52 protein-coding genes, 1 tRNA gene, 6 pseudogenes and 1 riboswitch (1 of these 60 running past the window's edge) are annotated in these 56,525 nt (G+C 54.7%); of the genes and pseudogenes, 23 read left to right on the forward strand and 36 right to left on the reverse strand.

The genetic code is table 11. The features are described from left to right. Positions 1-32: 32 nt before the first annotated feature. Positions 33-105: transfer RNA gene (locus SD70_RS05470), tRNA-Ala, on the reverse strand. A gap of 194 nt (positions 106-299) precedes the next feature. Here SD70_RS05470 and SD70_RS05475 point away from each other — a divergent pair. Continuing rightward, positions 300-746, forward strand: a complete 447-nt coding sequence (locus SD70_RS05475) for a hypothetical protein (RefSeq protein WP_052487081.1) — start codon at positions 300-302, stop codon at positions 744-746. Here SD70_RS05475 and nrdR read toward each other — a convergent pair. Further along, positions 737-1,222 (reverse strand): transcriptional regulator NrdR, encoded by a 486-nt coding sequence (nrdR, locus tag SD70_RS05480; RefSeq protein ID WP_041046410.1) that lies wholly within the window; start codon positions 1,220-1,222, stop codon positions 737-739. The genes SD70_RS05475 and nrdR overlap by 10 nt on opposite strands. Positions 1,223-1,364: 142 nt before the next feature. On the opposite strand from nrdR, the gene SD70_RS05485 reads away from it, so the two are divergent. Further along, a complete protein-coding gene (locus tag SD70_RS05485; protein ID WP_041046412.1) occupies positions 1,365-1,589 on the forward strand; it encodes an alpha/beta-type small acid-soluble spore protein in 225 nt (74 codons plus the stop codon). A gap of 267 nt (positions 1,590-1,856) precedes the next feature. Here the strand turns inward: SD70_RS05485 and SD70_RS05490 are convergent, their stop codons facing one another. From SD70_RS05490 to polA, 5 genes and pseudogenes are all read right to left on the reverse strand, one after another. Continuing rightward, complete coding sequence (locus SD70_RS05490) at positions 1,857-2,438, reverse strand: lytic transglycosylase domain-containing protein (RefSeq protein WP_041046414.1); 582 nt, start codon at positions 2,436-2,438, stop codon at positions 1,857-1,859. Beyond that, a complete protein-coding gene (gene coaE, locus SD70_RS05495) occupies positions 2,435-3,031 on the reverse strand; it encodes a dephospho-CoA kinase (protein WP_041046594.1) in 597 nt (198 codons plus the stop codon). Before coaE ends, SD70_RS05490 begins: the two co-directional genes overlap by 4 nt. 288 nt (positions 3,032-3,319) lie before the next feature. Further along, positions 3,320-3,757, reverse strand: a pseudogene (locus SD70_RS39690) (manganese efflux pump); the annotation flags it as partial. An 87-nt stretch (positions 3,758-3,844) separates the two neighbouring features. Then, on the reverse strand, positions 3,845-4,711 hold the full coding sequence (gene mutM / locus SD70_RS05500) for a DNA-formamidopyrimidine glycosylase (RefSeq protein WP_041046416.1): 867 nt from the start codon (positions 4,709-4,711) through the stop codon (positions 3,845-3,847). A 40-nt stretch (positions 4,712-4,751) separates the two neighbouring features. Beyond that, positions 4,752-7,421: a DNA polymerase I gene (gene polA, locus SD70_RS05505; RefSeq protein WP_041046418.1), complete on the reverse strand. Its 2,670-nt coding sequence runs from the start codon at positions 7,419-7,421 to the stop codon at positions 4,752-4,754. A 125-nt stretch (positions 7,422-7,546) separates the two neighbouring features. Between polA and SD70_RS39695 the strand changes: the two genes are divergently transcribed. Continuing rightward, entirely contained in the window at positions 7,547-7,819 is a 273-nt protein-coding gene (locus SD70_RS39695; RefSeq protein WP_331436726.1) for a hypothetical protein, read from the forward strand. Beyond that, on the forward strand, positions 7,803-8,300 hold the full coding sequence (locus tag SD70_RS05510; protein ID WP_331436727.1) for an HAD family hydrolase: 498 nt from the start codon (positions 7,803-7,805) through the stop codon (positions 8,298-8,300). The genes SD70_RS39695 and SD70_RS05510 overlap by 17 nt, the downstream gene beginning before the upstream one ends. Before the next feature lie 34 nt (positions 8,301-8,334). Here the strand turns inward: SD70_RS05510 and SD70_RS05515 are convergent, their stop codons facing one another. From SD70_RS05515 to SD70_RS05540, 6 genes are all read right to left on the reverse strand, one after another. After that, positions 8,335-10,131 carry a bifunctional diguanylate cyclase/phosphodiesterase gene (locus tag SD70_RS05515; RefSeq protein ID WP_052487082.1) on the reverse strand — a complete coding sequence of 599 codons (1,797 nt, stop codon included), beginning with the start codon at positions 10,129-10,131 and terminating at the stop codon, positions 8,335-8,337. A gap of 149 nt (positions 10,132-10,280) precedes the next feature. Continuing rightward, on the reverse strand, positions 10,281-10,940 hold the full coding sequence (gene phoU, locus SD70_RS05520) for a phosphate signaling complex protein PhoU (RefSeq protein ID WP_041046420.1): 660 nt from the start codon (positions 10,938-10,940) through the stop codon (positions 10,281-10,283). 27 nt (positions 10,941-10,967) lie between these two features. Then, a complete protein-coding gene (gene pstB, locus SD70_RS05525) occupies positions 10,968-11,729 on the reverse strand; it encodes a phosphate ABC transporter ATP-binding protein PstB (protein WP_041046422.1) in 762 nt (253 codons plus the stop codon). 3 nt (positions 11,730-11,732) lie between these two features. Beyond that, positions 11,733-12,590: a phosphate ABC transporter permease PstA gene (gene pstA / locus SD70_RS05530; protein ID WP_041046424.1), complete on the reverse strand. Its 858-nt coding sequence runs from the start codon at positions 12,588-12,590 to the stop codon at positions 11,733-11,735. Continuing rightward, positions 12,587-13,525 (reverse strand): phosphate ABC transporter permease subunit PstC, encoded by a 939-nt coding sequence (gene pstC / locus SD70_RS05535; RefSeq protein WP_041046426.1) that lies wholly within the window; start codon positions 13,523-13,525, stop codon positions 12,587-12,589. The genes pstA and pstC overlap by 4 nt, the downstream gene beginning before the upstream one ends. Before the next feature lie 188 nt (positions 13,526-13,713). Then, positions 13,714-14,625 (reverse strand): phosphate ABC transporter substrate-binding protein, encoded by a 912-nt coding sequence (locus tag SD70_RS05540; RefSeq protein ID WP_052487105.1) that lies wholly within the window; start codon positions 14,623-14,625, stop codon positions 13,714-13,716. A 214-nt stretch (positions 14,626-14,839) separates the two neighbouring features. Here SD70_RS05540 and SD70_RS05545 point away from each other — a divergent pair, with 214 nt between their 5' ends. Then, a complete protein-coding gene (locus SD70_RS05545; RefSeq protein WP_052487083.1) occupies positions 14,840-16,771 on the forward strand; it encodes a methyl-accepting chemotaxis protein in 1,932 nt (643 codons plus the stop codon). A 123-nt stretch (positions 16,772-16,894) separates the two neighbouring features. On the opposite strand, the gene SD70_RS05550 is transcribed toward SD70_RS05545, so the two are convergent. Beyond that, positions 16,895-17,227: a YqkE family protein gene (locus SD70_RS05550; protein ID WP_331436728.1), complete on the reverse strand. Its 333-nt coding sequence runs from the start codon at positions 17,225-17,227 to the stop codon at positions 16,895-16,897. A gap of 102 nt (positions 17,228-17,329) precedes the next feature. On the opposite strand from SD70_RS05550, the gene SD70_RS32885 reads away from it, so the two are divergent. The 3 genes and pseudogenes from SD70_RS32885 (at position 17,330) to SD70_RS05565 (ending at position 22,166) form a co-directional block, all read left to right on the forward strand. Beyond that, positions 17,330-18,058: a C40 family peptidase gene (locus SD70_RS32885; RefSeq protein ID WP_052487084.1), complete on the forward strand. Its 729-nt coding sequence runs from the start codon at positions 17,330-17,332 to the stop codon at positions 18,056-18,058. A gap of 124 nt (positions 18,059-18,182) precedes the next feature. After that, positions 18,183-18,957, forward strand: a pseudogene (locus SD70_RS05560) (alpha/beta hydrolase). 1,653 nt (positions 18,958-20,610) lie between these two features. Continuing rightward, positions 20,611-22,166, forward strand: a pseudogene (locus tag SD70_RS05565) (ABC-F family ATP-binding cassette domain-containing protein). A 70-nt stretch (positions 22,167-22,236) separates the two neighbouring features. On the opposite strand, the gene SD70_RS05570 reads toward SD70_RS05565, so the two are convergent. The 3 genes from SD70_RS05570 to SD70_RS05575 all read right to left on the reverse strand — a co-directional run bounded on the left by SD70_RS05570 (position 22,237) and on the right by SD70_RS05575 (position 23,374). After that, positions 22,237-22,491, reverse strand: coding sequence for a hypothetical protein (locus SD70_RS05570; protein WP_052487086.1), 255 nt, complete (start codon positions 22,489-22,491; stop codon positions 22,237-22,239). A 15-nt stretch (positions 22,492-22,506) separates the two neighbouring features. After that, the gene (locus SD70_RS39150) at positions 22,507-22,638 is read right to left on the reverse strand and encodes a hypothetical protein (protein WP_269432424.1); all 132 of its coding nucleotides are present in this window, start codon (positions 22,636-22,638) and stop codon (positions 22,507-22,509) included. A 94-nt stretch (positions 22,639-22,732) separates the two neighbouring features. Next, complete coding sequence (locus SD70_RS05575) at positions 22,733-23,374, reverse strand: NADPH-dependent F420 reductase (protein WP_041046432.1); 642 nt, start codon at positions 23,372-23,374, stop codon at positions 22,733-22,735. Positions 23,375-23,558: 184 nt separating this feature from the next. Here SD70_RS05575 and SD70_RS05580 point away from each other — a divergent pair, with 184 nt between their 5' ends. Further along, positions 23,559-24,410: a LysR family transcriptional regulator gene (locus tag SD70_RS05580; RefSeq protein WP_041046434.1), complete on the forward strand. Its 852-nt coding sequence runs from the start codon at positions 23,559-23,561 to the stop codon at positions 24,408-24,410. Between the two features lie 42 nt (positions 24,411-24,452). On the opposite strand, the gene SD70_RS35800 is transcribed toward SD70_RS05580, so the two are convergent. The 3 genes and pseudogenes from SD70_RS35800 to SD70_RS05590 form a co-directional block, all read right to left on the reverse strand. Next, positions 24,453-24,617 carry a hypothetical protein gene (locus SD70_RS35800; RefSeq protein ID WP_156157897.1) on the reverse strand — a complete coding sequence of 55 codons (165 nt, stop codon included), beginning with the start codon at positions 24,615-24,617 and terminating at the stop codon, positions 24,453-24,455. Between the two features lie 212 nt (positions 24,618-24,829). Next, entirely contained in the window at positions 24,830-25,951 is a 1,122-nt protein-coding gene (locus tag SD70_RS05585; RefSeq protein WP_052487087.1) for a beta-propeller fold lactonase family protein, read from the reverse strand. Positions 25,952-26,074: 123 nt separating this feature from the next. After that, positions 26,075-26,802, reverse strand: a pseudogene (locus tag SD70_RS05590) (sugar phosphate nucleotidyltransferase). 389 nt (positions 26,803-27,191) lie between these two features. On the opposite strand from SD70_RS05590, the gene SD70_RS05595 reads away from it, so the two are divergent. The 8 genes from SD70_RS05595 (at position 27,192) to SD70_RS05630 (ending at position 36,003) form a co-directional block, all read left to right on the forward strand. Beyond that, positions 27,192-28,307, forward strand: a complete 1,116-nt coding sequence (locus SD70_RS05595; protein WP_041046435.1) for a DegT/DnrJ/EryC1/StrS family aminotransferase — start codon at positions 27,192-27,194, stop codon at positions 28,305-28,307. Continuing rightward, complete coding sequence (locus SD70_RS05600; protein WP_082053155.1) at positions 28,304-29,047, forward strand: acetyltransferase; 744 nt, start codon at positions 28,304-28,306, stop codon at positions 29,045-29,047. Before SD70_RS05595 ends, SD70_RS05600 begins: the two co-directional genes overlap by 4 nt. A gap of 7 nt (positions 29,048-29,054) precedes the next feature. After that, the gene (locus tag SD70_RS32890) at positions 29,055-30,326 is read left to right on the forward strand and encodes a glycosyltransferase (protein ID WP_052487088.1); all 1,272 of its coding nucleotides are present in this window, start codon (positions 29,055-29,057) and stop codon (positions 30,324-30,326) included. 40 nt (positions 30,327-30,366) lie between these two features. Next, a complete protein-coding gene (gene rfbB, locus SD70_RS05610) occupies positions 30,367-31,353 on the forward strand; it encodes a dTDP-glucose 4,6-dehydratase (protein ID WP_041046438.1) in 987 nt (328 codons plus the stop codon). 229 nt (positions 31,354-31,582) lie between these two features. Beyond that, a complete protein-coding gene (locus tag SD70_RS05615) occupies positions 31,583-32,392 on the forward strand; it encodes a TIM barrel protein (RefSeq protein ID WP_041046611.1) in 810 nt (269 codons plus the stop codon). A gap of 332 nt (positions 32,393-32,724) precedes the next feature. Then, positions 32,725-33,942 carry a glycosyltransferase family 4 protein gene (locus tag SD70_RS05620; protein ID WP_041046440.1) on the forward strand — a complete coding sequence of 406 codons (1,218 nt, stop codon included), beginning with the start codon at positions 32,725-32,727 and terminating at the stop codon, positions 33,940-33,942. Positions 33,943-33,953: 11 nt separating this feature from the next. Beyond that, positions 33,954-34,613 (forward strand): hypothetical protein, encoded by a 660-nt coding sequence (locus SD70_RS05625; protein WP_041046442.1) that lies wholly within the window; start codon positions 33,954-33,956, stop codon positions 34,611-34,613. 169 nt (positions 34,614-34,782) lie between these two features. Further along, positions 34,783-36,003 (forward strand): FG-GAP-like repeat-containing protein, encoded by a 1,221-nt coding sequence (locus SD70_RS05630; protein ID WP_041046613.1) that lies wholly within the window; start codon positions 34,783-34,785, stop codon positions 36,001-36,003. A 349-nt stretch (positions 36,004-36,352) separates the two neighbouring features. Here the strand turns inward: SD70_RS05630 and SD70_RS05635 are convergent, their stop codons facing one another. The 4 genes from SD70_RS05635 to SD70_RS37665 all read right to left on the reverse strand — a co-directional run bounded on the left by SD70_RS05635 (position 36,353) and on the right by SD70_RS37665 (position 38,121). Next, positions 36,353-36,613, reverse strand: a complete 261-nt coding sequence (locus SD70_RS05635) for a hypothetical protein (protein WP_156157898.1) — start codon at positions 36,611-36,613, stop codon at positions 36,353-36,355. A gap of 206 nt (positions 36,614-36,819) precedes the next feature. Then, positions 36,820-36,951, reverse strand: coding sequence for a hypothetical protein (locus tag SD70_RS39155; RefSeq protein ID WP_269432425.1), 132 nt, complete (start codon positions 36,949-36,951; stop codon positions 36,820-36,822). Then, the gene (locus SD70_RS37660; protein ID WP_231571056.1) at positions 36,944-37,516 is read right to left on the reverse strand and encodes a glycosyltransferase family 4 protein; all 573 of its coding nucleotides are present in this window, start codon (positions 37,514-37,516) and stop codon (positions 36,944-36,946) included. The genes SD70_RS39155 and SD70_RS37660 overlap by 8 nt, the downstream gene beginning before the upstream one ends. Positions 37,517-37,641: 125 nt before the next feature. Beyond that, a complete protein-coding gene (locus SD70_RS37665; protein WP_231571057.1) occupies positions 37,642-38,121 on the reverse strand; it encodes a glycosyltransferase family 4 protein in 480 nt (159 codons plus the stop codon). Between the two features lie 393 nt (positions 38,122-38,514). On the opposite strand from SD70_RS37665, the gene SD70_RS05645 reads away from it, so the two are divergent. The 4 genes from SD70_RS05645 (at position 38,515) to SD70_RS05655 (ending at position 41,791) form a co-directional block, all read left to right on the forward strand. Beyond that, positions 38,515-39,795 carry a nucleotide sugar dehydrogenase gene (locus SD70_RS05645; RefSeq protein ID WP_041046446.1) on the forward strand — a complete coding sequence of 427 codons (1,281 nt, stop codon included), beginning with the start codon at positions 38,515-38,517 and terminating at the stop codon, positions 39,793-39,795. 93 nt (positions 39,796-39,888) lie between these two features. Beyond that, positions 39,889-40,059: an NAD-dependent epimerase/dehydratase family protein gene (locus SD70_RS39700; protein ID WP_156157899.1), complete on the forward strand. Its 171-nt coding sequence runs from the start codon at positions 39,889-39,891 to the stop codon at positions 40,057-40,059. Further along, positions 40,041-40,871, forward strand: a complete 831-nt coding sequence (locus SD70_RS05650) for an NAD-dependent epimerase/dehydratase family protein (RefSeq protein ID WP_156157900.1) — start codon at positions 40,041-40,043, stop codon at positions 40,869-40,871. The genes SD70_RS39700 and SD70_RS05650 overlap by 19 nt, the downstream gene beginning before the upstream one ends. Beyond that, the gene (locus SD70_RS05655; protein ID WP_041046448.1) at positions 40,868-41,791 is read left to right on the forward strand and encodes an NAD-dependent epimerase/dehydratase family protein; all 924 of its coding nucleotides are present in this window, start codon (positions 40,868-40,870) and stop codon (positions 41,789-41,791) included. Before SD70_RS05650 ends, SD70_RS05655 begins: the two co-directional genes overlap by 4 nt. Positions 41,792-41,862: 71 nt before the next feature. Here the strand turns inward: SD70_RS05655 and SD70_RS05660 are convergent, their stop codons facing one another. From SD70_RS05660 to SD70_RS05665, 3 genes are all read right to left on the reverse strand, one after another. Further along, positions 41,863-42,210 (reverse strand): YkgJ family cysteine cluster protein, encoded by a 348-nt coding sequence (locus SD70_RS05660; protein WP_041046450.1) that lies wholly within the window; start codon positions 42,208-42,210, stop codon positions 41,863-41,865. Between the two features lie 380 nt (positions 42,211-42,590). Then, positions 42,591-42,689, reverse strand: coding sequence for a putative holin-like toxin (locus SD70_RS35810; RefSeq protein ID WP_156157901.1), 99 nt, complete (start codon positions 42,687-42,689; stop codon positions 42,591-42,593). A gap of 84 nt (positions 42,690-42,773) precedes the next feature. Further along, positions 42,774-42,854, reverse strand: a riboswitch (cyclic di-GMP riboswitch). A gap of 169 nt (positions 42,855-43,023) precedes the next feature. Next, positions 43,024-44,235 (reverse strand): MFS transporter, encoded by a 1,212-nt coding sequence (locus SD70_RS05665; protein WP_394297941.1) that lies wholly within the window; start codon positions 44,233-44,235, stop codon positions 43,024-43,026. Between the two features lie 130 nt (positions 44,236-44,365). Here SD70_RS05665 and SD70_RS05670 point away from each other — a divergent pair, with 130 nt between their 5' ends. Beyond that, entirely contained in the window at positions 44,366-45,229 is an 864-nt protein-coding gene (locus SD70_RS05670) for a LysR family transcriptional regulator (protein WP_041046452.1), read from the forward strand. Between the two features lie 1,361 nt (positions 45,230-46,590). Here SD70_RS05670 and SD70_RS05675 read toward each other — a convergent pair. The 9 genes and pseudogenes from SD70_RS05675 to SD70_RS05715 all read right to left on the reverse strand — a co-directional run bounded on the left by SD70_RS05675 (position 46,591) and on the right by SD70_RS05715 (position 55,487). Then, complete coding sequence (locus tag SD70_RS05675; protein ID WP_041046454.1) at positions 46,591-47,349, reverse strand: DeoR/GlpR family DNA-binding transcription regulator; 759 nt, start codon at positions 47,347-47,349, stop codon at positions 46,591-46,593. 18 nt (positions 47,350-47,367) lie between these two features. Further along, the gene (locus tag SD70_RS05680) at positions 47,368-48,840 is read right to left on the reverse strand and encodes a rhamnulokinase (protein ID WP_041046456.1); all 1,473 of its coding nucleotides are present in this window, start codon (positions 48,838-48,840) and stop codon (positions 47,368-47,370) included. Then, positions 48,837-50,057: an L-rhamnose isomerase gene (gene rhaI / locus SD70_RS05685; RefSeq protein ID WP_041046458.1), complete on the reverse strand. Its 1,221-nt coding sequence runs from the start codon at positions 50,055-50,057 to the stop codon at positions 48,837-48,839. Before rhaI ends, SD70_RS05680 begins: the two co-directional genes overlap by 4 nt. 30 nt (positions 50,058-50,087) lie before the next feature. After that, complete coding sequence (locus SD70_RS05690) at positions 50,088-50,459, reverse strand: sensory rhodopsin transducer (protein WP_041046460.1); 372 nt, start codon at positions 50,457-50,459, stop codon at positions 50,088-50,090. Positions 50,460-50,491: 32 nt separating this feature from the next. Then, positions 50,492-52,560, reverse strand: a pseudogene (locus SD70_RS05695) (bifunctional aldolase/short-chain dehydrogenase). Positions 52,561-52,847: 287 nt separating this feature from the next. Beyond that, positions 52,848-53,303, reverse strand: coding sequence for a CBS domain-containing protein (locus tag SD70_RS05700; RefSeq protein ID WP_041046462.1), 456 nt, complete (start codon positions 53,301-53,303; stop codon positions 52,848-52,850). Between the two features lie 16 nt (positions 53,304-53,319). Then, a pseudogene (locus tag SD70_RS05705) lies at positions 53,320-54,526 on the reverse strand (MFS transporter). 4 nt (positions 54,527-54,530) lie between these two features. Then, positions 54,531-54,965: a MerR family transcriptional regulator gene (locus SD70_RS05710; protein ID WP_041046464.1), complete on the reverse strand. Its 435-nt coding sequence runs from the start codon at positions 54,963-54,965 to the stop codon at positions 54,531-54,533. Positions 54,966-55,103: 138 nt separating this feature from the next. Beyond that, positions 55,104-55,487 (reverse strand): winged helix-turn-helix transcriptional regulator, encoded by a 384-nt coding sequence (locus SD70_RS05715; protein WP_041046466.1) that lies wholly within the window; start codon positions 55,485-55,487, stop codon positions 55,104-55,106. A 146-nt stretch (positions 55,488-55,633) separates the two neighbouring features. On the opposite strand from SD70_RS05715, the gene SD70_RS05720 reads away from it, so the two are divergent. Further along, a protein-coding gene (locus SD70_RS05720) for a Gfo/Idh/MocA family protein (protein WP_041046468.1) crosses the window boundary here: on the forward strand, positions 55,634-56,525 show its 5' portion. 224 nt of this gene lie beyond the right edge of the window; 892 of the gene's 1,116 nt are visible here — the first part of the coding sequence; its start codon is at positions 55,634-55,636; its stop codon lies off the right edge, out of view.

The raw sequence follows: 56,525 nt of genomic DNA on the forward strand, positions 1-56,525 counted from the left end.
ACGTCATGATCATGTCATGAGGTGCTTTTATATGGAGCCAAGGGGGATCGAACCCCTGACCTCTTGCATGCCATGCAAGCGCTCTCCCAGCTGAGCTATGGCCCCGTATTCGATGCGTCGGCAGCTCTTTAATAGCGCCGACTTTTTGAATTATACACGAAGCCAAGCGACTATGCAACACCGTTTTGGCGAATTCCGTGAATTACCAATCTGGGCCCGGTTCGGCCGGCGAGCCAAGCTCCTTTGCTCGCCGGCATTGCATACGATGTAATAAACGCGATGAAGGCGGGTGAACCGAGATGCCAAGCAAACCGCTGTTAACGACGCCGATTCGTTACCGTAATGTGCCGTATGCGTTTGAAATCACTTTCCCCCGTTGGTGGGAACCCTACACGGTCGTGGACCGGTTAAGAAGCCGGCATGAAGCCGAAACGACCGTCTCGTTCCGCTTTCGCTATCGGGGACGCATATACGATCCGATCATGACCGTCGTAATCGAGCCTATTTCCGAAAAGGAATGGCGTGCAGCGCATAAGGAATCGCCGCTCGTCTGGCTGGGCGAACGGGATGGGCGCTCTTATGCTTATGTGCTGGCGGAGGAGCTGCCGGAAGCATTTTTAAGGCCCGATAAGCTAGACTACGATTACCGCCGCTTCGGAAGGCAAATTCGCCTGCTCAAAGCGATGGTCGCGCAGGCTCCACTCGTCATGCAATCGTTCCGGTTCCTGGCGCCCGGTCATTCATAAGGTTTCCGAATTTGCTCCAATTCATGCTTGCCGAGCAGCTGATTCAGCTCTTTCAGAAACATGCTGATGTCTTTGAACTGGCGATACACCGAAGCGAAACGAATATACGCCACTTCGTCGACCGGATACAGCTGCTCCATCAGCAATTCGCCGATTTCCCGGCTGTCGACTTCCGTGTGGGCGGTGTTGCGAAGCTGCAGCTCCACTTCGGAGACGATCGACTCCAGGCGCTCCATCGATACTGGGCGCTTCTCGCAGGCGCGAATAAGGCCGCGCAGCACTTTTTCCCTGCTGAATTCCTCGCGGCTGCCGTCTTTTTTGATGACGATCAGAGGCGTTTCTTCGACGACCTCGAACGTCGTAAAACGTCGCCCGCAGCTTTCGCATTCGCGGCGGCGGCGTATCGATTTATTTTCATTGGCAGCCCTGGAATCCAGCACTTTGGTGCCGACATGTTCGCAAAACGGGCATTTCATGAGACAAGCCCCCTTTCCAACTGTGCTATGGGACAAGCTTTGACGAAGTCTCGAAGCGGTCCCTTTTCCCATATGTTGCTTGTCATGCCCTTTCGCATGTCGAGACATAATAGGATTACCAACGACAAGGAGGTGAACAGACATGGGTGCAGGACAATCTCGTAGCAGCAACCAACTGGTTGTGCCCCAAGCCAACGCAGCGTTGGACCAACTGAAATACGAGGTAGCGCAAGAGCTTGGTATCCAAGTGCCGCAAGACGGTTACTACGGTTACATGGCTACTCGCGATACTGGTGCCATCGGAGGTCATATCACTCGTCGCTTGGTGCAAATCGCCGAGCAATCCCTGGCAGGTCAATCCCGCTAACGGCGAGAGCATCGTCTTCATGAATTAAAGGGGAAGCATAGGGAGCCGCTCGCCATAGAGCGCTGCCTATGCTTCTTTTCCGTTCCTACATCAGTAAGTATAAGCTGCGCCTATACTTAAGCTGATTTCGCTACTAGCGTTAAGCTGGAGGAATAACGGCGAGCAACGTGCAAGGGCGTCTCGCTGCCAGCTTAACGCCGGTAAACGCGCGCGTCCAAATGGACGGCGTAAGCCGATTATCCTAGAGAAGAGCCGTTTTCGCAGCGACTATCCTTCGGATACACCCCATTCATCGCCGTACAGCTTGTGATACTTTTTCCAATAATACATAACGCGCTGGACATAGTGCCGGGTTTCGCCGAACGGAATCCGTTCGATCCGCTCCATCGTCCCATCCCACACTTGGTTTTGTTTCCACTTGTTTACATTTCCTTGCCCAGCGTTGTAAGCGGCTACGGCATACAGCTGATTGCCTTTATACTGCTTTAACAGCCAACCGATATACCACGAGCCGAGATTAATATTGACATCAACGAGGTGAAGCTCTTCCAGCGTATGCTTCGGATGGCCTTGGGCGTCGACGATCCATTCGGCCGTATCCGGCATAATTTGCATGACGCCGATAGCGCCTTTTTTCGATTGCAAGCCGACTTGGTAGTTGCTCTCGACGCGAATAATGGCGGCAATCAAAAACGGATCTACGTCGTAATTCGCCGCGCTGTCGCGAATTTCCTGCTCGAAGCGGATCGGATACAACTTTTTGGCAAGAAACGAGCTGTTCGCAAAGAGCAGCGCCACGAACACGATCAGCAGCAAAGCGAATACCCGCTTTTTGCGGAGCAGCGTCATGTAAGGGGCAAGCTTGACCAGAATGTATCCACCTGCCTTTGCGTATGCTCCAAGGTGCCCGAGTTGTCAATGACAATGTCAGCCATGCGGCGCTTATCTTCGATCGGGAGCTGGGCGGCCAGCCGCGCTTCCGCCTGTTCCGCAGTCAGCTTGTCCCGCTGCACGAGACGCTCCAGCTGCACTTTGCGGGGACAGTACACGACCATGACACGGCTGACCATCGGCTCCAGCTTGCTTTCGTACAGCAGCGGAATGTCCAGCACGACCAGCTTGTCCGGCGAAGCAAGCTCGAAATGCTCCTTGCGCTCCCGCATTAAAGCGCGAATCGGCGGATGCAGGATCGCCTCCAAATCGCGCCGGGCCGCCTCATCGCTGAACACGATGGCGCCCAGCCGCTTTCGGTCGAGCGTTCCGTCCGGAGCGAGCACCGCAGGGCCGAATCGCTCTGCGATGCGGCCCAACGCCGGCATCCCGGGAAGCACCACTTCCCGGGCAATTTGGTCGGCGTCGATCACGATCGCGCCGCGCTGCTCCAGCATGGTTGCGACGGTGCTTTTGCCGCAGGCGATGCCGCCTGTCAGTCCGATGTTCATAACGGGACAGCTCCCATACGTTGCATAGTATCGCCCACTTACGCAAACAGTTTCATAATGCCCATCAAGATGAGCACGCATCCAGGCAAGAACGACAGCTTCCGCATCCAATCCATCTCGGCGTAGCCGCAGCCCGATGGGCAGCCGGCGGCGATAAACGTGCCGCTGGCGACGGCGATGACGATCGAAGTCGCAACCGGCGGGAAGCCGATCAACGCGGCTCCGATGCGCGCCGAACGAATCGAGCGACAGCGCAAGCCCGAGCAGCATCGCTTCCGAGACGGATATGTTACCGGACTTGTCGACGTCGGCTGCAGTCGGAGTGCGCAAAATTTGGATGACGAGCCCGAACCGGCAAATTTCCCAAGTAAAAATGCTTCGTTCGCCCGGAGCGGCATCCTCGCCCGCCCGGTCAGCCTCGTTCGGCCGCGCCCACTCCGGCTCCTGCTCTTCGCTTCGCTGCCTGATCATTTGAACTAAAGCCCACATGCCGATGACGATCAAAATGAAAGCGCCGATCCGTTTCGCCGCCAGCGGCGACAAAAATACGGCCATCCACGTCCCGATGAGCATCGAAGCAAAAATGACGGCGCCTGACCAGAGCGAGATAATGGCTAGCGGGCCGAGCGGAATGCGGATGCGGCGCAAGCCGTACATGACGCCGACGCCAAAGCCGTCGAGCGAGACGGCGAACGCGAGTATGAACAGCGATGCTATCGGCAGCATGCCAACCCCTCCAATCGCACGATTCCTTCATAGGATATGGCGCTTGAAGAGGATAGGTGCCTACATGTTGCCGAAGCTAAGCTGCATTCACACGTCCGGCTTAGGCCGCCTGCGGCTTATCCGCTTGCGCAGCGGCTGGCAGCCCGGGCATGTATGCGTGCCTCGCCCGCCTACGACGGACTTCTCGATCGTTCGTCCGCATACGCGGCAAGGCTCGCCTTCCCGTCCGTAAATTTGCAGCTGATGCTGGAACAGCCCGATTTCGCCCTGACCGTTCACATACGACTTGATCGAAGAACCGCCGACGTCGACGGACGCCTGAAGCGTGCGCACGATCGCCTCGTGCAGCCGCCCCAGCTCTTGCCGCGTCAACGACGCGGCGGTCCTCTCCGGATGAATGCCCGCGAGAAACAGGGACTCATCCACATAAATATTGCCGATGCCGACAATATATGCCTGGTTGAGCAGGACAGGTTTAATTTTGCCGGTCTTGCCCTTCAGCGCGGCGCGAAACGCATCGAACGTGAACGATTCCTCGAGCGGCTCGAGACCGAGCCCCGCCAGCGGCGCGCGCCGCAAATCTTCGCCTAGCGGAAATACATGCATCGTGCCGAACTGACGCACATCTTTGTACCGCAGCTCGGTGCCGTCCGTGAAGCCGAACACGACGTGCGTATGCGGCTCAAGCGGTGCGCCCGCGTCATAAACCCCGTAGCGGCCTTCCATCCGCAAATGGGAAACGAGCACAACGTCATCCATCACAAAACGGAGAAATTTGCCGCGCCGCTGCATGTCCCGTATCGTCTGCCCTTGCAGCAAAAAAGCAAATTGCTGCGTATCCGCCGGGTGCTGCACGATTCGCGCCAGGCGAACGTCGACGTGCGCGATCGTTTTCCCGACGACGAGGCGATGCAGCGTGCGGCGAACCGTTTCTACCTCCGGCAATTCCGGCATTCGCCGCCACCTCATTTCCCCGGAAATGATTTTCGATTCCTTATTTCGCTTCGTACCAGTTCGTGCCGTAGTCGGCTTCCACCTTCAACGGCACGTCAAGCTGGATGGCTCCTTCCATCACTTCCGGGACGATCCGTTTCATCGTCTCCAGCTCGTCCGGCGGCACTTCAAACACGAGTTCGTCGTGCACTTGCAGCAGCATGCGGCTCTGCAGGCCTTCGGCCTTCAGCCTTTCCGCCATCTGCACCATCGCCAGCTTGATAATGTCGGCCGCCGTACCTTGGATCGGCGTGTTCATCGCCGTCCGTTCCGCGAACGAACGCAAGTTGAAATTGGATGCCGAAATTTCGGGAAGATAGCGGCGGCGCTGCAGCAAAGTCGTCACAAAGCCGTCTTTGCGCGCCGTCTGCACGATGTCGTCCATATATTTGCGCACACCTTGGAACACAGAGAAATACTGCTCTATAAAATTCGCAGCTTCTTTGCGGGTTATGTCCAGGTTTTGCGACAAGCCGTAATCGGATATGCCGTACACGATGCCGAAATTGACCGCTTTCGCCTGGCGGCGCATGTTCGCGTCCACCTGATTGGCGGAGACGCCGAACACGTCCATGGCCGTTTTCGTATGAATGTCCATATCGTTCAGGAACGCTTCCCTCAGCCGCTCGTCTCCCGATATGTGCGCCAGCACGCGCAGCTCGATCTGCGAATAGTCGGCGGTAAAAATGTACCAGCCGGGCTCCGACGGCTTGAACACTTGCCGGATTTTGCGGCCTTCCTCAAGCCGGATCGGAATGTTTTGCAAATTCGGGAACTGTGAGCTGAGCCGTCCCGTAGCGGCGATCGTCTGCCGGTAATACGTATGCACTTTGCCGGTTTTCGGGTTGATTTCTTTCAGCAACCCTTCCACGTAGGTCGACTGCAGCTTCGCCAGCTGCCGGTACAGCAAAATTTCCTTTACGATCTCATGGTACGGCGCCAGCTTCTCCAGCACCTCGGCGTCCGTCGAAGGCCCGGTTTTCGTTTTTTTCCAAACAGGCAAACCAAGCTTGTCGAACAGCACCTCGCCGAGCTGCTTCGGGGAATTGATGTTGAATTCCATTCCGGCATGCTCGTAAATGCTCTGCATGATGTCCGTCAGCCTCGCCGCGAGCTGCTCTCCGTACGTGCGGAGGTCGTCCCCGTCCGTCCGGATGCCGGTCAGCTCCATCGTGGAAAGTACGCTGGCGAGCGGATGCTCGAGATCGTAATAGAGGCGGTGCATGCCGCCTTCCTCGAGGTCGCGCTCCATGAGCGGCGTCAGCAGCGACACGGCCTGCGCTTTGCGGCACAAATGATCGGCCAGCCTCGCCAGCTCCGGAACGGCGAACTTGGCCCCTTTGCCGAATACGTCCTCGTCGGACGCGACCTGCGGCAAGCCGTACTTCCGGACGAGCCCGTCCAACGCGAGCGCCGATTCTGTCGGGTCCAGCAAATAAGCGGCGAGCAGCACGTCGAACCGGACGCCGCGCAAAGGCAAGCCGCGCCAGGCGAGCGCGACTTCGGCTTTGTGCAGGTCGTACATCCGTTTCGGCGTCTCGGCGTCGGCGAGCCAGTCGCGCAGCGGCGCGGCAGCCTCGCTGGCCAGCACATCGTAAGGGACGTAGTAGCCGCGTCCGGACTCCGGCACATACAGAGCAACGCCAAGCACATCGGCATGATGCGGATTTTCGCCGACTGCCTCAATATGCATAGCATCGACGGCGGGAAGCGCTTCGATCAGCTCGCCGAGCTTTGCATCATCAACGACTGCGACATCGAACGACTCCTGCGCCGGTGCGGCGCCCTCTTCGCCGTCGCCATCGGCTCCGCCGGAGAAGTCCATTTTCTCCAGCAGCGACTTGAATTCCAGCTTGCGCAGCGCCGCCTGCAGCGACGGGCCGTCGTAACCGCCGTAAGCAAGCCCGTCCCATTCCGGAACCTCCGGCACTTCGCGGAAAATGGTCGCCAGCTTTTTGCTCATGCGCGCGTCCTCGGCGTGCTCGCGGATTTTTTCGCCCATCTTGCCCTTGATGCCGTCCGCCTGAGAGAGCACTTCTTCCACGCTGCCGTATTCGTGCAGCAGCTTAAGCGCCGTCTTCTCTCCCACGCCGGGAATGCCCGGAATGTTGTCGGACGCATCGCCCATGAGCCCTTTCAAATCGATGATCTGGTGCGGCTTCAGCCCGTACACTTCGTGCAAATGCGCCGGGTCGTACCGCTCCACCTCGCTGATGCCTTTGCGCGTAAGCGCTACGGTCACATGCTCGGAGGCAAGCTGCAGCATGTCTTTATCTCCGGACACGACCGTAACGCGCATGCCTTTCTCGTCGGCGATGCGCGTCAGCGTGCCGATAATGTCGTCAGCCTCGTAGCCGCTCTTCTCGTATTGCGGAATGCCGAATGCGCGCAGCAAATCTTTGAGCAGCGGAAACTGCTCGGAGAGCTCCGGCGGCGTCTTTTCCCGGCCGCCCTTGTACTCCGCATAGCCCTCGTGCCGGAACGTCGCTTTGCCGGCGTCGAACGCGACGAGCATATGCGTCGGCTTCTCTTCTTCAATGAGCCGCAGCAGCATCGTCGTGAAGCCGTACACCGCATTCGTATGCAGCCCGGCCGAGTTCGTCAGCGGCGGCAGCGCGAAAAAAGCGCGATAAATAATACTGTTACCGTCTACAACTACCAATTTTTCCATCCGTACACCTCGCCCATGCGATACTCTCATCATCATACCACAAATGACATCATATTCATAAGTGAGGCGTGAACGCCGGATGTGAGCAAACCAATAAGAAAACCGACTCGGAGGGAGGTACGCACGTGGGCTCCTGGTTCAGAACGGGTCGCAAAAAGGCGCTCTTCTTCGACATGAACAACACGCTTGTCGACCGGCGGCAATGTTTTCACGCGGGTTTCGTCGAGGTGCTGGGGAACTATACCGCCAGATGGGACGCGGAGGGCGCGGCGCCGGCCGCCCCGGAAGAAGCGCTGGCTTGCCTACAAGGCGGAATGGAGCCGCCGTCGCAAAGGGCAGTCGCGGGACGCGCAATCTTCCGACGAGCTGCGTTTCGTCTGTTTGCGGAAAGCGCTTGAGTCTTATCCGATCAAAGTGAGCGAGTCGTTTGCCCGCTCCTTTTTTCAGCAGGTCGAGCAAGCCGAGGAAGGCTATGTCACCCTGTTTCCGCAAGTGCTCGATACGCTTGCCTCGCTGTCCGCGAACTATCGCCTGGCGATTATTAGCAACGGCCGGCGCGACCGGCTGGAGGCGAACTTGACGCGGCTCGGCCTCGAACGCTTCATTCCCAAGGAGAGGCTGTTCAGCTCCGAGCGCGACGGCCCGCGCAAGCCCCATCCCGACATGTTCCAGCTCGCCATGCACAAGCTCGGCATACGGCCGCAGGAAGGAGTGATGATCGGCAACTCCTGGAAGCAGGACATTGTCGGGGCAACGGACAGCGGGCTGGATGCGGTATGGATTCACCCCGCCGGGGTAAAAAAAATATCCCAGCGCAAGCTCGGACTGCAAACCGTCGTCATTATCCGCAATTTTCAGCAGCTGCTGACGATTTTGTAGCGGCGTCTCCAGCCAGGCGCCGCACGCCGTCCGGTCAGGCGTAAGAAGAAATGCCGGCGCCGACCCGGGACGTGACGTACACGCTGCCGCGCAGCGCCTTCGCTTTTTTCTTCAACGCGGCGGACGCCTGCGAGATGTGCTCCTGCGTCACCGACGCGCCGCCGGCGCAGGCGAGATGCGCAAGCGACAGCGTCACTCCGCCGTTTTCGATGCGGTTGCCATGCCGGTCTTCCACGTAGTGAAACTCCTCGCCGTCGTAAAACATCGGCACTCCCAGCTCGAAGCGGCGAATGATTTCGGCGCACAACGGAACCGCGTCGGCGCCGGCGGCCATGACGATAAAATCGTCGCCGCCGACATGCCCGACGAAGTCGTACGGGGTACCGCACATCGCTATCGACTGCTGCACGACGTCCGCCGTAAATTGAATGAGCTGGTCGCCTTTATGAAAGCCGAACCGGTCGTTAAACCATTTGAAATAGTCGAGATCGATATAGATGACGCTGAACGTTTTCCCCTCAAGCAGGCGCTTGCTCAGTTCGCGGTTAATTTGCTGATTGCCGGGCAGTCCCGTAAGCGGGTTGGCGACCCGCGCCGTTTCCATGCGAATGTTCGTTATCGTCTCCAAAATGGCGCGAATCGAAGCGACGCCCGCCATTCGCCCTTCCCGCGAGACGATGACCAGATCGTACAAATTATGTATGCTGCGCGACGTAGCGAGCTGCGATGCCCGCTCGACCGACAAAGCCGCGTCCACAATGAGCGGCTCCCGGTCCATAATATGGTCGATCGTTCTGTGCCAAAACAAGGAAAAGCCGTATTGTCCCGCCAGCTGCTGAAACAGACGCTCGCGCATCATAAGCCCGACGGGCCGCCCGTCCGTAACGATGACTGCCGCCTGGGCGTCGGGCTTCTCCTTGAAGTAAGACGCCACCTCCGAGATAAGCGTCTTGGCGTCGAACGTCCGAATCGGCGTCGCCAAATCTCCGATGGTCCAATACCCGTTCGCCGCAGCCGCCTTGCGGTGCTGCGCAATATGTTCCGCCAGCTCCGCCGGAAGTTCGGCCGGCTCCCTCGACGGCATTGCCAGCAAGTACCCTTGCGCATACTGCACGCCCATGCGGATGAGCTTGGTCAGCTCGTCCAGCCGCTCGATGCCTTCGGCGATCAGGCTGATATTCATTTTTTGGGCGAACGTCACGAACGTCTCCAGAATGCATTCCTTGATTTTATCCTGATGGATGTTCTCGATCAGCGACTTGTCCACTTTAATGAAATCGGGGTGCAGCTCGGCAATCGCCTGCAGCGAGGAATAACCGGCTCCGGCGTCGTCTATGGCGATCCGGTATCCCTGCTTGCGGTAATGCTCCAATATTTTTTTCGCTACCCTAAAATCTTCGATCGAGCTGCGCTCCGTAATCTCGAACACGACGTTGTGCGGCTCGAGCCCGTACCGTTGCAGCAGCTCCATCGTTTGCCCCGGCACAAAGTGCGGATCGTAGATGATCGCCGACGAAATATTGATAAAAAGCAGCTGCTGCCTCGAAGCGAGTCGGGCGCCGGCGATCGCCCTTTCCCGGGCCAGCCTGTCGAGTGTGTACAAATGTCCGCAGTTTTCGGCGAAGCCGAACAGCAAATCGGGCCGCTGCAGCGCACTCCCCTGCGGCCCCCGCGTCAACGCTTCATAGCCGAATACGGCACCGGTCTCCAAAGATACGATGGGCTGATAAACGGAATAAATCGATTGCTGCTGCAGTATCGCTTGCAATTCGGCAAGCAACGCTTCGCTTTCCGGGGTGCCCGGCTCCGGCAGTCTCTGTCCTAATGCCATATCGATCATCCTGTTCGCTACTTGGAATTAGTAGTCAAATTGTACCATGCGACATAAAGAGCCATATTAACGCTATGTAAATCCGATGTAAAAATGTGAAAATGCTTCGGGGCCCGCCCAGCGCGGGTCCGAAGCATGTTTGGCGCGATTTATACGTTCAAGTCTTTCCGCTTGCCGGTCACCATGTAGATGACCGCTTCGCCGATGTTCGTCGTATGGTCGCCGACCCGCTCCAGGTGGCTGGCGACGAGCATCAAATGGGTCAGCTGGCGGTTTTTCGCGATATCGGTACCCATCAGGCCGATGATTTCCGTCATGACGGTGCTGTACATTTTGTCGACGCCATCGTCCTTGTCGGCGAGCGCCGCGGCGCGGTGCACGTTGCGCTCCGTGTACGAGAGCAGACTTTCGCGCAGCATGTCTTTAGCTTGCTCGGCCATTTGCGGGATGATCTCGAGCGGCTTTACCAGCTCTTCCCCGTTTAAGCGGATCGTAATTTTGGCGATGTCGACGGCATGGTCGGCGATGCGCTCCAGATCCGTTGCGATTTTCAGCGCGGTGCCGATCACGCGGAGATCGCTGGCCATCGGCTGCTGCAGCGCAATGAGGCGCAAGCACAGCTCGTCGATGCGGCTCATCGCCCCGTCAACCTCGTCGTCGCTGTCGATGACGGCCTTCGCCAGCTTCTCGTCGGCGCGGGCGAGCGATTCGACGGCTTCGTGAATGAGCTGCTCGACATTCCGGCCCATGGCAAGCAGCTCGCTCCGCAATCCGTCCAAAGAGTGATGAAATCCCGAGCGGGTATCCATAATGGCTTATCTCCTTTTCTGCGTTTATTAGCCGAACCGGCCCGTAATGTAATCTTCGGTCCGTTGATCGTTCGGGTTCGTAAAGATTTTGTCGGTTTTGTCGGTTTCGACCAAATATCCGTTCAGGAAAAAGGAGGTCACATCGGATATGCGGGCTGCCTGCTGCATGTTGTGAGTGACGATAATGATCGTGTAGCGCTCCTTCAGCGTCTGCGTCAGCTCTTCGACCTTGAGCGTCGAAATCGGGTCGAGCGCCGACGTGGGCTCGTCCATAAGCAGCACGTCGGGCTCGACCGCGAGCAGCCGGGCGATGCACAGCCGCTGCTGCTGGCCGCCGGACAGGCCGAGCGCCGACTTGTTCAGCCTATCCTTCACTTCGTCCCACAGCGCCGCCTGCCGCAAGCTGCGTTCGACGATCTCGTCGAGCACGGCTTTCTTCTTCGTGCCGTGAATGCGGGGACCGTAGGCGATGTTGTCGTATATGCTCATCGGGAACGGATTCGGGCGCTGGAACACCATGCCGACGCGCTTGCGCAGCGAGACGATGTCCGTTTCCGGACCGTAAACGTTTTGCCCGTCCACGGCGACGCTGCCGGTAATGCGAACGCCGTCGATCAGATCGTTCATCCGGTTCAGCGTCCGCAGAAATGTCGACTTGCCGCAGCCGGAAGGGCCGATCAAGGCGGCAATCGTATTGCTTTCGATCGTCATCTCGATATCGTGCAGAGCGTGATTGTCGCCATAAAACAAATTTAGTTTGCTCACGTTAATTTTATGCCTCTCGGTCATCGGTCATTTCCCCCCGGTTAAACGTTTTTGCAGTATGCGGCTCGGTATGCCGATCAGCAGGTTGAAGACGAGGACCACGATCAGGAGCAGCGCCGCGCTGCCTTGGGCAATCTGCTTGGCGTCGGGAACGAGCGCCTCGGACTGGACGTACCACAGATGCACCGACAGCGTCTCGCCGATTTTCATAGGATTGAAATCCGGGAACATGCGGGACACGGACAGACCGGCGGTATAAATGAGAATCGCCGATTCGCCAAGGGCGCGGCCGCTTGTCAGCGTGATGCCGGTAATGATCGTCGGCAGCGCCGCAGGCACAAGCACTTTGCGGATCGCCTGCCATTTCGTCGAGCCAAGGGCCAGACTCGCTTCCCAATACGAGGCCGGAACGGCGCGGATGCCTTCTTCCGTCACGCGGACGAGCACGGGCAAGTTCAGCAGAGCAAGCGTGCACGCGCCGCCGAGTATGGAAAATTTCCAGCCGAACAAATTGGCAAACAGCAAGTATCCGAACAATCCGAATACGATCGAAGGGACGGAAGAGAGCGCCTCGACCGAGATGCGGATCAAGTCGGTGAAGCCGTTTTTCTTGGCGTAGACGGCGAGATAAATACCCGCCCCCATCCCGATTGGCAGCGACAGCAGCAGCGACAGGAACAAAATGTAGAACGAGTTGAACAGCTGCGGTCCGACGCCGCCGCCGGCGCTAATTTCTTGCGGCTTCGAAGTGATGAACTTCCAGCTCAGTTGCGGCAAGCCGTCGCCGAGAATGCGTATCAAAAACCAGCCGAGCAGGGCAATAATAAGAATGCCGGCCAGCCATAACACGGCCGTAGCAATGCGATCGATCTGTTTGCTGGTCATTTCAGCTCCGACCTCCTTGCGACGACGCGAATGATAAGAATGAGCAGCAGCGAGATGACGAGCAGTAAGAGCGCCATCAGGAACAGCGCGTTATTCCAAGTGGAGCCGTAGTTCGTGTTGCCCATATCTTTGACGATCGCCGTCGTCAGCACCGTTGTCGAGCTGATGAGCGACTTCGGCATTTGCGGCGAGTTGCCGATGACCATAAACACGGCCATCGTTTCGCCCATCGCGCGGCCCATGCCGAGGATGACAGCCGTCAAAATGCCGGGGCGGGCGGCCGGAAGCAGCACTTTCCAGATCGTCTGCCAGCGGGTCGCTCCAAGCGCCAGAGACGCTTCCTCGAGCCGGCCCGGCAGCGAGCGGATGGCGTCTTCGGAAATCGAAAGAATCGTCGGCATAATCATGATCGCCAAAATGATCGCAGCCGGCAAAATGCCGTACCCGGTTCCTTTGACGACTTTGCCGATGAACGGCACGATCACCGTCAGCCCGATAAGGCCGTATACGACAGACGGAATGCCGACGAACAGGTCGGTAGCCGGACGCAAAATTTCCCGCATCCAGTTCGGCGCGATTTTCGCCGTAAAGATGGCACCTGCGAGCGCCAGCGGCAGTGCAAAAACGACAGAGAGCAGCGTCAGGACGACCGTGCTGAACAAGAACGGAAACGCTCCGAACTTGCCCGCGGACGGAGTCCAGTCGGTCGAGAAGAAAAATTCCCAAGGCGAAACGCCGGCGAACGTTTTGACGCCCTGCATGCCGACGAATACGATAATCGAAAAAATAACGGCGGCCACGAGCGCCGCGCTTATAATAAACACATAGCGCATTGTGGCGTCGGCTTTGTTCTGCATGTTCATCCACCGGGACGGTTTCCATGCTGCGCGCCCGCTGGCCGATTTTTCGTCCAGCTTGTCTACATAACTGTTCACCGCGGATTTTCCTCCCTTAACCGGAACCGTTCCGGTATGAAAAAGCTACTCCCTCATGGTACGTGATGAATGTAAAGGTTACGTAAATCGTTTGTAAACGCAGTGTTAAAACTTTCATCCGTCAAGGCACAAAAAAACGGACCGGCGTCATAAGACGGCCGCTCCGTTTTCGGACGATGTATTGAGGATTATTTTTTCAACAGGCTGGCCGGCAGGAAGCCAAGCTTCTCGATCTGGTTGTTTTGGAAATCGTCGCTCATGATGAAATCGATGAAAGCTTTCGCTGCGCCTTTCGGCTCGCCCTTCGTGTACATGCGCTCTTGGCCGAACAGCTTGTAAGTGCCGTTCTTGATCGTGTCTTTGCCGTATGCGACGCCGTCGATTTTGACCGCCTTCAAGGAAGCGTCGAGGTAAGGCGTATCAATGTAGCCGATCGCGCCAGGCGTTTGGCCTACTGCCGTCTTCACGGCGCCGGACGAATCTTGCGTTACGCCGTCTTTGGAAAATTCCGCGCCGCCCATGACGAGCTGCTGCACCAGCTTACGCGAGCCCGAGGAGTCCGGACGGTGGATCAGCGTAATCGGCTGGTCTTTGCCGCCGACTTCTTTCCAGTTCTTGATTTTGCCGGCATAAATGTCGGCTACTTGCTGCGTTTTCAGATCGTCGACGTTGACGTCTTTGTTGACGACGATGGCGAACGGCGCGATACATACGACAGTGGCTACGAGACCCTTGTCTTTGAACTCGGCTGCTGCCTCGACGTCGGAGTTGCCGATGTCGGACGTGCCGTCGGCTACGTTTTTCACGCCTGTGCCGGAACCGCCGCCGGAAACGTTGATCGTTGCTTTCGGGTTTTTGGCCATGAATTGCTCGCCCGCCGCCTTCACCATAGGCAGCAGCGCTGTCGAACCGGAAGCTGTTACCGTTCCTGTGATTTCGTTATTCTGGGAAGCCGGAGCTGTTTGCGCAGGCTGCTGCGGCGCGGCTCCACCTGCATTCGTGGCGTTCTTATCGTCTGTTTTGCCGCAAGCGGACAGTACCCCCACCGTCATTATCGCTGCTACTGCCAAGCTTAATACTTTCTTTGTCGTGGACTTCATGTTCAGCATGTCCTCCTTATTGTTTATCACTCCTCAGCTATCGTAACAGCGAATTGTAAAATCGGTACAAACGCTTTGTAAAGGCAACGTAAAAATTTTGGCGAACGGGCGCGCGGCGTCATTCGACAACAATTTACACCGGATTTACATTGGAGCCGCTCTCCGTTAACACATCTTCTTTATAGTGGAAGAAAAAATTGGTGGGGATGTTGTCATGAACGTCGCGTCATTGCGCAACCGGGTAACGATGAGAATGCGGCTGCTGGCCAGCTTTGCGATCGTGCTTGCTATCTTTGTCGGCGCCGCGGCCGTGAACCTGAATCAGATGAATCAAATCAAGCGGCAAATCGCCGCGGCCGACGGCAAGGTCGGTCTGAAGCTTACCGCGCTGGAGCTCAAAGAGCTCGTACAAGAGATGAACATCATCGCCGCCGGTCTGGAAATATCCAAAAAGCCGGAATACATCGACAAGTACAACGAGAAGCGCAAACAGTTCAGCGATATGGTGAAAGCTATCGGAGATACGGCAACCACCGACGATCAACGCCTCTGGCGAAGCAAGCTCATCTCCGCTTCGAACGACTATATCGCCAACTTCGATACCGCGGCGCGCCTTATCCGGGAAGGAAATTTGAAGCAGGCCGATCTCGACAACAACATGGTGTACTTGTACGGCGAGTCGCAGAAGTTGATGGGGGAAATTTTCGGCATCGTGGATCAATTTTATAACGTATATTCGCTGCAAGCGAACGATGCTACGCGGCATACATACGATTTGCTTGGCCGCAGCTCGGCGATGATGGTCGCCGCCGCCTGCATCGTGCTCGTGGTGACGCTCGTTGTCGCGGCTCAGCTGAACCGCTCGTTTATGGGGCCGATCCGGCGCTTGCAGCAGGCGGTCAGCCGCATCGCCGCAGGCGATTTGCGGCACAAAATCGAGGCGCGCGAGCGGGACGAGCTTGGACTACTCAGCGACAGCTTCGACCGGATGATCGACCAGGTGCGGACGATGTTGTCCCACACGCAAGCTGTCGCCTCTTCGCTCTCCGCCCATTCCGACTCGCTGTATCGGCTGACGCAAACGACGGCTGCGGCGAACGGCGACATCGTGCAAGCGATCGGCGAAATATCGCATGGCGCCGGGCAGCAGGCAGCTCAGGCAGAGCAAAGCTTTTCCATTATCGCGGAGCTGGACGGGGAGTTTGCGGAGATCGCGGAATACGCCGGCCGCATGCAGCGCTCGAGCCGCGAGGCGTCGCACCGCACGAAGCGCGGCACGGATGCGGTGCAGGCGCTGCAGACGGCGGCGCGGGAAGCGCAGCACGTGGTCGGGCGGGCTTCGACAGAGCTGGAATCGCTCGTCGCAAGCTCCGCCGACATTGGCGCCATCAGCCGGGCGATTACCGACATTTCGGCGCAAACCCACGTTCTTGCTTTGAACGCGGCGATCGAGGCGGCCCGGGCCGGAGCGAACGGGCGCGGCTTCTCCGTCATCGCGGAGGAAGTACGGCTGCTTGCCGAGCAGACGAACGGGGCATCGAAGTCGATCGGGCGCATTATCGCGAGCTTGCAGCAGCAATTGCAAGGGCTGCATACCGCGATGCGCACGGCGCTGGAAGCGGCGGCGGCGCAAAGCGTGCAGGCTGACGAAACTTCCGTCTCGTTCGAGGAGATATCGGCGTCGATGGAACAAGTAAACGCGCATATCGGACACGTTCACGATAAAATTGAACTGGCCAAAGCAAACAACGCGACGTTAGTCGCAACCGTTCGGCAAGTCGCCGCCATCGCCGTGCAAACTGCTGCAAGCGTAGAAGAAGTAGACGCCGCGGTGGCCGAGCAGGACGCGTCCGTACGCAGCATCGCCGGCCAATCGGAGCAAATTCGCACGTCGGCGCAGCGGCTGTTCACCGAGATCAGCAAGTTTCGGATTGCGGATGAGGCACCGGATGCGTTAGCGGCGGGTGAAGAGCCGGAATTGTCAGCTGCAGGTGAGGTGTCGGGGTTATTAGCGGCAGGCGAGGCGGAGAAATTGGGGGCGGCATTTCCGGATAAGTTGCTGAAGACGTCGGAGGCGGATGTAACGTCGGGTGCGGGTGCGGATGAACATGAGTCGGGGAAGGCAGTTGTATCGGTTGAAGGATGAAGGCCGTCTGCGTCGCCCGAGCATAGGGCAGACCGTGTGCGTGATTGCGGCTTGTTAGACGAGTGGTCTCTTCAAAAAGGCGGCTGGTGCATCATGACGCACCAGCCGCCTTTTTGAAAAGCGTTATTTAAACTTCCGCCAGTCCAAGCCGCTGGACTTGAGCAAATGCTCGAAATCGTTGTCGAGCCGCTTCTGTTCCGCTTTGCGTGCCGCCTCCGCCTGCGCGCGCTGCTCCTCTTTGCGCTTCGCTTCTTCGGCGCGCATCGCGTCTGCCTGCTCCTTCAGCTGTTTCACCGTTTCGGGGCTGAGCAAATCGCGCAGCGTGGCCGGCTTGTCGGACGCAGGCGCGTCGCCGGGCTTGCCCGGATGTTTCGGTCTCGCTTTGGCCATTTCCATCGTCACCTCGCTGATTTGCATTTTATGATAGCAGCTTTCAGCCGTGCTTGCCAGCATCATTGCTCCTCGGCCGGGACCTGCTGCCGAATTTTCCAATTGCCAACATTTGAGGGCTGAAATAGGCTTCCGCCCAAGGGTACAATGTCCTTGGGAGGAGATAATATGAAAAAACGCATCGTCACCTTTATTGCCGCAGCCGCCATGACGCTTACCTTCTCCGCATCGGCCTTCGCTGCGACCGGAACGGTAGAGCGTTCCGTCAACTTCCGCTCCAGTCCATCGACGAACGGTTCCGTCTACCAGCTGCTGAAGCCGGGCACAACGTTTACCGCGCTCAACAAAGTGAACGCTTGGTGGTACCAAGTACAAGTAAACGGCAAAACCGGATACGTATCGTCAGGTTACGTCAATGTACCGTCTTCATCGCAGCCGTCGCAGGCACCGACGCCGGATCCGACTCCTGCACCGCAGCCTTCGCCGACTCCGTCGCCCGCCCCATCGCCATCCGGCACTAAGGCCGACAAAGTAATCGCCGATGCGAAGGCGCTGATCGGCAAAGTGAAGTACGTGTACGGCAAGAACGAAGCTCCATCCGTCATGGATTGCTCCGCTTTCACAAAATATGTGTTCGGTCAAGAGGGCATAACGCTTAGCTGGGGCACCCGCTATCAGAAAGATGCCGGAACGTTTGTGGAACGCGCCAATTTACAACCCGGCGACCTCGTCTTTTTCCGTGTCGGCAGTTCGACCAGCATCGGTCACGTCGGCATTTATCTCGGTAACGGACAATTCATACATAACAGTCCGTCCAATAAAGGCGGCGTCGGGATCGGGTCGATGACGTCCGGCTATTGGAAAGACCGTTATGTCACTGGGCGCCGTGTAGTGTAACATGTTGTTTTGCGAAGCCGCAAAACCCGCATCGGGTTTGCGGCTTCGTTTTTTCGTGCACGGTCCCGTTCTGTTCCGGTATAATCAAGCTGCAAGCTAGTATCGGAAGGAGCGAATGATGATTATGGCACTGATCGAATGCAAGTTTTTTTTCGGAAGCGCTCAAGCTGTCGACGGCGATGACCGTCATCTTGCCGCAAGTGACGAAAGGGCAGATCGGGATGGAAGGCAAAGCTGCGGACGGTAAACATCCGACGTTGTATTTGCTGCACGGCTTGTCCGACGACCATACGATCTGGCTGCGGCGCACGTCGATCGAACGGTACGTCGCCCCGCTTGGGCTGGCTGTCGTCATGCCGGCGGTAGACCGAAGCTATTACTGCGACATGAAGGATGGCGGCGCTGCGTACTGGACGTTCGTCAGCGAGGAGCTGCCGGCGCTGGCCCGTTCCTTCTTCCCGCTGTCGGACCGGCGCGAGGACACGTTCGTGGCCGGCCTGTCCATGGGCGGCTACGGGGCGTTCAAGCTTGCGCTGCGGCGGCCGGATGCGTACGCGGCGGCAGCGAGTCTGTCCGGCGCTCTTAACGGCCATAAGCAGAACGGTCTGCACCCGGCGGAAAGCGAGCGTTTTTTCGGCACGGCGAGCGAAGCCGAAGGCAGCGACAACGACTTGTTTGCATTGGCGCAGCGGCTCGCGCAGAACGGCGGCGTAAAACCGGCGCTGTTCCAATGCTGCGGGACGGAAGATTTTCTGTATAACGACAACGTCCGGTTCCGCGACCACGCTCGCCGCCTGGGGCTAGACCTCACCTATGAAGAAGGGCCGGGAGAGCACGAGTGGGGCTACTGGGACGTCAATATTCGGCGCGTGCTGGATTGGCTGCCGCTTCAGCGGTAGGCGTTGAGCTGGGATGGATGCTGCCGCTAGGGGCAGACACACACCGGTATGGATGCTGCCTCTAGGGGCAGGTGCGCGCCGGAATTGGCGCTGCCTCTGGCGGATGGCAGTCGCCGATGGGGAGGCTGCCTCTGGCGGTAGGGGCACGCTGGAACGGGCGCTGCCTCTGGCGGATGGTGCACGCTGGCGTGGGTGCTGCCTTTAGTGGTAGGTGCGCGCGGGAATGGGCGCTGCCTCCGGCGGATGGCAGTCGTCGATAGGGATGCTGCTATTAATGGCAATGGACATTGGCCCGGCTGCCGCGAGAATTGCTCCTTGTGCATCTCGGATCAGCGTCGCGGCACAATGGCTGGGACTGCCATTGTGGGAATCAATCGCGAGGGAGTATTGCGGGGATAGTGTCTTGCGGAGAAAGTGCGAAGGAGCAACTCTATTCTCGCCGGTGCTGCAATGGTCCTCATACGGATAAGTCGCGATAACTGTTCCCCCGGCGTCTGGTGCTACGGAAAAGGTTGGTTCAGCCAATTGAACTTATTAAGAAAAAGTTCGCTATTTAGAGCACATTCGTGCTTAATTATAGCCCATTTGGCAGGAATCGGAAGCTAGCGAACGAAAAGTCCTTGGAGAGAGAACAAACGTCTCTGCACTAGACAATCAGGTCTCTATCCATAATTTTTGACCAAATACCGCCATAAGAACGCCTGCAAGTTCGCAAATTAGAGAACATTGTCGCTGTACCGCAATAGCCCCTACACTCTAAATAACATTGCCATTGTACCTCAATAGCCCCTACACTCTAGAGAACATTGCCATTGTACCTCAAAAGCCCCTACACCCTAGAGACATTGACGTTGTACCTCAATAGCCCCTACACTCTAGAGAACATCGACGCTGTACCGCAAAATCCCCTGCACATTTGCTCATAAACAGGTCTTACCCACGGCTGCTACATGAAGCGTTTGCCAGTATATCTGCGAGGCTAAGCATCCAGCAAAAGCGGAGCTTTCCTTGCACGCTTGCTGTGCTACAAAAGCCAGCGACATCCCGTTCGTTTTACCGGTCCAATTCGCAAAGCTCGCACGCATACACGTGCAGCCTTTCCTTGCATGCCACGAGGCCAACGAGCGCCTAAAGACAAAACATCTCCCGCCAACATTCCGCGAGCAAGTTAATTTCACCTACTAGAGTCATTACAATAAAGTTTACCCGGAAAAAGCACCGTTAATTGAGAACATTACAAGGTCACCACAAGGAGATTAACCGGAAAACCTCCAGTAAAAACGCCGTCTTCCCCCAAAAACCACCCAAATCACAGAAAATAGTTACCGGTTTTCCCGCTAATTGGCCATCAAAGGGAAGGCTGGGCTAAATTTACGGGAGATTTTCCAGCTACTCCCCCCCCCCGCAAAATTCGCGAACCTGCGGTCCTGACCCCCGTCGATGAGCGAAATTGAAGCGACATCGCCACACCCCTCCAAAAACAGCCCCGAGCGTGCACATCACCTTCCCACTTGGGGCCATTTGCCTTGCGCAAACATTGCCGTTGTGCTTCGTCCCGCCGCCGGACTATAATGGAGGTTGGCTGCACGCCGACATAGCTATCATCGCTTGAGCGATAACGCTAACTTCATAGAAAAGGTGTCGAAACGATAGATGAGCATTTTGACGGTAACGAAATTGAGCCACGGCTTCGGCGACAGGGCGATTTTTCACGAGGTGTCGTTCCGCCTGTTGAAAGGCGAGCACGTCGGGCTGATCGGCGCGAACGGCGAAGGCAAATCGACATTCATGAACATTATTACCGGGCAGCTCGAGCCGGACGCCGGCAAAGTGGAATGGGCCAAAAAGGTCCGGGTCGGCTATCTCGACCAGCATTCCGTCCTGCAGCGGGGCATGACGATCAAGGGCGCGCTGCGCGGCGCGTTTCGCTATTTGACCGATCTCGAGGCGGAAATGAACGGCATGTACGAGCAGATGGGCTCGCTTCGCCGGAAGAGCTGGAGCAGCTGCTGGAGGAAGTCGGGACGATTCAGGACATTCTCACGAACAACGATTTTTACGCCATCGATGCCAAGGTGGAGGAAATCGCCCGCGGCCTCGGGCTCGACGAGATCGGGCTGGACCGCGACGTTCACGACTTGAGCGGCGGGCAGCGGACGAAGGTGCTGCTGGCCAAGCTGCTGCTGGAAAAGCCGGACATTCTCCTGCTCGACGAGCCGACGAACTACTTGGACGAGCAGCACATCGTATGGCTGAAGCGTTTTTTGCAGGAATACGACAATGCGTTCATTCTCGTCTCTCACGACATCCCGTTCCTGAACAGCGTCGTGAACTTGATCTATCATATGGAAAATCAGGAACTCAACCGGTACGTCGGCGACTACGAGACGTTCATTCAGCAGCACGAGGCCAAGAAGCAGCAGCTCGAAGCCGCCTACAAACGGCAGCAGCAGGAAATCGCCGAGCTGAAAGACTTCGTCGCCCGCAACAAAGCGCGCGTGTCGACACGCAACATGGCGATGTCGCGGCAAAAAAAGCTCGACAGCATGGAAGTGATCGAGCTCGCGAAAGAGAAGCCGAAGCCGCAGTTCCACTTCAAGGAAGCGCGCACATCGGGGCGGATGCTGTTCGAGACGCGCGGGCTCGTGATCGGCTACGACGAACCGCTGTCGCGGCCGCTCGACCTGGCGATGGAACGCGGCCAGAAGCTGGCACTGACAGGCGCGAACGGCATCGGCAAAACGACGCTCCTGCGCAGCATTCTCGGCGAAATCCCCCCGCTCTCCGGCACTGTGGAGCTCGGCGACAACTTGTACATCGGCTACTTCGAGCAGGAAGCCAAACACACCGCCGACGAAACGTGCATCGACGCCGTGTGGAAGGAGTTCCCGTCGTTGTCGCAATTTGAAGTGCGGGCGGCTCTGGCCAAATGCGGCCTCACCACCAAGCACATCGAGAGCAAAATGTCCGTGCTGAGCGGCGGCGAGCGCGCCAAGGTGCGCCTGTGCAAGCTGATGGGCAAGGAGACGAACCTGCTCGTGCTCGACGAGCCGACGAACCATCTGGACGTCGACGCCAAAGACGAGCTGAAGCGCGCCCTTAAGGCATACAAGGGCAGCGTGCTGCTCATCAGCCACGAGCCGGAATTTTACCGCGACGTAGCGACGGACGTATGGAACTGCGAATCGTGGACGACGAAAGTGTTCTAGGAACCCTCATCATTGCAAAATGGCGCTGCCCCCGGGAAAACCGGGTGCAGCGCCATTTTTTTGCCGATCGTTACCGCCCGCCTTGATCTTGCTCGCGCAGCCACGTATTTTCTTTCTGAATATGGTCGATCGTCGCTTCGTTCAGCGAGAAGCCTTTCAGCGTCCATGTCGTCCGCCCGAGCGTCAAATCGGCCGGGAACTTGTCGCCGCGGCGCAGCGTCACTTCGCGTCCGGCCTCGTTGGCGTAGACGCCGTCTACCTCCACCTCGTCCCCGGTCATCGAATCGACATCGTTGTGCGGTGTCGGGTCGGTTCTGTCGATCATGCGCACAGCCTCCTTTCAGATGGACGGGCGATTCGGTACGTGGAACTTCGCCTCGTTCTGCGTCAGCTTGCTGTATTTGGCCCCTTGCGCCTGCTTCATTTCGTCCGCCATCGCCTGCTGCTTCTGCTTCAACGTCTTTTTGCCCATCGCTTCCGCCTCCGCCTTGGATGAAGTAGATTCAGTTCTCCCGTAGTATGCCTCATCGGCGCGGATAACTTGCACGGGAAGCCGGGCATTCTACTTATATTCCGTCCCGCAAGCCGAACAAACGGAATGAAACGTTCGGGTAAAAGCCGTAGCGAATCGCCAGCTCGCGCTCGAACAGCGTCATCCGCTCGATAGTGCGGTTATTGTTCAGCGCCCCGCCGTCCAGCACGCGGAACGGGATGCCGCGCAGCAGCTCCAGCACGGACGCCTTCGCCGCCGCATCGTCCGAAGTGACGTAGACGTCGCTTTTCAACCCGTCCAGAACCGGATTGTCGAACACGCGGAAGAACGTGTTCTTGAACGCTCCGACGACTTTCGTCTGCGGCAAATGCGCCTGCAGCAGCTCCGCGGCCGACTCGCCCCACTCTGTCGTGAAATCGGAGAAATCCTCGGTGAACGGATTGACGATGTCGACCAAAATTTTGCCGGCCAGCCGGTCCCGATGCGCTTCCGCCCACGGCAGCACGTCGCGGAACCAGAGACTGTGGATAATCATATCGCTGTCCAGCGCTTCGCCGATGTCGGCCGCCGCGACGCCGGTATAGCCGTTTTCCCGGATGAGCCCTTCGGCCTTCTCCTTGCTGCGCGATCCCCACCGCAAATTCGGCACGTGCCCTTGCAAAATTTTGACAAGTCCTTGACCCATCCGTCCTGTACCGATTACGCTTGCCTTCATGTTTCTCCACTCCTTGTCCGGCATATGCCCTTAGCTCTGTTGCAAGCATAATCGTAGCACTGCCGGAAGGCGCAAGGTATGTCGCAGTTGGACCAGGGCTGTAACCAAAAGTTGTAGCCTCTGCGTATCTTCTTTGCTATTGTTGAAGTAATGACAGCAAACGACGACGATGAGGTGAACGGCTATGCATCTGGACTATTTTCACGGATTTGTCGAAGCCGTGCAAAACAAAAGCTTGTCCAAAGCGAGCGAACGGCTCAATTTGACGCACCCGGCGCTCAGCAAGCAGATTCGCAAGCTGGAGCAATTTTACGGCGTAGAGCTGCTCCGCCGCTCGGCGGCAGGCATCGAGCCGACGGAAGCCGGTAAGCTGCTGTACGAGCGCATCGGACCCATCCTGCGCGATCTCGCCGCGCTGCAAAGCGATTTGGCGGCGCAAAGCGGGCTTAAGCGTGCGGCGCTCGGCTCGCTGCCGAGCATCGCCGCCCACTATTTGCCGCCGCTCATCGTCAGCCTCGAACGGAAAGGCGTCGCTGCCGACGTTATCGTCAAACCGACCTCCGAAGAGCTCATTGAGCTCGTGCGGTCAGGCTCTCTCGATGCAGCTCTCGTCGACGCCCTCTCCCCGGGCGAATCCTTATGGACGAAGTCGCTCTTTACGGAGCCGCTATTCGCCGTCGTGCCGCTCCATCATCCGTTTGCGTCCCGCGAAGCGATCGGCTTGGAAGCGCTCGCCCGGGAGCCGCTCGTCTTGCATCCGCCGGCGTGCAGCATACGGACGTGCGTCACCCGACTGCTCGAGCAGCGGCAAGCATTGCCGAACGTCCGGATGGAAGTCGGGTTCGGCGATTTCCTGCTCGGTTATGTCGCTTCCGGCGCCGGCCTGACGGTCGTCCCGAAGCTCGTTGCCGATCGCGTCGGCCATCTCGGGCTGCGGGCGATCGCTTTGGAGGATGCGGAAGCGAAACGAACGGTGTCGCTGGCGGCGAACTCGGCCGCCGTCGGAAGAGCCATTATGCGACGTTTTGCATGCTAACGTAAAAATCGCCCTCAGAACCGGCGCGATACGGAGTCAGGCTCAGTCATTGTCGCCTCTGCTCGGCTCTCCCGTTCTCCAACCGTCGATGTTCTCGTCGCCGATCAGATCGACGAAGCCTCTTACGCCTTCCGGAACAGGCGAGAAGTCGGCGGCTGCGAACGAATCCTCCGTACCCTCCGGCGCTTCGCCAGGTTGTATGTCCATGTAAGCCCCTCCTTTCGGTTACCGCTAGGATGCACACGGCACGAATTCCTTATTCGACAGACGCCGTTATCAAAGGCATGTCTACTGCCAATCATTGCGTATGTACCGAGACGTCTGCTCCTGCCTGTCACGGCTATATGTTAAGCAATGATTAACAAAGTCCGGTATCCTGTTTCAGATACCGGACTTCATTTTCAAGCCGTGTGCACATTCTACTCGGAGTCGTCGTCCATGTTCGGGTCCGGCTCCCCGGTTCCGGGTCCCGTTCCGGGGGCTGTACCCGGTCCTGTGTTCGGGCCGGTGCCAACCCCTCTGATTATCCTCCTGAAAAACGGTTGTTTCGTGTTGGAATTCCCTCCGCTAACGACTTCCTCACTATTTGTTGCTTCTTGATTTTTGTTTACAACTTCCTTCTTGCTTTTGCCTCTGTTCAAAGTCAATTTTCCTCCATGTGAGGCGATGCCTCCCGGATTGGTCCCGACATGTATCGTTGCGACAACGACGTTGTCTAACGTCCGGATCATCGAGACAGTGTTGGAGTCAATATTGGCTACGTACACATGACTTCCGTCAGGCGTGATGGCGATTCCGGCCGGTCCATTCCCAACGACCGTCGTAGCTATTTCTTCGAACGTATACGTGTCGATCGCAACTACATCGTTTGAATCGGCATTTACGATATAGGCTCGGGCACCGTCCGGAGTAAGGACCACATCCTCCGGAAAACTGTTAGCGGATAACTTGGCAATTTCTTTTTTCGTTACCATGTCAATTACCGAGACGGTATTTTCACCCGAGTTCGTTACATATGCACAGGTTCCGTGGCGTGTGGGGCTGATGCTAAGCCCCAACGGTTCGTTTCCGACAGGTATCGTACCAACAACGTCATTGATCGCCGTGTTGATGATCGAGACGTCGTTAGAACCATAATTCGTGACAAACGCAAGGATACCATCCGGAGTAAAGGCAATATCTTCCGGCCCCGTACCGACCATTATCGTAGCGACTACCGTATTAGAGTCCGTATCGATCACCGAGACGTCGTTGCTGCCCGCGTTGGCTACATAGGCACGGGTCCCATCCGGCGAAACTTCAATCCCTATCGGAGAAGATCCTACGAAAATCGTTTCGATCACGGCATTGGTAGAGGTATCAATAACGGAAACATTGTTGGCGTTGCAATTCGTTACGTACATACAGCTGCCGTCCGGGGTAAGTGCGGCCATTTGCGGCGAATCCCCAACGGGAATCGTGGCAATCACTCGACATTGACTTGTATCGATCACTGAGATGTCGTTAGAACCGGTATTGACCACATAAGCGAGTAAAGGCATCTTTTTATACATCCTTTCCAAAAATTATTATTACTTAACACGGAAGCATAAATAATGTCTACTCATTCATATGCGGAACAAACCGATGAAGTATGGATAAATGACTTTGTCCATTCAACCATTTTACGAATGTTCCTCCGTTCGATAAAAGAATTTGGCGCTCGCTTCATACAAGGATTCGAATGTACCCGCATCCGTCCACCACCCTTTTAAAATGTCGTACGTGAGCTTTCCTTGCCTCGCATAAACGTTGTTAACATCCGTTATTTCCATCTCTCCCCGTTTGGAGGGCTGAATATGGCTGATGATGTCAAAAACTTCCGAATCATACATATAAATACCGGTTACGCAATAGTTTGACTTGGGGTTATTAGGCTTTTCTTCAATCTCTACGATTTTATCGTCGACGATCGTCGGAACCCCATACCGCCTCGGATCCTCGACTTTTTTCAACATCACGCGCGCGCCCGCCCCTTGCTTTACAAACAAGTCCACCTGCTCCTTCAGTGAATCTTCGAACAAGTTATCTCCCAAAAGCACGACAAATTTTTCCTTTGGATGGATGAACCCTTCGGCAAGGGAAAGGCTTGTGCGATACCACCGGACTCTTCTTGGATTCTGAAACTGATATTCAGATTCAAGTCACGTCCGCTCCCCAGAAACGCCGTATACAAACCTGACGATTGCCTGTCAGTAATGATCAAGATGTCTTTGATACCTGATAACTTTAATGCATCGATACTATAGTGAATCATTGGATGCTTGCCTACAGGCAACAGATGTTTGTTGATGATTTTGGTTATCGGATATAGTCGGGTTCCTTTCCCGCCTGCCAATATGACGCCTTTCAAATGAAATCACCTTCCTTAACTAGAAATTGCGGGAGAACATGCCGTCAATTTATATCAATATGAATCTCCAGCCGTAAAAATATGACTTCATAATCCCCTCGCTTCCATGGCTCGTTCGAATGCATTTTATGAATCGTCCCATCTGCAGGTAACTTATAAACAACCAATTTGGTGGAATAGCGCATATTTCTGCTCCCATTGTTCATCAATATTGCAGCCTATAGCTGATGTAAATATGGTCATTCTACTTATTTTTATCTTTAGGGATATTAATCTATTACCGTTGGAAGCCCATAAGCGTACTATATGATTGGCATTTAACTAAAAGGTGGAAAGGAAATGAATCATGCCGCTATTTTAACGAAAGGGTCAAAAGGAGTTGAACTTGATTGGATAATTTTCCCTTTTTAGTGCCGAACCTGGTAAAAAAGGAGAGCTTTCAGCATTTATTTTCCCAAATTGAAAGTTCCAGACGTTATTCGAATTATGGTCCGTTAAACTCGTTGTTCGAAGAGAAAGTAGTGAACGAGATGTTCGATCATGTCGGATCGGCTGTAACCGTAAATAATGCGACCAGCGGTTTAATGTTGGCCATATCGCAGTGCAAACGGCCGAAAGCCCGTTACGCCTTGATGCCCAGCTTCACATTTGCCGCTACTCCTTTGGCTGCCCTTTGGTGCGGATTAGAACCGTATTTTGTTGATATTACTGAAGATACCTGGTGCATGAATGAACGCATGGTCGATGATTTGCTTGAAAAGCTTGGCGAGGAAGTAGCCGTTGTCGTTCCTTACGCTACATTCGGTACGGATATGGATTTAACCTATTATCAAAAACTTCAAGATGCAGGAGTACCTGTTGTTGTGGATGCGGCAGCAAGTTTCGGGAGTACCGGAGACGACGGGCATTTCGGGAAAGGCTTCTCCGGACTTATCGTTTTCAGCTTTCATGCGACGAAAGCTTTCGGAATCGGGGAAGGAGGCTTGGTTTACAGCGGAAACGGGCAAGCCATTGGGCAAATTCGCCAAGCCGGAAATTTCGGGTTCTCCGGCGCCAGAGAGTCCTCTATCCTGGGATTGAATAGCAAAATATCCGAATATACTGCGGCAATCGCTTTGGCGACTTTAGACGTGTTTCAAGAAAAAACATCGGTGCGTCAAACCTTATACAAGTGGTATGTAAAGTATCTTACCGGCCTGGGATTGCCTGAGAAAGGCTGGATTTTCCACAACTGCAGAGGAATCGTACCGCACCAATTCTTCCCTGTTTTATGCCCTGAAGAAGAAATGAACCGGGACATTGTCGCAGCGTGCGCCAACCGTCAAGTCGAATTAAGAACATACTTCTCCCCGGCCTGTCATCAGCAGAAATTGTTTGCCTCTTGTCCCTCTACTTCATTGCAAGTGACAGACAATGTCTCCAAGCGTATTCTCAGTTTGCCGCTTTGGGAAGAAATGACGGAACATGATGTAAAGACGATTGCAGAAAGGTTGGCTGAGCGATGAAGCGATTTGTAATATGGGGCTGCGGCGGGCACGCTCGGGAGGTCAATTGGCTCTGTGAACAATTAGGGTGTGTAGTGATCGGATTTTTGGATGAGCGGCCGGAGATGAAAGGCCAAATCGTCAATGATATTCCGGTGCTGGGAGATCTGTCCGATATTGAGGATCTTCGGGAAGATGTGGATGTAATATGTGCCGGAGTCGGCGATCCTGCGCTAAAAAAAAGGTTTGTTGAAAAGACGCTGGAAGCGGGATTTCATCCGGCAAAAGCACTGATACATCCCTTCGTTAAGATTTCAACCAGAAATCGAATCGGAGAAGGATCCATTATATGTGAAGGCTCCGTTCTGACCGACAATATCGAAATCGGAAAATATGTGATCGTCAACCGCAGCGCTAACATCAGCCACGATGTGGTCATTGGCGATTACGCAACGATAGCGCCGGGTGCGAATATTGCAGGAAATGTAACTATCGGCGAGGGGACTTATATCGGAATCGGCGCTTCCATTCGAGAGAACATATCGATCGGGTCCTGGGCGGTAATCGGTGGCGGAGCGTTCGTAAAAGATGACGTTCCTGACAGAACGTTGGCTGCCGGGGTTCCAGCGCAAATAAAGAAGCACTATGAAGAAAACCCAAAAAAAGAAGATCCGGAAGCAAGCATTGAAGAAAGGATCGAGAAAGAAATCGAAGATAATCTGGAAGAAAATCCTGAAGAAAATTTAGCAGAAAAGGAATGATGCCACAATGATAATTCCAACTCCCGGAAGGAAACTGGCTGTCATTGATAGCCATTTTCCATGGAAACAAAGCGGGTTTCGGTATTGGGAAAATTACGAAATCCACCGCCTGCGGCCCGATACGGTATTTTTCTCCATGAATCCATATATGGATCCGTTTGGCAATCATGTGCCGAATGATTTTCCGGCGCCTGTCCACCACATTTCCCAACTGATACCGAAGATGATTGCAGAAAATATTACGGACGTTTATTGCGTTTTTTTGAGTTTGGCTGTCAGCTTGATTGGCCGCTCCCGGCTTAAGAACGGTATGACGATCCTTGGTTCCACGAACGATCTGAATATTTTGCCGTTTATTCAGGACCGTAACATACGTCTTCATACGACCATTTATCCCGGCGGCGGATTGCAGCCGGATACTCCGCTCGAGTTATGCCGATTGGACGATTATTATTCAACCATCTTTACAAACATTAAAGAAGTACGCACCCAGTATCCCAGTAGTATCTATGTCCCTGGTATGATCAATACGAGCTTTTACGCTTATAAGCCGAAACCTTTAACGCCTCCGATCAAATTGGTATTTTCGGCCCATCAGGGCATTCGTAAAAATTTCCCTCATATGATTGAGGCGTTCAACCAGCTCGACGATAGCTTTCATCTTCATATTGTCGGAAATTGGCAAGATTATTTGCCTTTGTTCACCAATAAAAACTACACCTACCACGGTCTTTTAGAGCCGGAAGAGGCCGTACGGGTTTATCAGCAAGCCCACGTGTTTGTCAGCTGCAGCAAGCAGGATTGGACAGCATCGGACGGATTTCCGACTACGGCCGCAGGCGATGCCATGTCAACCGGATGTCTGTTAGTCTCGAGCAATCCGCGACAGGATCATTATGTAATGACAAGCGGCGTCGATTATATTGAAATCACCAAAAACAGAAGCTTGGTCGATATCCTGCGGTGGGTTAAGAACAATTACTACGAAGCGATGCAGATTGCCGCCAATGGTACCAATAAAATAAAATTCATGTACGATTCCAAAATTGGCGTGACAAGGAAGCTCAAAGCGATGGGCCTGGTAAACGAAGTGGCCGATCCGGTTTATGTAGCACCGCCTGTCGTGCAACCTGTCATACAACCTGTCGTACAACCTGCTTTACTGCCTGGGGTAAACCGCGCGATCCCTCCATCGCGTGAAAAGGAACAACAGCCAAGACCACTCGGCGAACCTTCAAACCGGTCCTTCCATAGAAAGGCCGGAAAAAACCGTTCCTAAAAAAAGTGACAGACGACTCTCGGATGACGGAGGGAACCGAATGAAAGTATTGATCACAGGCGGCAGCGGCTTTATCGGAAGCAACTTTATTATATTCATGGTTAATAAATATCCCGACTATCAAATTATGAATCTGGATGCATTGACCTATGCCGGGAATCATGAAAATCTGAAAGACGTTCAGAATCATTCGAATTACTCGTTTGTAAGAGGGGATATAACCGACCGGCAATTGATCGATGAATTGTTCCGGCAGGGAGTGGATATTGTCGTCAACTTTGCTGCCGAATCTCATGTCGATCGCAGCATTCAGGATCCGGATATTTTCGTTAAGACCAATATCTTGGGCACCCACATGCTTCTCTATGCCGCAAGGAAGTACGGCGTGCAGCGATTTGTTCAAATTTCGACGGATGAGGTTTATGGCAGCCTTGGTGAAACCGGATTATTCACGGAACAATCGCCGCTCCTTCCCAACAGCCCTTACTCTGCAAGTAAAGCCGGTGGAGATTTGCTCGCGCGGGCTTATCACGAAACGTTCGGGCTGCCCGTAAATATAACGCGCTGCTCGAATAACTACGGGCCTTATCAGTTTCCGGAAAAGCTGATTCCGCTAATGATCTCTCGCGCTCTTCACGATAAATCGCTGCCGGTTTACGGCGACGGGCTTAACGTTCGCGATTGGCTGTATGTTGAGGATCACTGCAGCGCAATCGATCTCGTCATGCATAAAGGCGTTAACGGCGAAGTTTATAATATCGGCGGCAGCAACGAACGGACCAACATTCAGATCGTCAAAACTATCCTCGCCGAGCTGGGCAAACCGGAGTCGCTGATCTCGTATGTGCCGGACCGTCCGGGGCATGACCGCCGTTACGGCATAGATGCTGCCAAGATCACCCGTGAGCTGGGCTGGAAACCGAAAACTGACTTTGAAACAGGAATCAAGCGGACGATTCAATGGTATTTGGATAACCAAGGCTGGTGGAATAGGATACTTTCAGGAGAATATAAGTCTTATTCATAGAAACCATACAGTAACATCCCGGACCGTCAATAACGAAACGTTTTCAGTAAAGTCAGGAAACGATACCCGAAAAAAATATCGTTTCCTTTTTGTGTTGCTTTTTGAGGGGTATAGGAGAGCCACACTGGTTCAATTTGTTTCAAAATACAAGCCTCTTCGACTCGCAGACATATCCTATAAGGGGGAAAACTACAATACGGGTATAATCGGAAAGGGAGAGATCCGGCTTATGCAGTATGTCAGACTGAAATGCAGCACTTCGATGATAGCCATAAACGATCGGTTGTTTTATCATCCTGAAATATTGGAATTTTATTTAACAAACGAAGACTTGAAGGACGAGGCCCTTCTTCTTGACAGAATCGATTACGTTCAATCCAAGGGAGCAAAAGTATATCTTCATCACCCGATGGAGTACAATGGGGTGCCTCAAGATATTTTAGATCCCGATAAGGAGCGCAGGAGTTACTATTTTCGTTCTACCGAACAGCTCGTTCGATTAGGGGAAGATAAAGGGGTGAAAGTAATCGTTCATGCCCATTATGCAAATACGGCAAGCTCTGATTCGACTTTTGCCAATCTCGTTAGCATGCGTAAAAGAATTGATGAAATCCTAACATTCGGGCGAAACACGATCTTATGGGAGAATACGATTGAGGGATTGTTCTCTTATGATAATGAGAAGTTGATCGAATACTTAATCGAACCATTGAATCTTCCCTTGGTAGTCGATATCAGTCATACATTTATTTCGTTTAAGGGGAACAACGATAAACTCGCGGAAACGTTGGAGCGCACCCAGAAGTATGCCAATTATTATCATGTTGTCGATAGTGATGGACAAGCGGACGGCTTAATTGTCGGCAAAGGCGCTATTGATTTCAGAAAGGTTTACCCGTATATCATAAACAAGGACTTTATATTCGAAATCAGCCTTCATCCTGATTACGACGATTGTACCCCCATGATAAAAAGCATAGAATACTTCAATAAGTTGGTGCGGGAGGCGGATAACCGAACCCGGATAATTAGCGAGTAAAGTCCGTACGGCTTGGATCTTATAACTGCGGTCGCTTCCCAAAGATTGATGTTCATTCTATCCCATAATACGGCCAACGGTTGATGAACGGGATGTTCACCAAACCGTTGGCCGTTTTCTAAGTTTTTCGTCATCTCCGCCACTCATGGAAAGAGAGGACAAAGATCAGATAATACCCTATTTTATAAAATGGTAAGGTGTCCCGTACGAATGGGCAAACAAATAAAACCAACCGGATAATCTGGACGATTTCAATGCCGACATTTGTCCTTTTCATTCGATGAGATGATCACATACCATATAAGGACAATTGGTACGGAAAGGAGATTGGAATGAATATTCTTCTGGCGTCTTATTTTTATCTCCCTCATGTGGGAGGGCTTTGGACATACGCCGATATCTTGCAAAGAAGCCTTCGAAAGTTAGGGCATCAAGTGGATATATTCGGACACGCCCCGGGTATGCAAAAGTACTATATGGTTAATACCGGCAAATCTATCGATAAGTCCAAAATCAAAGATCCGATTTACGACAATTTGATCAAGTATTTTGCCCAACAACGCAGCGACATAGCCGAATGGATTCGATGGCGGGAAATCGAACGCTACAGTTATGAAGCAGCTGCAGTCTATTTCGGCCTGGAGAAGTACGATTTGATTCATGCGCAGGATATCGTTTCAACAAGAGCGTTATGGCGTGTCAAGCCGAAACATACCCCCATGATTTCGACGATTCATGGCTGCCTTGCCACCGAATATATCCATTCCGGAGAGGTCAAGCATAAACAGTCGCAGGAGTGGAGCTATGCCTGGACGGAAGAGCATTTTGGCGCCACCTCCAGCCAATTGACGATTGTTCCGACGCAATGGCTGAAAAATTTGCTGTCTACGGAATTTTACGTTCCCGATCATCAAGTACGGGTCATTCCATACGGGATGGATATTTCGAACTTTTTAGCCAAAGCGGAGAAGGGGCATGTTCTGGATGTTCCTTCGTCCAAAAAGCTGTTGGTATGTCCGGCTCGCCTCGTACCCGTGAAGGGACATAAAACGCTGCTCGAGGCACTCGCTTTGTTGAAAAAAGAGCGCAACGATTGGGTTTGCTGGTTGCTGGGCGACGGAAAGTTACGGGCGGAGCTGGTAATGGAGGCACGGCGGCTGAACCTGCAAAACGACGTCATATTTATGGGAGATCGTAATGACGTTGCATCTATTTTAAAGTCGGCGCATGTGATGGTGCTGCCAAGCCTGCAGGATAATCAGCCATTTTCCGTTATGGAAGCACAAATATCCGGAAAAGCGGTCGTCGTTTCCGATGCCGGAGGCATTCCCGAGATGGTTACGCATGGGGAAACGGGCTTGATCTTTCCCAGAGGCGACAGCGTAATGCTCTATACCCACCTAAAAACGCTGCTTGATGATGATTTTTTGCGATTGCGCATGGGGAAAAACGCCAAAAAATGGGGATCCTTGCATTGGTCGCTGGATAAGATGGTCTCCGAAACCCTGCAAATATACGATCAAATAGCCGGAAGCACTATTGTTCAATAGGGGGGATGATAATGCAATCCAGCTCAAGCCGCACCAAATCGAAAACAAAAAAGGATGTATCTGCCAAACGAAAGAAGCAGCGAAAGAAAATACGGGGACATGTCAAAACCGATAAGAAACACCGGGACGATAAAGCGAAACTGCGGAAGTCATCTAAAAATGACGATAGAAAAAAAAGAAAGAAAAAGATTGCTTCTATAATCAAGAAAGCGATTAAGCACCGCAAATTCCTGTCACTTGTACCTCTGCCCTTAGCGACTGGCGACACCTATCCTACTTTCGCCTTGGTTATTGAAAAGCATCAGAAAGGCGAGACATTCCGCGCGATCGCACAGCCTGACCAGATTGTCGGGAAGACGGCCCGTATGACGGCTGAGGCCGGTCAAGCTATTGCGGACGCCGATCGGGAAGCCGACTTTGATTGGAGTTTATACGAGGAACCGATTTCGGAGCAAGTCGAGGAAATGTTTTCTTTCCGTGTGGAACCGGGGGATGTATACGTCAAACCTGAAGTGTGGGCAAAAATTATTCGCAGGCTTCCGGAAAACTTCGTGATTCCCGATCCGGCACTGACCACCTTCTTCGATAACATGAATGCGATCCATGCCATGAAAGTGCAGGGGCCGACACAAGAATCGGTTACAGTCACCAAAGTCGATGATAACGATTGATTTGAAAAGACTTGTCCCCCTTTAATAATCGATTTCATACATTATCTTTCCGCAATGGATTTTTGGTGTTGTTTTAAGCTTCGCATTGCTACGTTAATCCTATGGTTTTTCGCGAAACAGGCGCCGTTTGAATAAGTATAACCTACGGACAGTGAGAGGTGGGAACAAAATGAGCAATAAGCTGCCATTTTACTTATGGAGACACTTGGAAGGTAAACGAGAGCATGACCGGTTCGGCGATCGGATCGTTTCCGGGGATATTAACGGAGACGGTCTCGATGAATGGGTTATTGCCGCAAGCACCGCGACACGCGTCAAAGGAGAATCCGGCGTGGCGCGAATTCCGTATTTTGATGCGGGAAAGGTATACGTGTACTCGCATGATTTGCAGCTCTTATTTACGTTGGCAGGCGAAAATTATGGCGAATGCTTCGGCACTTCTGTGGCGCTCGCGGACGTGGATGGCGACGGAGCCAAGGAAATTATCGTAGGCTCGCCGCGCGCAAGCTCCAGCACTTGGAGTGAATGCGGAGCCGTATCGGTTTATTCCGGTATAACGGGGAAGTTGCTTCGCAGGTGGAGCGGCAATGAGGATTACGCGCGGCTCGGAACGGCGATCGCCATTCTGGATTGGAACGGTGACGGTATTCCGGATGTAGCGGTCTCCTCCGATAATTTTGATCCGAATGGATTGGACCGGAACGGGAAGGTGTCGATATTTTCCGGCAGCGATTACTGCCTTATGGAGCAATTTACCGGGATCGGCCGGGAGGGCTTGGGCTCATCGCTTGCAGCGGGGGACGTAAACGGTGACGGTAAGGCCGAGATCGTCATTGGTGCTCCTCGGTTTTCCCGAGCCGAACTGAGGCGCATCGGAAGAATTCTCGTCTATTCCCCAAAAAAAGGGCTGCTCTTCGAATCAATCGGTAAACGGCCGTTTGACCAATTCGGTTATAACATAACCGTAGGGGATATGGATGGCGACGGGGTGGATGAAGTCTTGGTCGGTTCGCCAATGGCCAGCGGGAATGATGAAGATCGCCGCGGTTCTATAACGGTTTATTCCGTCCCTAACCATCAAATGGTTTTTGAAAAGGAAGGCTGGCTCGAGCAACAGGAGCTGGGCACAAGCATTTTGCCATGGATCGATGGTACGGACGGTTCGGGAAAGATGCTGGCCGGATCCAGAAATGGGGCCGCCTATTTGCTGGATCTGAAAGGAAACGTGGTTCATGAGTTCAATGGGCTGGATCCCGAGGTATCCAGCCATTCGCTGGCCGGCATACGCAAACAAGGAGAACAATGGATCGCCATCGGCGCTGCCCAAGCGATGAATCAAAAAAAATATAAGTCGGGCTGCGTTTATTTTCATGTCCTTCGGACCTCCTGAGGAGCCGAAATGCGGGACGACTTCAGTCAGCGGAAGAGATTTAGCGTTTCGGCCGGCCAAAGTCGAGAACCCGGCAGTAGAAACCATTGAATATCGCCTGATCGATAGCATGCCTATTTGTTTTAACGTATGTACCAAAATAGAAGAAAATAAGCTGCGGTCAGGAATAACCCTTCTGCACTGCAGCTTTTTATTTCGACGGCCGCTTAATGAAGGATCTGGATCTGGATTAGTATCGCCAGCAGGAGAAGCCGGCTTTCGGTACACAACAGAGGTTGGTTTAACCCGACGAAAGGGGCGCTACCTGATAAAGAAGAAAAAACGGTACCGATTACTCATCGGTACCGTTTCATTCGTCAGCAACGTGCTTCAATGGCCCTTCTCCGGGCGACGATGTTTGCTGCGACAATGTCTGGATAAATTCGGGGTCGGGAATCGAATATTGTTCCGGTACGTTTTCAACTATATTTTCCCATAATCGGGTATCTACCTGGACCTCCGGGGTAACGACATTAAAAGAGAATATGGAGTTGTAATGATCCTCTGGAACCGTTTCTGCTACATCATTAGATGGAGCGGTCAACGCCGGAACGAGATCCGGTTCGGACATCGGAACGCTCACCGTATCGCCGGTAACTAATCGCAGAGAGTTACGCTCTTTGTGTTGCATTTGCAGTCTTTGACTTTTCTTCTCTCTGCTCCTCTTCTCGTCTTTTTTTCTTCTCGTCTTTTTTTCTTCTCATCTTTTTTTCTTCTCATCTTTTTTTCTTCTCGTCTTTTTTTCTTCTTGTCTTTTTTTCTTATCGTCTTTTTTTCTTATCGTCTTTTTTTTCTTCTTGTCTTTTTTTCTTCTTGTCTTTTTTTTCTTCGACTCAGCTTTTTTGCGGAGACGATGATATTTTTAACGATAGCTTCCTGTTTCAAAGGGGTTATTAACTTATCATCCATAACGGGTTCCTCCCCTCTGTGTAATATTCCTTTGTATAACCGAGTCGTAAACATCCAACGTCTTCTTCATCATCGTTTCTATCGACCAGTGGTGCATGGCCCACTGTTTGGCTTGCTCGCCCAAACGCTTTCTTAACACATCATCGGCAAGAACGCGCTTCAGGTTATGAAACATAGGCTCGCTTTGACCTGCGGGAGAAATCAAACCCGTTGTTCCGTGTTCGACCATCTCCGGAATGCCCCCGGCATCCGAAACGACGATCGCTTTCCCGGCGATTTGCGCCTCCATGACGGAGAAGGGCAAATTTTCCTGCAAGCTGGGGAGCACAAACACATCCGCGCTGCCAAGAATTGCCGGCACATCGGATCTGGTGCCCAGAAACTGTACGTGCTCACCAAGCCCGAGTGCCCGGCATTGCTGCGTCAATTCGTCCCTGAGCGGCCCGTCGCCGAGCAGCCAGCATACCCAGTCGCTTCGCTCGCCCTTCAGCAAGGCCAACGCTTCGAACAAATGCTTGTGCCCTTTCACGTGTACGAGCCGGGCAGGACAGACGAGCACTTTCATATCTTGTTCAGTCCGGAGCGTCGTCCGCTGCTCCATCCTTTTATGAAACGACCATATATCCATACCGTACGGAATAACTTGAAAATGCTGCCTCGGAACTTGAAACTCCGATGCGTACAGCTCCCTTAACCAGTTCGAAGGAGGATCGTCGCATTGCTGGAAGTCGATCCGTAGCGTTCTTCGGCGGACACGTATTTCCAAGGCAGCGTATGTTTGCCTGTAATATCGCCGGTATAAAGAAACTCTGTGGCGAGGCAACCGTGTATCGTGGATACCAAGGGCGTCCCCGCCGGCTTGACACGCCACAGTGCTTTCGTTGATACGATGTCTTGCGTATGAATCAGGTCGTATTGATTGAGCCCGAAGGAGACCGCCGCCACTTCAAAGCAGTAGCGCTCGATTTCTCTCCGCCTGATCCACGGATCCACATGCGGCATGTTTTGTTCGAAATAAGCGAACACCTTCTCGTACACCAAATCTTTGATTTTCGACTTGTCTAGGGTTCTGTCGTTATTCGACATGTAGTACTTCTGCATATCCGGATGATGGGCAAGCACATCCACTTCGTGTCCCATATTTTCCAGTTCTTGTTTAAGAGTATCCACATAAGCGGATAACCCTCCTACATGAGGCAAATTAAAATAACTGCTCATCAAAATTTTCATACCCTCATCCCTTCATTGCCCCGTGTCGTGAACTTCCTTTCCATCTCATTTTATGTTTCGTCCTATAATCTTGAAAGGTATAGACGACTAATTTAATAGGCTGGCATCTTTTATATTTCCGCTATCCGGTACAGCCGAAAGCCTATATATGCCGGTCATTTTACTATTTTTCTTCTCTTGCGGGATATCAAACTAATACCTTTATAAGGCTCATGACATACGATATGAAGAACATTGAGGAGAAGGAGTGAGCAAGTTAGGACTTCAAGCTTTTTACGTTCATAGAGCTCTAAAGCAAGGTAAGGGTGAAACTTTACGAAAGGACTGAACAACGTGAGCGGAGTCGGAAACAAATGTTCCATTGCAATTATAGGCTTAGGGTATGTAGGACTTCCGCTAGCCCGTTTATTTGTCGAAAATGGACATTTCGTTTATGGGATAGATGCGGATTCGAAAAAAATCCAAAAGCTCATAAACAGGCAAAGCTATTTATCAGATTTTACGACGAAAGATATTAAGTTGCTGTTTACGAATTACAAGTTTCATGTCGGCGATTCGTATGACGTCGTGAGTGCCGCCGATGTCATTATTATTTGTGTCCCTACCCCGCTCGACCGCGATTCGATGCCCGATTTGACCTATGTCAAAAGTGCCTTGCAAAGCATCGTCCCCTATTTACGGGAAGGACATCTGATCATTACGGAAAGCTCGACGTATCCCGGAATGACGCAAGAAGAGCTGCTGCCGCTCGTGGAGTCGGGCGGGCTCGTCGTCGGTAAAAATGTCTTTCTCGCTTATTCCCCGGAGCGCATCGACCCGGGCCGCTACCAAAATTTGCGGGATATCCCGAAGGTGCTCGGCGGCGTGTCGGAGACATGTACAACACTTGCCAAAGAGCTGTATGAAAGCATATTCGAGCGCGTCGTAGTCGTCTCTTCGCCGAAAGTAGCCGAATTCACCAAAATTCTCGAGAACTGCCAGCGGCTGGTCAATATCTCGTTTATGAACGAACTGGCCATGATGGCGGAGAAGCTGGACGTCAATTTGTGGGAAGCGATCGACGCCGCCAGCACAAAGCCGTACGGCTTCACTCCGTATTACCCCGGTCCCGGCATCGGCGGCCACTGCATTCCGGTCGACCCGCTCTATTTGAGCTGGAAGGCGAAGCAGCGCGGCTTCGATCTGAAGTTTGTCGAGCTTGCCCATGAGATTAACGAGAGCATGCCCGATTACGTCGTGCAAAGAGTGCGGGCTTGCTTGTCCGGCAGCAAACCGCTGCAGGCCAGCAGCGTATTCGTCATTGGCGTCACTTACAAGAGAGATGTAAACGACTTGCGAGAATCGAGAGCCGTAACGATCGTCGGAAAACTGCTCGAATTGGGCGTCCAGGTCAACTTCCACGATCCGTATATCAACGAAATCGAAGTCGGCGGACGCAAGCTGAAAGGAGTGGCACTGACGAAAAGATACATTCAGCGGCATGACTGCGTGCTCATATTGACGGATCACTCGCGTATTCCCTACGACTCAATAGCGGCGTACAGCCGACTCGTCATCGACACACGCAACGCGACCAAGCATATACAAGATCGCGGAAATATCGTGCTGCTATGAGAATAACATGACCGGAGTATTCTCGAAGAAGAACGAACGAGTTTAGCGGAAGGTTTTATCGCCAAAACCATTACCGTTGTAAGGTGGTATCGTATGAACATTCTCATTACTGGCGGAGCCGGCTTTATCGGTTCCCACCTTGCCGAGCGCCTTATCGCTTTGGGTCATCGCGTAACGGCATTGGACGATATGTCCGCAGGCCACCCGGATTCCTGGCGAAAGCGGCGGAAAGCGGCCAATTCGCAATGGTCCGCGGTTCCGTAACGGACAAGGCGCTGCTGCGGCAACTGATGGCCGGCTGCGACGCCGTCTTTCATTTGGCCGCCGTGCTCGGCGTCAAAAATACGGTCGAGAATCCGCTCAAAGTGATCGAAGGCAACATCGACGGAACGCGCAACGTTCTCGAATTGGCCTATGAGCATAAAACGAAAGTCGTCTTCGCTTCCACTTCCGAAGTATATGGCAAAAACGACAAGCTGCCATTCCGCGAAGACTCGGATCGGGTGCTCGGCGCACCGTCGGTGCACCGCTGGTGCTACGCGACGGCCAAAGCGATCGACGAGCATATGTGCTTCGCCTATTCCGACAAGGGGCTTCCGGTCACGGTGGTGCGGTACTTCAACGCTTACGGCCCGAGGCAAACGTCTTCGCAATACGGCGGCGTCGTGCCGCGCTTTATTATGGCGGCGCTCGCGAACGAGCCGATTCGCGTCTATGGCTCCGGCAGCCATACCCGCTGCTTTACTTACGTCAGCGATACGGTTGCCGGCACGGTGGCGGCGATGGACGCCGCAGCGAACGGGCTGGCGTTCAACATCGGTTCCGAGCGCCCCATCGCCATTCTCGAGTTGGCCCACAAAATCCGCGAGCTTGCCGGATCGTCGTCGCCCGTCGAGTTCGTCCCGTACGAGAAAGCTTACGGTACCGGCTATGAAGATATGCCCGCACGCATTCCCGACCTTTCCCGCTCCAGACGCATTCTGGGTTACGACCCGTCGGTAAGCCTTGACGAAGGGCTGCGGCTGACGATTGCATGGTACCGGGAGCAGCAGACGAAGGCGGGGAACGGGCAATGAAGGCGGTCGTTACCGGCGGCGCCGGATTTATCGGCTCTCATCTGGCGGAAGCTCTGGCAGCGGAAGGCATGACGGTGCACGTCATCGACAACTTGTCGACGGGCAGACCGGATTACGTGCCGGCCAGCGTCACGATGCACAACCTCGATATCCGCAGCGAAGAAGCGAGGCAGCTTATCGTCAGCATACGGCCCGACATCGTCTTCCACCAGGCCGCCCAAGTCGACGTGCAGCGTTCCGTCCGCGATCCTGACTTCGACGCTTCTATCAACATCGCCGGTACGGCAAACATGTTGCAAGCTTGCGCGCAGGCGGCAGTGAACAAAATCGTCTACGCCTCGTCGTGCGCCGTCTACGGAGATTTGCAAGAAGCACTCATCGAGGAGCATCACAGGACGGAGCCGATTTCGTTTTACGGCATCTCCAAGCTGACGCCCGAATCGTATATCAGACTGTTTCACCGGCTGTACGGCCTCGGGTACACGATTCTCAGGTATGCCAACGTCTACGGCCCAAGGCAAACGCCGAAAGGGGAAGGCGGAGTGGTCGCCATCTTCCTGGATCGGATCGGGAAGGGACTGCCCCTGATCGTGTACGGGGACGGCAACCAAACGCGCGATTTTGTGTATGTAAAAGATGTCGTCCGGGCGAACGTGGCGGCGGCCAAGCGGGGCGACGGGCAAATCGTGCAAGTAGGAACCGCTGTCCCTACATCGATTGACGAGCTCGTCGCCAAGCTTCGCGACATTCACGGTGCCGAGCTTGCCGTCGAATACAGGCAGGAGCGGCCGGGAGACATTAAACATAGCTGTCTGAGCAAGGCGAAAGCGGGCTCTGTTCTGGCATGGCAGCCCCATTACGACCTGTACTGCGGGCTGAAAGAAACATACCGCTATGTGATGGGGCAAACTGGCCCATAGCAATCATGCAAAAAGGACATGGAGGCGCGCACCGCTGCCTTCATGTCCTTTTGTATGAGAGGATTGCAACATTATTGAAAATCGCGCCATGTAATGTCCGAGGATAAGATCGCGACCGGCTTGTCCGTGTTGCTCCAATGATCCCGCGTCGCCAGCTCCGGCTTGCGGAAGCAGACGAGCTTTTTGTAGTAGCCGAAGTCGCGGCATATTCGGGGCCTGACCGAATAAATGCCGCAGCGGTCGTGATTGACGTCATAAAAAATGCAGGTGCCGTAAAATCGGTCCTGATGCTGCAGCTCCAGGCGCTGCTTGGCCGGCATCGATTTGATTTTTTTCCTGATTTGCTTCAATTCCTGCTCGGTGACAGGGACAGGGCCGCAGCACAATCCTCTGCACCCTTGGCACGGTAAAGTTTCCATGAACCCTCCTTGAGCTTGGCGTAGTTTCACGCTCGCTCTTAGCACATATGTATCACACGCTCTTCAATTGTCAAAATTCAAGTTTATTATTATACCACAATAATATATACTCGCCAATATTGTTTTGCACATTGTGTCTGCGCAATTCCGGAACGAAGCCCCCTCCCGCGAAGCATGACTCCGCGCTAGCGGAAGCTTTCATGCCGCAAGCAATGCTCTTCTCACCGCTTAATCGCTTCAGAGAACTTCAACATTTCTTTTCGGCCGCAAAAAAAAGAGTGCCGCCGGCACTCTTTCACCTACATTGGCTATCGGGTTTGCCAGACCGTCCCGCGCTAGAAATGCCGCTTCAGACCGTAAGGCGGCGGCGCGCGGAACATTCAGTGGAGTTTCGCAACGAGCAAAGCGATAAAAGTTAATAACGCCAAAAGGAAGCTTCCAAATTGCAGCAGTAACCTGATCAATTCTTGCGCTTTCACCTTATCTCCCTCCTTCCTTTCACAAAGGGACGGACGGGGTGGGCCTCATGCAGGTCTGTTGCAAACATAAAAAGTCCACCCTAATTCGGCAGCTGGCTGGCATAGTTTCCCTTAGCCCCTGTAGCTTTGCGTCGCCGCCTTTCGGCGGGTTTGCCATTTTCTTGGATAGACTAATAACTTCTGTAAATTTATTATAAGCCTGACCGATGCAAAACGGTATAGGTTATAAGACGCATTATTGTAAGCGTTTGCAGCTAAAATGTCGAACAAATGCCGCGCCGGGGTATGCGGCCCGGCGCGGCATTTTGTACGATATAGGCGGTTTTCCGCGGTTTCAGCGGTTCATGACGGAACGTTTTGGCAAAGCCGGCGGCGCAATTTGCTTCCGATGATGGAGAATATAGTAGATAATTGCCGTAAAAAACGCCAATGCGCCGGAGATCGTATACATCGTATGATAATGGGTATGCTCGGCGACAACACCCAGCACATAACAGCCAAGCCCGTATCCGAGATCGAACAGGAGGAAGAACGTTCCTGTCGCCAGCCCGCTGCGATGACTGGGCGAAGCTTTGACCGCCAGCGTCTGAAAACACGGAATGATCGCTCCGTGGCCTAAGCCGATAACGGCTCCGGAGCATAAAAACAAGGCTGCGCTATGAGCGTGGCTGAGCAGCATCATGCCGGCGATAAACAGCAGAACGCCCGGGTAAACGAGCACATGCTCGCCGAATTTATCGAAGATTTTGCCGATAAAAGGCCGCGGCAGCACGATCATCGCCGCAAAGCAAATAAAGAAATAGCTCGCCGCATGCTCGAACCCAAGCTCCTTCGCATAGACGGAAATAAACGCGGTCAGCGAGCTGTAGGAGAAAGCCAGCACCAAACCGGCCAGCGATACAGGCAGCGCCCCCGGTTCGATCAAATTGCCGAGCCGCAGCCCGCCAGCGCCTGCGTCGCTTTGCTTGACGGCAGGCTCGCCGCGGGGCTGCCGCATCCACGCGCCGCACAGCAGCGACAGGAGCGAGAACGCGCAGCACATCGCGAACAGCACCGTAAAGCTGGAATGCGCCGTCACGGTAAGGCCGACGAACGGACCGACGACCATCGCCAAGCTCATGAACATGCTGTAATATCCGATGCCTTCGCCTTTGCGGCTGGCGGGAACGAGGTCCGCGGCAACCGCCCCCGCCGCCGTCGACGCCATGCCGTAGCTGCCGCCGTGCAGCGTGCGGAGCACGAGCAGCAGCGGTAGGCTGCGAGCGCCGAAATACATAACCGTGCAAGCCAAAAAAAGCGCGAGCGAGACGACGGCGATTTTCTTTTTCCCGAAACGGTCGGCCCATCGGCCTGCGAGCGGACGCAGCAGCACCGCCGCGATGACGTATACCGTAAGCACCAGGCCGATTTGCTGCTGGCTTCCGTGAAAATGGTCGATAACGAATACCGGCAACGTCGTGGCCAACGTATAAAAATTCATAAACAAAAAAAAGCTGCTCAAGCATATCGCGATAAAATCTTTCGTCCAAATCGAAGATTTGCCCAACATGTCTCTCTCCTTGCGATGTCTCTCTCTGTCATTGCTTGCCTATATCTCCTTATGATAAACTACGTCATAGCATAAATAAAATGAATGTTTGTAATGCATATCATAAGTAAAAGGTTATAATTTGACTATGACAATCACGCAGTTAATTGTATTTGTAAAAGTCGCAGAGCTGGGCAGCTTCACCAAAGCCGGACAAGCGCTCAATATGACGCAGCCCGCCGTCAGCCACGCGATTTCCAGCTTGGAAGCGGAGCTCGGCGTAGTTCTGCTCATGCGCGATCGCCGTAAAGGACTGGCGCTCTCCGCTGTGGGCCAGCGCATCCTCGTTCACGCGCGGGGGATCGTCGGCCTGATCGACAAGATCGAGCAGGACGTTGCCGCGGAGCGAGGGCTGGAAACCGGTACGGTGCGCATCGGCAGCTTCCCGAGCGCTTCCGCCCATTTTTTGCCCAAAATTATCGGCGCGTTCCGGCGCAAACACCCGAACATCGAGATGGTTTTGCTGGAAGGGACGTATCAGGAAGTCGAGCAGCGGCTCTTGTCGCGGGAAGCGGACGTCGGCTTCGTCACCTTCCCCAACAAACGGCTGGAAGTGATTCCGCTCGCCAAAGACCGGATGGTTGTCGTGCTGCCGCATGATCACCCGCTCCGCCAATTGCCGCGCATTCCGCTCCCGAAGCTGGATGGCGAGAAATTCATTATTTCCACCGGGTACGAAGCCCCCCTCCTCGAATTGTTCGAGCAGGCGAGCATCAAGCCGCGGACCGAATTTCAAGTGCAGAACACGAGCACGCTGCTCAAAATGATCGAAGAAGGGCTGGGCCTCTCCATCGTCGCCGAGCTGGCGCTTCCGGGCGAGCTGCCTGGCGTGCACGTTCGGGAGCTGGATCCGCCGCTGTGGCGGCATTTCGGCCTTGCTTGCCCTTCGTTCAAGGAAGCGTCGCCCGCCGTTCAATTGTTCGTCCAAATCGCGCTGGAGACGTTCTCCTAGCGCTTGGAAAATAAAGCTCTAGCAAGCAGCGCTTTCGCGGCTGATCCGGTATCAATACCTGAAGTCAGTATATAGCTATGTCGCCGGGCCTATGCGTGACATTGCCGCAACATCACCGGCTTGCTTGGACGATTTTTTGCTAATGCTGGTCTCTGTCTACACTGACCTTGAATGATCGAACCGAACCGGCGGATATTCCATGGCAAGCGAAACAGACGGCAGACGGCTACGGGTGCTCGCGATCATTACGGAGGTTTGGCGCGAGGTGTTGGTGTGGTGACTTTTGGGGTTTGTATTGAGGGGAACATGCCGATAGTTGGACGGAAGCCGAACGAAAACGCCCCGGATTCGGCCTGGATCCGAACAGACATTGCTTTATGGAGTAAATAGAGCACGAGTTTCGCTAAACAGAGACTTCACTGACTTTGATTTTGAGCCGAAATGAAAATAACGGCCTTCAGCGTCTCGAAGGTCGCTCCGTAGGAAATTTCGTCGCTATGTAGGGAACAATAGGTCCTTGTTTGCCCATTCGGTCAAATTGGCGTCTAACAGCGTCTCGTATGTCGCTGCATAGCGAACCGGTTCTTTCCGCCGCCCTGCCTACCGGAATGAGATTTGAAGTATAATTTTGACTCAACGGCAAATATAACGGGAGTTGCCGCCGCAGCTCCCGTTTCAATTCATTCAACTCTCGTTTCCGTTTGCAGAATCGCACGTTATCGTGGATGGGCCCCATTCGGCCCCCCCCCCCCCGAACCCTTACGCTCCGCCCTGTTGAAAACCATAGTTGCTTAGCGGGTGCAGCCTCAGTCGCCTGACCGAATGTTGTTGCAGGAAATCCTCACGCTAATTCGACCAAAATCTCGAATTAAAGGGGGGTTAGCGGGAAAACTTCCCGCAAAATCGGCTGTCTGCCCCTATATCGGAGGAGTTCGTTGAAATTAGCAGTAGCTTTTCCATTTCATTGAATAATCCCATTTCAAACAGCAACGTGAACAGGAGGATTTCCAGTTAAGTCTCGATGGCATCGCTCCCACTCATTGTATGGCATGCTCTAAACTACAACTAACGCAATCTGCGCCTTCCGAATCGGTTAAACAAACCGTCTCTCGGATTGTACCGGCGGGTTACCGTTGGTTTCCCCAAATCATAATCCTGCAAAAGCGATCGCAAACTTTTCAAGCTGGACACTTATTGCGGGAATCAAATGCGGGGCGAAAGCCCCGTTCACCCCCGACAGCATATAAATTCTATAAAGTTAAGCAAAACTTCCCAGAATTTTTGAGAACTTAAACATTCCTTATCGGTAAAAAAAAAAGGCAAGCGTGCGCAGCGATTGCGCCCGCTTGCCCTTTTCGCTGTTAAACCGTCGTTACGGAAAATCCGCGTTCTTGCAGCTGCGCAACCGTGTCCCGGCCGAGCCGCTGGTCGGAAATGATGGCGTCCACTTCGGCGAGCTCCGCCACTTGCGTGAACGCTCTCACCCCGAATTTGCTCGAATCGGCCAGCAGCACCACTTGATCGGCGATGTCGATCATTTTTTTCTTCACGAGCGCCTGCAATTCGTTCGATTCGCTGATGCCGCGCTCCAGATGGACGCCTTTGCACGATAAAAACAATTTGTCGACATGGTACGCATCCAGCGAACGTTCCGCCAGCGGCCCGACGTACGACAGCGATCTTCGGGCGAGCTGCCCGCCCGTGGAAATGACAATGATCTTCTCTTTGCTGCTCAGCTCCGTTGCGACTTTAATCGAATTGGTCAGCACGGTAAGCGGAATGTCGGGCAAATACGAAGCCATGTACCATGCCGTCGAGCTAGCGTCCAGCAGCACTCTGTCGTTAGGCTGAATCCGCTTCACGGCTTCCTGGGCAATCCGCTTCTTCTCTTCGGCGTTCGTCACTTCCCGCTCGAAGTAAGGAATCTCGGGCTGCTGCTCCTTGATGCTGACGGCCCCGCCGTGCGAGCGGCGCAGCCGCCCTTCGGACTCGAGCCGGTCCAGATCGCGGCGGATCGTCTCCTCCGTCACCTGGCACAGCTCGCTCAGCTCGGACACCCGAATGCTGCCCCTCTCGTTGACCAATTGCACAATTTTTTCATATCGTTCGGCAACCAGCATACGAATTCTCTCCAATCGTTATTCGGCAAGTCCCGTTACCGCTATGAACTTCCCGTAAGCTTCTTCCCAGGCATCCCGCTCTTCCGGCTCGTAGACCGCGACCGGGAACGATTCGCGTATCGCTTTGCGCGCTTCCCATATGTCCGGGAACGCCCCTCGCGCGATCCACTGCACCGCCAAATTGCCGACCGCGCTTCCTTCCGCAGGACCGGCCCACACCGGTTTGCCGATCGCGCTTGCCGTCCAGCGGCAAAGCAGCGTGTTATGGATGCCGCCCCCTACCATATGCAAGCCGGAAAACTGCCGGCCGGCAAGCCGCTCAGTCATTTCCAGCACATACCGGTACTTTAACGCCAAACTTTCCAAAATGCAACGGACGGCTTCGCCCGCGTCTTCCGGTGCATGCTGCCCTGTCCGGAGGCAGTACTGGCGAATGCGCGGCAGCATGTCGCCGGCAGGCAGGAACAGCGCGTCGTCGGGGTCGATCCAGGCGCGAAACGGCGGAGCCCCGGCGGCCAGCAGCGCGAGCTCGGAAAACGAGCGGCTCTGTCCCTCTTTCTCCCATTCGCGCCGCAGCTCCTGCAAAATCCACAGGCCCATTATGTTTTTCAGCAGCCGAAACGTACGCCCGATGCCGCCTTCGTTCGTGAAATTGCAGCGCAAAGCTTCCTCGTTCATGACGGGGCGTTCGATTTCCGTGCCGAGCAGCGACCACGTGCCGCAGCTAAGGTAAGCGAACGAGCGCTCCAGCGCCGGCACGGCGGCGACGGCGGACCCGGTGTCATGCTCGGCGACGGCGATGACGGGGATGGAGCCGACGCCGAGCTCGGCGCACACCGAGGGCAGCAGCTGTCCGGCCGGCGTGCCAGGCTCGGCGACAGGCCCGAACCACGACGGCGGAATATCGAGCGCGGCGAGCAGCTCGCCGTCCCAGTCGCCTAACGTCGGGTTAAACAGCTGCGTCGTCGTCGCGTTCGAAAATTCGTTCATCGTCTCGCCGGTCAAAAAATAGCGCAGCAAATCCGGAATCATGAGAAACCGCGCCGCTTCTTTCAGGAGCGGCGAGCCCGCCTCCTTCAAAGCGGCCAGCTGATACATCGTATTGAACGGCAAAAACTGAATGCCCGTGCGCTGAAATATGCGCTCGCGCGGCACGGCGGCCAGCACCTTCTCCATTGCGCCTTCCGTATGCCGGTCGCGGTAATGGTACGGATTGCCGAGCAGCTCGCCGTTATTGCCGAGCAGGCCGAAGTCCACCGCCCAGGAGTCGATGGCGACGCTTTCAGGAACGGCGCCGCGCAGCTTCGCCTTGAGCAGCCCTTGCTTGATTTCGTGATACAGGCGCAAAATGTCCCAATGCAGCCGCTGCCCGACCTGCACCGGATCGTTCGGAAAGCGGTGCAGCTCCTCCACCTCGATGCCGCGGTCAGTCAAACGGCCGAGCAGCGCCTTGCCGCCGCTCGCCCCCAAATCGTAGGCCAGTACGGTCACCAGCTGGCACCGCCCTTGCCTCTGGCCATAATGTCTTTGCCGTAGCTGCTGTCCAAATACGCCTTCATCGGGTCGAGCGGTAGCCCCTCCTCTTCGCGCACCGCGTGCAGCAGCGGTGTCACATCGAATTCAAACGCTTTGCGCACGGCGTCCTCGGCGCCGAGCACGTCGCCACGCCGCTGCGCCGCTTCCACCTCGGCGTGGTCGATCAGCAGCGCTTTGGCATATTGCGTCTGCACGTTCAGCACGGAGCGAATCATCGCCGGAATTTTCGGCTCGATATTGTGCGACTGGTCGATCATGTAGGCGATGTTGTCCACCGTGCGGCGGATGTCCGCATCGCTGTCGCCGGCGGCATTCAGAATTTGGTAAAAGATCAGGAACAGCTCGTACGGATTGGCCGAGCCGACGATCAAATCGTCGTCCGCATATTTGCGGCTGTTGAAATGGAAGCCGCCGAGCCGCTTCTCGTCGATCAGGTAAGCGACGATATGCTCGATATTCGTTCCTTGCGCATGGTGGCCCGTGTCGACGAGCACTTCAGCTTGCGGCCCGAGCTTCAGCGCGTAACCCAACGCCATGCCCCAATCCGCCAAATCGGTATGGTAAAATCCCGGCTCGAAAAACTTGTATTCGATCAGCATCCGCATGTCCGGCGCCATCGCTTTGTACATTTCGGCGAGCGCCTCCAGCATCCACGCCTTCCGCTTGCGGATGTCCCCTTGGCCCGGATAGTTGGTGCCGTCCGCAAACCATAGGCTCAAGTCGCGCGACCCGGTTTCCTTGGCGATGTCGACGCACTCCAGCAAATGGCCTGTCGCCTTGCGGCGGACGGCCGGATCGGCGTTCGTGACGCTGCCGAGCATGTATTCGTCTTCCTGGAACAAGTTCGGATTGACGGCGCCGATCTTCAGCCCGAGGCTTTCGGCGTGCGTCCGCAGCTTCCCGTAATCTTCGACTTTGTCCCACGGAATGTGGATCGCGACCGACGGGCACAGCCCCGTCAGCTTGTGCACCTGGGCGGCGTCCTCGAATTTCTCGTACGGGTTGCGCGGCACGCCGACCTTCTTGAACACTTTAAAACGGGTGCCGGAATCGCCGTATCCCCACGACGGCGTCTCAATGCGCAGCGCTTTGAGCCGCGCTTTCACTTGCTCCACATCGATGCCCCTTGCCTTCTGCTGTTCCTCGAATAACGCGTAAGCCCGATCGTTCATCGCCATTCATCCTTTCGTTCGTTCCAAAAATTAATGAAGAGGATAAGCCATGACTGACATGAGGGCGTTCTCGCTCTGCGTCGCATCGAGCCGGCTGTACTGCACGATGACGGGAATGTCGCTTTCCACCTCGATGGCGTACGGAACGCCGACCGGTATCGACATGCCGTCCCGGCCGAGCGAGCTTGTGCGGATATGCATCGTTCGTCTTCCCGGCACGGCAACTTCAATGCCGGCAAGCGGATCGCGGTCTTCGAAATAGATCGTAAACCGCAGCCGCGCAGCTGCGCCGGAAGTGTTGAGCACGCATACCGACTCGTGGCTCGTCAGCTCGCCCGAGCTTTTCTCCGGAATGTAGCCGTCCGGAATGAACCATGTTTTCGCGCCTTTCGCCGTATACATATCGTCCAGCTCCTTTCCGCTCAATGTCCGGGTTAGCGGGTAAACGCGGCCGGAACGCCGCCGTCGATCGTCAGCATGCAGCCCGTCGTTTTCTCCGACCGGGAGGAGGCGAAGAAGGCGATCCCTTCCGCGATATCTTTCGGGAAAATGTTGACGAGCAGCGTCGTCCGCTTCCGGTAATATTCCTCCAGCTCATCCGGCTCGATCCCGTATGCGGCAGCGCGCTCGCCCCGCCAGTTGGAGCTCCAAATAGCGGAGCCCTGCAAAATGGCGTCAGGCAAAATCGTATTGACGCGGATGCCGAACTCCCCGCCTTCCGTCGCGATGCAGCGGGCCAGGTGGCTTCCAGCGCTTTCGCCGCGCTGTACGCCGTCGCGTTCTTGCCGGCATAGACCGAGTTTTTCGAAGCGACGAACACCATGCTGCCGCCGAGCGCCTGCTCCTTCATGAGCCGGAAAGCTTCGCGCGCCACGAGAAAATAGCCGGTGCCCAGCACGTTCATGTTGAGATTCCATTCTTTCAGGCTCGTTTGGTCGAACGGGCTTGACGTGGCCAGACCCGCATTGTTGACGATAATGTCGACGCCGCCGTAGGCGAGAGCCGTTTCGGCGTAAGCGGCGGCCACTTCGTCTTCTTTCGTTACGTCCATCTTGACGGCGATCGCGCGGCCATCGCCGTATTTGGCGTTGATCTCGCCCGCCACCTGCTGCGCGCCTTCCAAATTCAGATCGGCCAGCACGACGTGCGCGCCTTCCGCCGCAAGCCGGCGCGCCGTCTCGCTGCCGATGCCGCCCGCGCCGCCGGTGATGAACGCCACCTTGCGGGAAAACTCCGCTTCTGCCGGCGCCAGCGTCAATTTATACAGCTCCAGCGGCCAATATTCCACGTTGTACGCCTCGTTCTCGCTGAGCGATACGAAGTTGCCGAGCGCCGTCGCCCCGCGCATGACGGCAATGGCGCGATGGTACAGCGCGCCGCTGACCTCGGCCATCGCCCGGCTTTTGCCGGTATTGATCATCCCCAGGCCCGGGATCAGAATGACGCGCGGAGCCGCCTCGAACATAACGTCGCCTTCGTTTTGGTTGCGCTCGAAGTATGCTTTGTACTGCTCTTTGTACGCAGCGATGCCGGCGGTCAGCTTCGCCTTGAGCCCCTCCGCGCCGTCCGCGCTCGGCTCCCAGTCGATGAACAGCGGCACGACCTTCGTATGCACGAGATGGTCCGGACACGCCGCGCCGATCTGGGACAGCTGCGCGGAATTCGCGCCGCAGACGAACTGCAGCACATCGGCTTCGTCATCGAACGCCAGCATCATCCGCTTCGCATCGCTGACTGCGCCGCGCACCGCCGGCATCACTTCCGCCACTATGCGGCGCCGGACTTCGGGAGCGAGCGGCGCATATTGGGCGCCCCCGAACGCGCCCGCTTCGCTTACGCGCGCTTCGATATAGCGCTCCGCCTCGTTAATGATGGTGATCGTTTTGGCGTAGCAAGCCTCGGACGTATCCCCCCATGTCACGAGGCCGTGCTTCTCCATTAGCACAAGCTCCGCCCGGGGATTCGCGAGCACGCCTTCGGCGATCATTTTGGATAAGGTGAAGCCGGGACGGACGTAGGGAACCCAGACGAACCGGTCGCCGTAAATTTGCTCCGCAATCTGCTTGCCGTTATCGGCGCAGCACAGGCTGATGATGGCGTCCGGGTGCGTATGGTCGATATGCTTGAACGGCAAAAAAGCGTGCAGTAGCGTCTCGATCGAAGCGCGCGGGTGCCTCGCGTCGATCATGCAGTGCGACAAGTACGCCACCATCTCTTCGTCGGACATGTGCTCCCGCTCGAACAAAGGACGAATATCTTCCATCCGCAGACCGGTGAAATTGCCGGCCTTCATCGTCGCCAAATCGGAGCCGCTGCCCTTGACATACATAACCTCTATATCGCGGCCGCGGAAATCTTTCACGATCGTCTTGCTCGACGTATTGCCGCCCCCCCAGTTGCATACGCGGCGATCCGATCCGATCAAGTTGGAGCGGTACACCAGCTCCTCCAGCCCGTCTTGAAGCCGGGACGCTGCAGCGGGATCCCATAAACTAGGTACCATGAATTTACCTCCGAATTTTACCGATTGTATGTTTTTGTTTTTGTTTGTTTCCAGTTTATCATCTTTGTTTGTTTCTGTATATAGAAAAAATCGAACATGAATCGACAAAAAGCCCGGCTTTTATAAGTGGTAGACGCACGAAAATGCCGCTTCAAGTGCGCATGGCGCAACAGCAGCGGCATTTTGGGTGGGGCGTTAGCAAATGGCGATTAATTAACGGAGCGCCGCCAGCGGCTGCTCTTGCAAAAATGCAAAACCACCTCGGCGATTGAGGTGGTTTTTGTCGTTTACAATATCGTTTTAAACGCATGGCGGATCACGTCGCCGCGGCTGATGATGCCGACCAGCACGCCGTCCCGCTCGACCGGCAGCTTTTTGATCTGTTTTTTGCCGAGAATGGCGGCGATTTGTTCTATTTCTTCATCCCAGGAAACGGTGATCACCTTTTTTTTGGCGATGCTCATTACCGGCAATGCGAGCAGCTTCCTGGCCCTTGCCTCAAACTCCTCGACATCTCCCCGGAACACGGCGGAATAATAAAGAAAGTCGACGACGACATCCTGATGCTTGCCGATATACCGCATAATGTCCCCGTCGCTGACGTATCCGACAATTTCGTTTCTGTCGTTGACGACGGGAAGGCCGCTGATGCGATGGTCCATAAATTTCTCGACGACCGAGCGGACGGCATCGCTTTCCTTGACTTTGTACACTTTACTGATCATGATTTCATGGGCTTGCATGCTGGCCCTCCCGGAATCAGTGTGCGGCTTCCGCCTGATCGACATGGCTCACGTGCTTCTGGTTCACCCAAATAAACAGCACCGACAAAATGACGAACCCGGCGCCGACGATAAAAGGAACGTGCGGATTGTACCATTCCGCCAGCTTGCCGGCAAGAAAGGAGCCACAGCCCGCCGAGAAAGCGCAGGAAGCTGTAAGCGGCGGATGCCGTCGACCGTTCGACGGGAGCGGCGTTCATGACGGCCGTCGTAATGAGCGTATTGTTGTTCCCGAGCAAGGCTCCGGCAAAAATGACCGCGGCGATAACGACCCACTGCGTCGACGTCCAAATGCCCATAGCCAGCAGCACGAGGCCGAACAGGAACAGCATCGCGCACATCGATTTCACGGTGCCGAATTTTTGCTGCAGCTTCGGCGCCATAAACACGGACGTGATCGCGAGTAGTATGCCCCATCCCAAAAATACATAACCGAGCCCATGCTCATCCAGTCCCATGACGAACGGCGCGTACGCCAGCAAGGTGAAGAAGCCGAAATTGTACAAGCAAGCCGCAATGCCGAACACGACGAGTGCGCGGTATTTCATGGCGCGGAACGGGGCCAGCAGCGACGTTTTCGATTTGGCTGCGCGGCCCGCATACTGATTCGGCATTAACGTCACGAGACCGATGAAGGCTACCACCATTAAGGTCGCAACCCCCAGGAACGGCCCGCGCCAGGAAATCGCCCCGAGCTCTCCGCCAAGCAGAGGTCCAATCGAGATGCCGAGGCCGATGGCGGCTTCATACAAAATGACGGCTTGCGCCGTGCCCGCCTCGGAAAGAGATACGATCGCCGATAACGCCGTCGCCACGAACAGCGCGTTGCCGAGCCCCCAGCCGCCGCGCAGTCCGATGAGCGGCCAAATGCCGTTGGAAGACCCGCCGAGAGCGGAAAACAAGGCGATGATGACAATGCCGGCAAGCAGCGTCCATTTGATCCCGATCCTCGACGATAAGGCACCGGTAATGAGCATCGCCACTGCCATGACGGCGTTATAGCTGGTGAACAAAAGCGTAACTTGGCTTGGCGAAGCGTGCAGCTGCTTGGCGATCGCCGGCAGTATCGGATCGACGAGCCCGAGTCCCATGAAAGCGATGATGCACGCGAAAAAAACAGCCCATACGGCCCGGGGCTGCTTCAAAAGGCTGACGTTTTGCTGCGAAATGGTAGACGATGACATTGGTTTACTCCCTATCCGTTTGTAATTTTTGTTTTGCCGTGACGACTTGATCGAAAAGCTGGTAAATATCTCTTCTGATCGCATTCATTTTTTCCAGTTTCTGATCGATCAGGCTCAGCTGCTTGAGCAGCGTCTCTTCGACTTCCGACAACTTCTCGAGCCTCGCCTGTTTGTCGACGATGTCTCGGATGATTTGGCGCTGATGGTCAAACTGCTCGCTGATGGAAATGAATTCCTGAATCTCCTGCAACGAAAATCCGAGCACGTCGCGCGCGCTCATAATTTGTTTCAAGCGCTCAATATGTTTATCCGTATAGAGCCGGTATCCGCCTTCGCTCCGCTCGGCCGGAAACAGCAGCCCGATTTCTTCGTAATACCGAAGCGTCCGTTTCGTTAACCCGCATTGCTTGGCTACTTCTTCGATTTTGTACTTGCTCATCTTCCCCCTCATTTCTTGCACACGAAACGTTAACGTTAACGTAAATGTTGGTTTAAGTATAATGAACTTTACCGTTTACGTCAACGTTCATTTTCCGCGTTTCCTTTTGGAATGATGGTGCCCGCGGCGTTTTCTTGCTTATTTTTGCGCGTTCTCGCGGTCGTATTCTTTTCTTGCCTGTTCGACAAGCGGATAGTAGTCGGTCGTCCATTGCTTCATCTGCCGTATATGCGGAAGCAGCGTTTCCCCCAGCGGGGTCAACGCATATTCGACAATCGGCGGCACCGCCGGCATAACGGTACGCTTGATGAGCCCATCCCGTTCCAGCTGGCGAAGCGTTTGCGTCAACATTTTCTGGGAAATGTCCGCAATGCGCCTTCTCAATTCCCCATACCTTTGAGCCCCGCCCGCCAAAGCAAAAATAATGAGCACCGTCCACTTGCTGGACACGATTTCAAGCACTCGGCTGTAAGCGCAATCCGTTACGGAAATTGCCGGTGTAGCTGCTGTCTGCCTGGCCATGTTCCCACTCCTACGCACCTGATGGTTCGCAGCGCACTTTAAAGTGCCTACTTACTTAATTTTAGTACTTGTAATATTGTATGTCTACGGGCAGGCAAACGCCTTGCATCAATTTCATGCACACATGCTATGGGAGAGTGATCGCCATGAAAGACGACAGAATAGGAGTGGGCGTCATCGGCGCCAGCACCGATGGAACGTGGGGCGGGCAGGCGCATCTTCCGGCGCTCGACGCCTTGCCCGGGTTCAAAACAGTTGCGGTCAGCACTACCCGCCAGACGAGCGCCAGCGAAACGGCCGAACGTTTTGCCATTCCCCACGCTTTTACCGATCCATATGAACTGGCGTCGCATCCCGACGTCGATCTCGTTACGATCGCGGTCAAAGTGCCCGAGCACGACCGGCTCGTTCGCACCGCTTTGCAAGCGGGGAAACACGTGTATTGCGAATTCCCCCTTGGCCGGACGACCGAAGAAGCGGCTGGTTTGCTGCGGGCGGCGGAGGAACGGGGAGTGCGTCATTTTGCCGGCTTGCAGGCGCGGGCGAACCCGGCTCTTGCTTATGTGAAAGATCTTCTGGCCGACGGCTATGTCGGAGACGTGCTGGCTGTCCATTGCAACTACGCGCTGCCCCTCTTCCCTGCGCGCTCCAAACAAATCAAACAATCCCGCACATACATGCTGGACGAAACGAACGGGGCAAACCAGTTCACCATTACGGCCGGACATTTGCTGGACGGGCTGACTTACCTTCTGGGGACATTCTCGGACGTATCCGGCATCCTGGCGACGCAGTCCGAACGGATCAAAGTCGTGGAAACGGGCGAGACGGTTCGAGCGACCTCGCCGGATCACGTCGTCGTGAACGCAATCTCGGCCAACGGAGCGATCGTTACCGCGCAAATCCGCAACACTTACAAGGGGAGCCTTTCGATAGAAATCAACGGAACCGAAGGAGATTTGACTCTGCTGTCCAAAGAGAACTTTATGTTCCAAATCGATACCTTTATTGTGAAAGGAGCGCGAGGGGGAGAAGACT

The organism is Gordoniibacillus kamchatkensis (genome assembly GCF_000829455.1).
Taxonomy (GTDB): Bacteria; Bacillota; Bacilli; order Paenibacillales; family NBRC-103111; genus Gordoniibacillus; species Gordoniibacillus kamchatkensis.

What these genes read in the sequence shown, in the direction of transcription:
- SD70_RS05475 (WP_052487081.1), top strand. Translation starts at nt 300, where the DNA reads ATGCCAAGCAAACCGCTGTTAACGACGCCGATTCGTTACCGTAATGTG.
- nrdR (WP_041046410.1), bottom strand. Translation starts at nt 1,222, where the DNA reads ATGAAATGCCCGTTTTGCGAACATGTCGGCACCAAAGTGCTGGATTCC.
- SD70_RS05485 (WP_041046412.1), top strand. Translation starts at nt 1,365, where the DNA reads ATGGGTGCAGGACAATCTCGTAGCAGCAACCAACTGGTTGTGCCCCAA.
- SD70_RS05490 (WP_041046414.1), bottom strand. Translation starts at nt 2,438, where the DNA reads ATGACGCTGCTCCGCAAAAAGCGGGTATTCGCTTTGCTGCTGATCGTG.
- coaE (WP_041046594.1), bottom strand. Translation starts at nt 3,031, where the DNA reads ATGAACATCGGACTGACAGGCGGCATCGCCTGCGGCAAAAGCACCGTC.
- mutM (WP_041046416.1), bottom strand. Translation starts at nt 4,711, where the DNA reads ATGCCGGAATTGCCGGAGGTAGAAACGGTTCGCCGCACGCTGCATCGC.
- polA (WP_041046418.1), bottom strand. Translation starts at nt 7,421, where the DNA reads ATGGAAAAATTGGTAGTTGTAGACGGTAACAGTATTATTTATCGCGCT.
- SD70_RS05515 (WP_052487082.1), bottom strand. Translation starts at nt 10,131, where the DNA reads ATGGCATTAGGACAGAGACTGCCGGAGCCGGGCACCCCGGAAAGCGAA.
- phoU (WP_041046420.1), bottom strand. Translation starts at nt 10,940, where the DNA reads ATGGATACCCGCTCGGGATTTCATCACTCTTTGGACGGATTGCGGAGC.
- pstB (WP_041046422.1), bottom strand. Translation starts at nt 11,729, where the DNA reads ATGACCGAGAGGCATAAAATTAACGTGAGCAAACTAAATTTGTTTTAT.
- pstA (WP_041046424.1), bottom strand. Translation starts at nt 12,590, where the DNA reads ATGACCAGCAAACAGATCGATCGCATTGCTACGGCCGTGTTATGGCTG.
- SD70_RS05540 (WP_052487105.1), bottom strand. Translation starts at nt 14,625, where the DNA reads ATGAAGTCCACGACAAAGAAAGTATTAAGCTTGGCAGTAGCAGCGATA.
- SD70_RS05545 (WP_052487083.1), top strand. Translation starts at nt 14,840, where the DNA reads ATGAACGTCGCGTCATTGCGCAACCGGGTAACGATGAGAATGCGGCTG.
- SD70_RS05550 (WP_331436728.1), bottom strand. Translation starts at nt 17,227, where the DNA reads ATGATGCTGGCAAGCACGGCTGAAAGCTGCTATCATAAAATGCAAATC.
- SD70_RS32885 (WP_052487084.1), top strand. Translation starts at nt 17,330, where the DNA reads ATGAAAAAACGCATCGTCACCTTTATTGCCGCAGCCGCCATGACGCTT.
- SD70_RS05570 (WP_052487086.1), bottom strand. Translation starts at nt 22,491, where the DNA reads ATGATCGACAGAACCGACCCGACACCGCACAACGATGTCGATTCGATG.
- SD70_RS39150 (WP_269432424.1), bottom strand. Translation starts at nt 22,638, where the DNA reads ATGGGCAAAAAGACGTTGAAGCAGAAGCAGCAGGCGATGGCGGACGAA.
- SD70_RS05575 (WP_041046432.1), bottom strand. Translation starts at nt 23,374, where the DNA reads ATGAAGGCAAGCGTAATCGGTACAGGACGGATGGGTCAAGGACTTGTC.
- SD70_RS05580 (WP_041046434.1), top strand. Translation starts at nt 23,559, where the DNA reads ATGCATCTGGACTATTTTCACGGATTTGTCGAAGCCGTGCAAAACAAA.
- SD70_RS35800 (WP_156157897.1), bottom strand. Translation starts at nt 24,617, where the DNA reads ATGGACATACAACCTGGCGAAGCGCCGGAGGGTACGGAGGATTCGTTC.
- SD70_RS05585 (WP_052487087.1), bottom strand. Translation starts at nt 25,951, where the DNA reads ATGCCTTTACTCGCTTATGTGGTCAATACCGGTTCTAACGACATCTCA.
- SD70_RS05600 (WP_082053155.1), top strand. Translation starts at nt 28,304, where the DNA reads ATGAAGCGATTTGTAATATGGGGCTGCGGCGGGCACGCTCGGGAGGTC.
- SD70_RS32890 (WP_052487088.1), top strand. Translation starts at nt 29,055, where the DNA reads ATGATAATTCCAACTCCCGGAAGGAAACTGGCTGTCATTGATAGCCAT.
- rfbB (WP_041046438.1), top strand. Translation starts at nt 30,367, where the DNA reads ATGAAAGTATTGATCACAGGCGGCAGCGGCTTTATCGGAAGCAACTTT.
- SD70_RS05615 (WP_041046611.1), top strand. Translation starts at nt 31,583, where the DNA reads ATGCAGTATGTCAGACTGAAATGCAGCACTTCGATGATAGCCATAAAC.
- SD70_RS05620 (WP_041046440.1), top strand. Translation starts at nt 32,725, where the DNA reads ATGAATATTCTTCTGGCGTCTTATTTTTATCTCCCTCATGTGGGAGGG.
- SD70_RS05625 (WP_041046442.1), top strand. Translation starts at nt 33,954, where the DNA reads ATGCAATCCAGCTCAAGCCGCACCAAATCGAAAACAAAAAAGGATGTA.
- SD70_RS05630 (WP_041046613.1), top strand. Translation starts at nt 34,783, where the DNA reads ATGAGCAATAAGCTGCCATTTTACTTATGGAGACACTTGGAAGGTAAA.
- SD70_RS05635 (WP_156157898.1), bottom strand. Translation starts at nt 36,613, where the DNA reads ATGTCCGAACCGGATCTCGTTCCGGCGTTGACCGCTCCATCTAATGAT.
- SD70_RS39155 (WP_269432425.1), bottom strand. Translation starts at nt 36,951, where the DNA reads ATGGATGATAAGTTAATAACCCCTTTGAAACAGGAAGCTATCGTTAAA.
- SD70_RS37660 (WP_231571056.1), bottom strand. Translation starts at nt 37,516, where the DNA reads ATGAAAGTGCTCGTCTGTCCTGCCCGGCTCGTACACGTGAAAGGGCAC.
- SD70_RS39700 (WP_156157899.1), top strand. Translation starts at nt 39,889, where the DNA reads ATGAACATTCTCATTACTGGCGGAGCCGGCTTTATCGGTTCCCACCTT.
- SD70_RS05650 (WP_156157900.1), top strand. Translation starts at nt 40,041, where the DNA reads ATGGTCCGCGGTTCCGTAACGGACAAGGCGCTGCTGCGGCAACTGATG.
- SD70_RS05655 (WP_041046448.1), top strand. Translation starts at nt 40,868, where the DNA reads ATGAAGGCGGTCGTTACCGGCGGCGCCGGATTTATCGGCTCTCATCTG.
- SD70_RS05660 (WP_041046450.1), bottom strand. Translation starts at nt 42,210, where the DNA reads ATGGAAACTTTACCGTGCCAAGGGTGCAGAGGATTGTGCTGCGGCCCT.
- SD70_RS05670 (WP_041046452.1), top strand. Translation starts at nt 44,366, where the DNA reads ATGACAATCACGCAGTTAATTGTATTTGTAAAAGTCGCAGAGCTGGGC.
- SD70_RS05675 (WP_041046454.1), bottom strand. Translation starts at nt 47,349, where the DNA reads ATGCTGGTTGCCGAACGATATGAAAAAATTGTGCAATTGGTCAACGAG.
- rhaI (WP_041046458.1), bottom strand. Translation starts at nt 50,057, where the DNA reads ATGAACGATCGGGCTTACGCGTTATTCGAGGAACAGCAGAAGGCAAGG.
- SD70_RS05690 (WP_041046460.1), bottom strand. Translation starts at nt 50,459, where the DNA reads ATGTATACGGCGAAAGGCGCGAAAACATGGTTCATTCCGGACGGCTAC.
- SD70_RS05700 (WP_041046462.1), bottom strand. Translation starts at nt 53,303, where the DNA reads ATGCAAGCCCATGAAATCATGATCAGTAAAGTGTACAAAGTCAAGGAA.
- SD70_RS05710 (WP_041046464.1), bottom strand. Translation starts at nt 54,965, where the DNA reads ATGAGCAAGTACAAAATCGAAGAAGTAGCCAAGCAATGCGGGTTAACG.
- SD70_RS05715 (WP_041046466.1), bottom strand. Translation starts at nt 55,487, where the DNA reads ATGGCCAGGCAGACAGCAGCTACACCGGCAATTTCCGTAACGGATTGC.